The organism is Streptomyces sp. NPDC041796 (assembly GCF_055590785.1).
This window is the reverse complement of sequence record NZ_JBVJAH010000010.1, coordinates 56,165-105,216: the sequence shown is the minus strand read 5'-3', so window position 1 is coordinate 105,216 and position 49,052 is coordinate 56,165. Positions and strand designations below refer to the sequence as shown.

Sequence of the window (49,052 nt, the reverse complement as noted above, 5' to 3'; positions counted from 1 at the left end):
TTTTGTGTTTCCCAGCCAAGGGGAAGAGGGGGGGTGGCGTGCGTCTTTGTTGTTGGTTGGTTGTTGGTTTTCCCCGAGGGAGCAAAAGAAAAGAGAGGGGGGGGGGGGGGGGGGCCCCCCCCCCCCCCCACCCCGTCACACAGAGCCCAGGACGGCTCAGGCCTCGGCGGGGGCCTCTTCGCCCTCGGCACCCTCGGCGGACGGCTCCTCGGCCTGCGCGGCCAGGACCTGGAGGACGACGGTGTCGCCCTCGACGGTGAGCGTGGTGCCCTTCGGCAGCGGGATGTCCTTCGCCAGGACGGAGGCGCCCGCCGCCAGGCCCTCGACGGAGACCGTGACCGACTCGGGGATGTGGGTGGCCTCGGCCTCGACCGGCAGCGCGTTCAGGACGTGCTCCAGCAGGTTGCCACCCGCGGCCAGCTCGCCCTCGGTGTGAACCGGGATCTCGACGCTGACCTTCTCGCCACGCTGGACGAGCTGGAGGTCGACGTGCTCCAGGAAGCCCTTCAGCGGGTCACGCTGGACGTCCTTCGGGATCGCCAGCTCCGTGGACTTGCCGTCGATGTCCAGGGAGATCAGGACGTTCGGCGTACGCAGCGCCAGCAGCAGCTCGTGACCCGGCAGCGTCAGGTGGATCGGGTCGGAGCCGTGGCCGTAGAGAACACCGGGAACCTGGTTCGCGCGGCGGATGCGGCGGGCGGCGCCCTTGCCGAACTCGGTACGGGTCGAAGCGGTGAGCTTCACCTCGGACATATGCACTCCTCGTAAGTGTCAGACGGATCAACGGTCGTGGTCACCCGGCCACGACTGGACTTGGCCTGCTACGAAGAGCGCGTCGATAACGGACCGCCGCACCGTGTGGTGCGGCCTCCCTCGCCGAGCAACTACACCAGTCTAACGGAAACCGAAAGGCCGCCCCGACCGGCAACGGTCGGAGCGGCCCTCGTCACATCGATGTCAGCCCTGCTCCTCGAAGAGGCTCGTCACCGAACCGTCCTCGAAGACCTCACGCACCGCGCGGGCGATCGTCGGCGCCATCGACAGCACCGTGATCTTGTCCAGCTCCAGCTCACCCGGCGTCGGCAGGGTGTTCGTCAGCACGAACTCACTGACCTTGGAGTTCTTCAGCCGGTCGGCCGCCGGGCCGGACAGGATGCCGTGCGTCGCGGTGACGATGACGTCCTCGGCACCATTGGCGAACAGCGCCTCCGCCGCGGCGCAGATCGTGCCACCCGTGTCGATCATGTCGTCGACCAGGACACACACCCGGCCCCTGACCTCACCGACCACCTCGTGGACCGTCACCTGGTTGGCGACGTCCTTGTCACGCCGCTTGTGCACGATCGCCAGCGGCGCGTCCAGCCGGTCGCACCAGCGGTCGGCGACACGCACCCGGCCGGCGTCCGGCGAGACGACCGTCAGCTTCGAACGGTCCACCTTGGCGCCGACGTAGTCCGCCAGCACCGGAAGCGCCGACAGGTGGTCGACGGGGCCGTCGAAGAAGCCCTGGATCTGGTCCGTGTGCAGGTCCACCGTGAGGATCCGGTCCGCACCCGAGCACTTCAGCAGGTCCGCGACCAGACGGGCCGAGATCGGCTCACGGCCACGGTGCTTCTTGTCCTGCCGGGCGTAGCCGTACGACGGGATGATCACGGTGATGCTCCGGGCCGAGGCCCGCTTCAGAGCATCGATCATGATCAGCTGCTCCATGATCCACTTATTGATCGGAGCCGTGTGGCTCTGCATCAGGAAGCAGTCCGCACCACGCGCCGACTCCTGGAACCGGACGTAGATCTCACCGTTGGCGAAATCGAACGCCTTCGTCGGCACGAGGCCGACACCCAACTGGTGCGCAACCTCCTCGGCCAGCTCGGGGTGGGCGCGGCCGGAGAAGAGCATCAGCTTCTTCTCGCCGGTCGTCTTGATCCCGGTCACAGCACTGTCTCCTCAGACGTGTTCTCTGGCCGCGACCACTTTCGCGCGAACCAGCCGAATTTGTGTGCACGTATCACGGTACGCCGAGTTCGACGCACCTGTTTCCGGTCAGTCCTCGCGAGAAGCCTGCTCGGAGGCCGTCGCAGCCGCCTGCGCGGCAGCACTGCCGGGCCGCTTCCGGGCGACCCAACCCTCGATATTCCGCTGCTGGCCACGGGCGACAGCGAGCGAACCGGGCGGCACGTCCTTGGTGATCACAGAACCGGCGGCGGTGTACGCGCCGTCCCCCACCGTGACGGGAGCCACAAACATGTTGTCCGAGCCGGTACGGCAGTGCGACCCGATCGTCGTGTGGTGCTTGCTCTCGCCGTCGTAGTTCACGAACACGCTCGCGGCACCGATGTTCGAATACTCGCCGATCGTCGCGTCGCCGACGTACGACAGGTGCGGAACCTTCGACCCCTCGCCCACCCGGGCGTTCTTCATCTCCACGTACGTGCCGGCCTTCGCCTTGGCGCCGAGCACCGTGCCGGGACGCAGGTACGCGTACGGGCCCACCGTCGCGCCCTCGCCCACGTCCGCGCGGTCCGCCACCGTGTTGTCGACCCGGGCGCCCCGGCCGACCCTCGTGTCCTTCAGCCGGCTGTTCGGACCCACCTCGGCGTCCTCCGCCAGGTGCGTCGCACCCGTCAGCGCGGTGTTCGGGTGCACCACCGCGTCCCGCTCGAACGTCACCGTCACGTCCAGGAACACCGACGCCGGGTCCACGACCGTCACGCCGGCCATCATCGCCCGCTCCAGCAGCCGGTCGTTCAGCAGCCTGCGCGCCTCCGCGAGCTGCACGCGGTTGTTGATCCCCAGGATCTCCCGGTGGTCACCCGCCACCGACGCACCCACCCGGTGCCCGGCCTCGCGCAGGATCCCCAGTACGTCCGTGAGGTACTCCTCGCCCTGGCTGTTGTCCGTGCGGACCTTGCCCAGGGCGTCCGCCAGCAGCTTCCCGTCGAAGGCGAACACCCCGGAATTGATCTCCTGGATCGCGCGCTGCGCCGCGGTGGCGTCCTTGTGCTCCACGATCGCGGTCACGGCACCCGTCTCCGGATCCCGCACGATCCGCCCGTACCCCGTCGAGTCCGGAACCTCGGCGGTCAGTACGGTCACGGCGTTCCCGTCGGCGGCGTGCGTGTCCGCCAGCGCGGTCAGTGTCTCGCCGGACAGCAGCGGGGTGTCACCGCACACGACCACGACGGTCCCGTCCAGCGCCCCGGCCCCCAGCTCCTCCAGGGCCATGCGCACGGCGTGACCGGTGCCGTTCTGCTCGTGCTGAACAGCGGTACGGGTGCCGGCGTAGAACTCGTCGAGGTGCGCGGTCACCTGCTCACGGGCGTGCCCGACGACGACGCAGAGGTGCTGCGGATCCAGCTCGCGTGCGGCCGACACCACGTGTCCCACGAGCGAACGCCCGCAGATCTGATGCAGGACCTTGGGGGTCTTCGACTTCATGCGGGTGCCCTCACCCGCTGCGAGGACGACGACGGCTGCCGGGCGGTTGGCGCTCACGGGAATGCCCTTCGGCTTCGGGTGGTGGACACCCGCAGGATACCGGGGGGTTTCGGGGCGGAAATGAGGGCGGGTCCTGACCGTGGAGGTCAGGACCCGAACCAGGGCTCCCGGGGAAGGAATCGAACCCTCATTCAATGGACCAAAACCATTTGTCCTGCCATTAGACGACCCGGGATGGTCGGCCCCCTATGTCCGATTCTTTCGATCGTCCACGAGGGCAGCCCCTACTATGCCGTACCACCCGCCCTCGATGCGACGGTACGGATCAGCGCAATGTCGGGGTCGCCGTTCACGGGCGGCACGCGCTGCCGGCGGGCGGGCGGCCCGGCCGCGATCCATGCCGACGCAGCCGCCGGAAAATGGGTCGCGCCCGCCCGTAGGCTGGAGAACATGACCACAACGGGGGCGCACCAGGAGGCCGCGGGCGGGACCGCCCGGGGCTGGTGGTGGTGGGGGCGGCGGCGCAGTGCCGTGCTGGATGTGACGCTCGGGGCCGTGTCGGCCCTGGAGTGTGCGGCCGAGGGCGTCGGCTTCGCGGACTACGCCGCGTTGCCGGTGCCCGTGGGGGTGTTGTTCGGGCTGGCCGCGGGGGCGGTGCTCGTTCTGCGACGGCGGTGGCCGATCGCCGTGGTGCTGGTGTCGATCGCGATCACGCCGGCCGAGATGGGCTATCTGATGGCGATCGTCGGGCTGTACACGCTCGCGGCCTCGGAGGTGCCGCGGCGGATCGTGGCGCTGTTGGCGGGGATGTCGCTGGCGGCGGTGCTGATCGTGACGTTCGTGCGGCTGCGGCAGGACATCGCGTCGGCCGATTTCGATCCGGGGCCCTGGTACGTGCCGTTGATGGCGGTGATCCTGTCGCTGGGGATGAACGCGCCGCCGGTGCTGTTCGGGCTGTACATAGGGGCGCGGCGGCGGTTGCTGGAGAGTCTGCGGGAGCGGGCGGACAGCCTGGAGCAGGAGCTGTCGTTGCTGGCGGACCGGGCGGAGCAGCGGGCGCAGATGGCGCGGACGGAGGAGCGGACGCGGATCGCGCGGGAGATGCACGACGTCGTGGCGCACCGGGTGAGTCTGATGGTGGTGCATGCGGCGGCGCTTCAGGCGGTGGCGTTGAAGGACCCGCAGAAGGCGGTGCGGAACGCGGCGCTGGTGGGGGACATGGGCCGGCAGGCGCTGACCGAGCTGCGGGAGATGTTGGGGGTGCTGCGGGCGGGGGATCCGGCTCCGGTGCGGGAGACGGTGCCGCTGGCGGCGGTGGGGCGGGCGGCCGCGGCGGCCGCCGGCAGGGGGGTGGACGTGGCTGAGGACGGGCCGTGTCTGGACGCGGTGGAGGAGTTGGTGGAGCAGTCCCGGCAGGCGGGGATGGCGGTGGAGCTGCAAGTGATGGGGGAGGCGCGGTCGTACGCTCCGCAGCTGGAGCGGACGGCGTACCGGGTGGTGCAGGAGGGGCTGACGAACGTCCACAAGCACGCGGCGGGCGCCAAGGTGGTGGTGCGGCTGGCGCATCGGGGCGGTGAGGTCGCGATGCAGGTGGAGAACGGGCCGTCGGACGGTATGGCGGCGGACGCCGGCCTGCCGAGCGGGGGCAACGGTCTGGTGGGCATGCGGGAGCGGGTGACGGCGCTGGGCGGGGTGTTCGTGTCGGGGCCGACGGACGAGGGGGGTTTCCGGGTGTCGGCGGTGCTGCCGGTGGGGGGCCGGGGAACGCCCTAGCCGAGGCGGGCGGGCTGGGCGCCGGTGATCAGGGCGGCGAGTGCGTGGTCGATGCCGGGGCCGAGGAACCAGTCGCCCGTGTGGTCGAGGCTGTAGACGCGGCCTTCGGCGTCGATGGCGAGGACGGCCCGGTTGTCGGCCTCTTCGCCGAGGGGGGCCATCTGGGTATCGAGGGCACGGCCGAGGTCGGCGAGGCTGCGGGCGTGGTGGAGTCCGGCGAGCGGGTCGAAATGGACCGGTACGGGGGCGATCTGGCGGCCGGGTCCCGGCGCGGTGACGTGGAGGCCGCCGAATTCGGCCCACGCTTCGACGGCGGCCGGGAAGACGCTGTGCCGGTGGCCGGCCGGGGAGACGTAGGCACGCAGGGTGTCGGCCCACTGTTCGGCTTGTTTGATGTCCCAGCGGCCGGGCTGCCAGCCCGCTTCCCGGAGGGCTGCGTCGACGGCGACGGGGAAGCGGGTGGTGTTCAGGTCGGGCATGTGCGTGCGGTCAGCCGTTCTGGGCGGTGGTGGGGTCGACGGGGCGTACGCCGAAGTGGGCGAGGAGCGCGGCGCAGGAGCGGCAGGGGGCTGCGTAGCTGCCGTGGAGGGGATCGCCGTCCTCTCGGATGCGGCGGGCGGTGATTTTCGCGTTCTTGAGGGAGCGGCGGGCCTCGCCCTGGCTGAGGGGTTTGCGCTGGGCGCGCTTGGAGCGGTTGGCCTCGGTGGCGGCGAGGTGGCGCGAGAGGAGGATCGCTTCGGGGCAGCGTCCGGTGAAGCGTTCGCGCTGGCCGCTGGTGAGGGTGTCGAGGAAATCCTGTACGAGGGGGTGCAGGGCGGGCGGCCGGTCGCCGCGGCCGGCGGTGCACGTGAGGGTCTCGCCGCGTACGGAGAGTGCTGCTCCGACCGTGGGCAGGATGCCGTCGCGGCGGTGGCGGAGTATCGGGGTGAGGTTGGGGCCGGTGCTGCTCCAGCTGAGGCGTGGGTCGCCGGTGGCCGGTGTTGTGCCTGGTCGCGCTGCGTACATGATGCGTGTCGTCCCCTCTGCAATCCCCCGAGTTGCGTGGGACAGACTGCCAAATGGGTGAGCTCATGGGGAAGCGGGGGCACTGAAACGTGTGATCGGTGCGTCGTGTGATCGCCAAAGGGTCACCTGAGTGTGACGGGTGGTCACCGAAGTGGAGGGCGGGTCACCCCTGTCGGGCCACCGCTTAGGCTGTGCGGACCAGCCAGCAGCAGCAGGGGGCATCCGCCATGACGACAGGTCGGCTCGGGCAGCAGAGTGCCGCGCCACCGAACGCGGCCTACGCCGGGCAGGTCGTGCACTTCCCGGACCCGGTCCGTGCCGCCCGGTACCCCGGTGGGGTGCGGGTGGACGGGAACGGTCACCCGGACTTCTCGCCGTACGCGCGTGCGGCGGCGGAGATCGCCGAGCCACCGGAGGGCTTCGGGGTGGACGAGCTGCGGCTGACGGACTACGTGTCCGCGAACGCCGCGCTGTCGGCGACCGGACACGAACTGTGGGACACGGTTCCGGCGGTGGCGACGCCGCACGGGTGGACGTGGCATCACGTGGCCGGTACGCGCCGCATGGAGCTGGTGCCGGTGGAGGTCAAGGCGCTCCTGCGGCACCACGGCGGGCTGGCGACGGCCGCCGTGGACCACGGCAAGCGCGGTACGCGTCCGCTGCAGGAGACCCGACCGGCGCATTTCGGGCTGCCGAAGGGCGCGCTGTCGGTGTCCGAGGCGCAGCTCCAGGGCGTGGAGGAGGACCTGGGCTACCGGCTTCCGGGGGCGTACCGGTCGTTCCTGAAGGCGGCCGGGGGGTGCGCGCCGGTCGGTGCGGCGCTCGATCCCGAGCTGGGGCTGCTGGTCGACCAGCCGTTCTTCACGGTCCGGGACGAGGCGGCGGTCAACGACCTGGTGTACGTCAACAAGTGTCTGCGTGATCACCTGACGAAGGACTACCTGGGAGTGGGCTTCGTCCAGGGCGGTCTGCTGGCGGTGAAGGTGCGGGGCGGCGGTGACGTGGGGTCAGTGTGGTTCTGCGCCTACGACGACGCGCGGGACCAGGACGGTTTGACGGTGCAGGACCGCGTCGAGCGGCTGCTGCTGCCGTGCGGGGCGGACTTCGACGAGTTCCTCCAGCGGTTGGCGGGCGATCCGCCGGAGCTGGAGACCGTGGCGAACCTGATGGTGGACGGCGGCTTCGCGCGTGCCGTTCCGGTGGGGGAGTGAGCTTTCGATGGTGACGTTCGCGCAGGCGCAGGAGCGTGCGGAAGAGTGGGTCAACGGTGACCTGCCGGCGTACCAGCACCGTGAGGTGCGGGTGCGGGAGTTCGAGCTGGGTTTCGTGGTGTGGGCGGAGGACCGGGAGGACGGTCCGACGTCGGACGGTGGCCGTCAGCGGCTGGTGATCGCCCGGGACAGTGGCGAGGCGACGCTGTGGCCGGGGCTGCCGGTGGGTGAGGTGATCCGCCGGTACGAGGAGGAGTACGGGGCTCCCGCGGGTGCGCCGGCTCCGGCGGTGGCACCGCCGGAGCGGATCGATCTGAACCAGACGTCGTTCCTGCTGACTCCGCCGGAGTGGTTGCAGGACGCGGCGGACAAGCTGGGTATCCCGGACCATCGCACCGGGGGCGCGGACACCTCCGGCGGGCGCGCGCCCGGCGTGGCAGGCCGGCCGGACGCACCGGCTCCCGTCGACGCGCCGCCCGGGGACGCGGTGCCGTCCTCGTCCGCTCCGGTGGACGCGGCGCCGTCGGACGCCGTGCCGGCCGGCCCGGCGACGTCCGGTGGCGGGGCCCCTGTCGAGGCCACCGCCTGGCCGGCCGCGCCCGGGGCGTCGGCGGACCACGAGCCGACCACGCCGGACGGGGTGCCCGCCTCGGCGCCGTGGAGCGATGTGAACGCCCCCGGCGGTGGCGGTGACGACGCCTCCGTACCGCTGCCCGCGACCGTGTTCGCGCCGCCGCTGTCCGGGTCGGACGACGACGACACCCCGCCGCCGGCGGTGGGCGCGGACGCGCCGACCGCGCTGATGTCGGGCGGCAGCCAGTTGCCGCGCACCGCCGTGGTGCCGGCCCTCGACGGGCAGGCGGGTCCGGCGGGCGACATCGCGGACGCCGCCACCAGCAAGGCCGCCGTCACGCCGCGCGGCGCCAGGCCCTCGCGCGGGACCGGCCCCACGACCCCGCCGCCGCCCGGCGCCCCGGGGACGCCCGGCGCCCGCCCGCCCGCGTCCGGGCCGGGTGCGCCCGGTGCTCCGGCCGGGGGATACGTACCGACGCAGCTCGTCTCGCAGCTACCGCCGGGTGCGACGCCTCCGCCCGGTCCTCCGGCGCCTCCGGCTCCTCCGGGTGCGACGCCGCCTCCGGGTGGTGGGGTGCACCACGCGGCGACGATGCTGGCGCAGCCCGGCCCGGGTGGCCCGGGTGGTCCCGGTGCGCCGCCGCCTCCGGCGCCTCCGGCCCCTCCGGGTGCGACGCCGCCTCCGGGTGGTGGGGTGCACCACGCGGCGACGATGCTGGCGCAGCCCGGCCCGGGTGCGCCGCCTCCGCCCGGTCCTCCCGGCGCGCCGGGTGCGCCCGGGACGCCGCCGCCTCCGGCGCCTCCCGGCCCTCCCGGGGGCGGGGTGCACCACGCGGCGACGATGCTGGCCCAGCCCGGCCCCGGTGGCCCGGCCGGTCCGCCGCCGCCCCCGGCTCCCGCTCCGCCCGCTTACGGCTATCCGCAGGCGCCGCCGACCGGGATGCCGACGGTGGGCCCCGGCTACCAGGCGGTGCTGCGCTATCGCGCGCCCGACGGTTCCGAGGCCCAGCTGATCCGCCGCTCGGCGCCCGGTACGCCGCATCCCGAGTGGCAGATCCTGCACGAGCTGCGCGCCATGAACGTGCCGCCGCAGCAGGTGCTGGAGCTGCACACCGAGCTGGAGTCGTGCGAGCTGCCCGGCGGTTACTGTGCCCGGATGATCCGGGAGACATGGCCGCAGGCGCGGATCACGTCGATCGCCCCGTACGGGCGCGACCACGCGAGCCGCCAGCAGGGCATGCAGCAACTGATCGCGCACCAGGGCGAGTTGCATCAAGTCGCGGACGGCCCGGCGCGTCCGGCGCCGCTGCGGGTGCCGTTGCCGCCGGTGCAGCCCGCGCCGCCGGTGCCGCCGGAGGGCATCGCGCAGGAGTTGGTGGGCGCGTTCGGGCCGCAGGGGATCTGCCGGTTCGACCAGCGGGCGGTGTCGCGGCAGGGTGTGCCGGAGCTGGTGGCGCGCACGCTGGTGTGGGCGGGTCTGCCGGCGGACTTCGGGCCGTTCTTCTGGGCGCAGCCGGCTCAGCCGGTGGTGCCGACGCTCGCCGAGCTGGCCGCGCAGCGGCAGGTGCAGCCGGCGTCGGACGCGGGCTCGTACCTGGTGATCGGTTCCGACTTCGGCCGGGCGATCTGTGTGCAGTACGGGACGGCGCACATCGTGGCCGTGCCGGTGGAGGCGGGTCCGGACGGGCGGCCGGTGGCGCCGCAGTTCGTCAACAGCGGGCTGCCGGAGTTCACCCGGTGCCTGGGGTTGCTGGGGCGGATGTGGCGGCTGCGGTTCGGGCTGACGCCGGAGCAGGCGGGTCGCTGGACGGTCGATTTCCAGGCGCAGTTGGCGATGCTGGACCCGGCGGCGCTGTCGTCGCCGGAGAGCTGGTGGTCGGTGCTGCTGGAGCAGATGTGGGACGGGCTGCTGTAGGTCGCGGACCGTAGGCCGTCGTCGGCTTCCGACCGCTGACTTCAGGCCGCGGCTTGGCGCATGGGCGCCCCTTTCCACCGGTACGGGTTGTTGCATCCTGGATCGGGGAAAGGGGCGTCAGTCATGAGCGGTTTCGCTGTCGTATGGGGGCGCGGCTACCGGACCGAGCAGGTGGACCGGGCCGTCGCCGCTCTGGAGTCGGAGCGGGACGCCGCGCGGCGGCGGGTCGCCGAACTGGCCGCGCGGGCCGAGGAGGCGGCCGCGGAGGCGGCGCGGCTGCGGGAGTTCGTGGCGGAGTTGCCGCCGCAGCGGTACGAGACGCTGGGGCACCGCGCACGGCGGATCCTCGCGCTCGCGCAGGAGGAGGCCGACGCGCTGCGGGCGGACGCGCTGGAGGAGGCGCGGCGTCTGGCGGACGAGGCGGAGGCGGCGGCCCGGTCGGTGCGGGACACGGCGCGCGAGGCGGCCCACGCGGTACGGGCCCGGGCCGAGGCGGGGGCGGAGGAGACCCTGACGGCGGCGCGGCGCACGGCCGGGGAACTGCGGTCGGGCGCGCTCGCCGAGGCCGAGGAGCGGCGGGGTGAGGGGCTGGCCGCGCTGCGGGAGGCCCGGGAGCGGGCGGAGCGGCTGCTGGCCGAGCAGGACGCCCAACAGGCCGAGCGGTGGGATGCGGCGGAGAGGGAGGCGGCCGCGCGGGAAGCGGAACTGGCGGCGCGGCACGGGGAGTCGACGGGCGCGGCCGAGGCGCGGCTCACGGAGGCGGAACGCACCCTGGCGGAGGCGGCCGAGCGGGCGCGGCACGACCAGGAGGAGGCGGACGCGCGGGCCGGTGCGCTGCTGGCGGAGGCACGGCTGCGGGCCGAGAGGGTGGCGCGGGAGACGGAGCGGATCCTGCGGGAGCACGAGACGGCACGCGAGGAGGTACGGGCGCACATGGCGCATGTCCGCAGCAGCCTGGCGGCGCTGACGGGGCGTTCGGATCCGGCCTAGGCCGGGCGGTCGTCGTCGGTGAGGACGGGGAAGCGGCGCGGGGCCAGGGTCAGGAGGGCCACGAGCGCGAGGACTCCGGCCGCCGCGGCGCCGACGTACACGTACTCCACGGCGGCGTCCACGGCCGTGGGGGTGAGCGTGCCGGGGTCGTCGAGGCCGCCCTCGGTGAGGCGGGTGGCGAGGACGGCGTTGGCGACGGCGCCGAAGAGGGCGGCGCCCAGGCTCTGGCCGACCTGGCGGCAGAAGAGGACGGACGCCGTGGTGGTGCCGCGTTCGGCCCAGGGCACGGTGGACTGCACGCCCACGATGAGGGGGAGCTGGAACAGGCCCAGGGCGGCGCCCAGGAGCAGCATGATGAGGGCCGGCTGCCACGGTTCGCCCGGATAGGGCAGCAGCGGGAAGGCCAGCAGGACCAGGACGGCGAGCGTCATGCCGGTGACGGCGGTGAGGCGGAAGCCGATGCGGTTGTAGACGCGGTTGGAGAAGGCCGCGCTGATCGGCCAGGACAGGGTCATCGCGGACAGCACGAAGCCGGCGGCGACGGGGCCGAGGCCGAGGACGGACTGGGCGTACGTGGGCAGGAACACCGTCGGGGCGACCATCAGCAGGCCCAGCGCGCCGAGGGAGAGGTTGACCGCCGCTATGGTGCGGCGGCGCCACACCCAGCCGGGGATGATCGGCTCGGCGGCGCGTCGTTCGATCAGGACGGTGACGGCCATGAGGACCGCCGCGCCGGCGAGCAGCGCCAGGGACGGCGGGGAGAGCCAGGGCCATGCCACGCCGCCCTGGACGAGGGCGGTCAGCAGCAACGTACCCGTGGTGAAGATCGCGAGGGCGCCCGGCCAGTCGACGCGGACCTTCGCGCGGGCGGCGCGGGCCGGTTCGGTGAGGTGGCGGACGACCAGCCAGAGGGCGAGGCCGCCGACGGGAAGGTTGACCAGGAAGATCCAGCGCCAGTCCGCGTATCCGGCGAGCAGTCCGCCGAGGGCCGGTCCGGCCACCGAGGACGTCGCCCAGACCGTGGAGAGCCGGGCCTGGATCCTGGGCCGTTCCTTGAGCGGGTACAGGTCGGCCGCGATGGTCTGCACGGTGCCCTGCAGCGCGCCGCCGCCGAGGCCCTGGACGATCCGGAAGGCGATCAGGGACGGCATGCTCCACGCGGCGGCGCACAGCAGTGAGCCGATGAGGAACAGGACGGTGCCCGCGATCAGGACGGGTTTGCGGCCGAAGGTGTCGGAGAGCTTGCCGTACACCGGGAGGGTGACGGTCACGGCGAGCAGGTAGCCGGAGAAGAGCCAGGAGAAGACGGACAGCCCGCCCAGGTCGCCGACGATCTGCGGTACGGCGGTGGCGACGATGGTGCCGTCGAGGGCCACGAGGGCCATGCCCATCATGAGCGCCGCGACGACCGGTCCGCGTCCGCGGGGCGCGCCGGTGAGGGCCTGGCGGTCCGGCGGCCGGGGGGTGGCACCGTCCTCGGTGCGGTCTGCTCGGCCGGCGGTGCCGCTCACGTTCCCCCCAGGACATCCGGATGCATGTATGGAGCAGCATTCCACGCGGGGGTGGCGGCGTCACGGGGTGTGCCGGCCCGTGGGACGGCAGGTGTCGTCAGGTCCGGCGTTCCAATAGGAGGTAGCCGCCGGACTCACCGGCCACGCGGTAGCGGGCGTCCGGATGGAGCTGCCGGGCGTAGCTGTGGGCGTCGCGGACCCAGCCGGAGGAGTTGTCCAGGGCGATCCAGTCGGGGGTCACCCCGCGGGTGCCGCCCACCCACAGGACACGGCACCGGCCGGCCAGGCGGCTGATCGGTCCGACGTTCGCCTCGACGGTCGCCCCGTCGGGGACGCGGGCGAGGAGCTCCTCGGCGGCGACGACCCGTGCGGACTTGCGGTAGGTGGCGGCCTCGGTGAGCGTCGCGAGGGGCAGCGAGGTGGTGAGGGCGAGCGCGGCCGCGGCGGCGCAGGCGGGCAGCCGGCCGGCGTACGTACGCAGCCATGGGCGCCGGCTGCGGCGCGAGATGTCGACGGCGTCGGCGAGGGCGAGGAACAGCACGGGCATCAGAACGGCGCTGTAGTGCCAGTCGGTGGACCAGTAGTGGTCGTCGCCGGACAGGAACCGCCAGCCGAGGGTGGGCGCGCCGGCCAGCAGCAGGGGGGAGCGGACGGCGAGCAGGCCGGTGGTGGGCAGCAGCAGCCAGAGGAGGGTGCGGAGCTTGGTGTCGGCGCCCGCGAAGGGCGAGGGGCCGTCGCCGACCTTGGTCCAGTAGTCGTAGCCGCCGGTGGTGTTGAAGGCGGGGATGACGGCGGTGAGGGTGAGGAGCGTGGCGGCCGCGCCGAGGACGGCGACACCGATCGCGTACAGGGCGGCGCGTGGTGCGTCGCGGTGGGCCCGCCAGGCGACCACCAGGGCGATCGCGGTGAGCGTGATCCCCAGGTCCTCCTTGACCAGGACGAGCGGTGCCGCCCAGAGGAGGGCGGCGCGCCACCGTCGCCGCAGGACGGCTTCGAGGGAGAACGCGATCAGCGGGACGGCGAAGCAGATCTCGTGGAAGTCGAAGTCGGCCGCCTGCTGGATGCCCCAGGACAGCCCGTACGCCACGCCGGTGGCCAGGCCGGACGCCCGGCCCAGCAGGCGGGTGGCGGCGCGGGTGACGGGGATCGCGGCGAGCGCGAACAGCGCGGCCTGGGCGACGAGGAGGGTGGTGGGGGTGGGGAAGAGCCGGTAGGCAGGGGCGAGGAGGGCGGTGACGGGGCTGAAGTGGTCGCCGAGGATGTGGGTGCCGGGGCCCTTGAGGTCGGCGACCGGGGCCTGAAGGTGGGCGTAGCCGCGGACGGCCTGCTCGAAGATGCCGAGGTCCCAGGAGCGGGTCTCCATGCGGCGGTACCGCATGACGGAGAGGGTCGCGTACGCGGCGAACAGCGCGAGCGCGAGGAGGTGCGGCGCGCGGTCCGCCCAGGTGCGCCGGAGGGTTCCGGGCGGCGCGGACGGGCGGCGCGCGCCGGGTATTCGGATCGGCTCGGTGCCCTCGGCGGGCGGGGCGAGGACGGCTCCACGCATGGGTGAGGGGCTCCTTCGGGACGCTTACGGGGTGCGGGACCCGGTGGGGGTCGGGGAGTCGGAGGGGAACACCGTCCCGGTGCGGGTGGGGGTGGCCGACGACGGGGGCGCGAGGGACGGCGACGCGGTCGAGGGGGACGACGTCATCGGCGACGGCGACGGCGACGGCGAAGAGGGGGACAGGGGCTGGGGCAACGGGTCCGGCCGGAGCCCGTGCGCCGCGAGCGCGCCCGAGGTGGCCAGGACGCACACGGCAAAGGCGGCGGCCGCCGCCACGGTACGGCGCCGGCGGCGGCTGCCCCGTGCGGCCACCTGGGCGGCGGGTGCGGGCACGGCCGCCCGCGCCCCGTCCGTGGCGGCGGCCTTGAGGGCGGCGGCCAGGGTCCGGTCGAGGGCTTCGTCACGCGGATCGGTCACCGTGCTGCTCCTCGGCCTTCGTCGGCTTCCTCGGTGGCGGACAGGTGGGGTGCGAGGGCGTTCCTCGCCCGGGACAGGTGCGTCTTGACCGTTCCGGCCGAGACGCCGGTCTCGGCGGCGACCTGGTCCACGCTCAGGTCGCAGACGTAGTGCAGGACCGCGACCCGCCGCTGCCGGTCGGGCAGCCGGCGCAGCGCCGTGACCAGGGCGACCGTCCCGGGGCCCGGCTCGGGCGCCGTGTCCGTGACGCCGCCCGCGTGCCGGCGCCACGCCTCGGTGGACCGCCGGCGGCGGCGCCACCGGCTGACGGCGAGCCGCCAGGCGACGGTACGGAGCCACGCCTCGGGCCCGGCGTCCCGGGACAGCCGGGAGCGGCGCCCCCAAGCCCGTACGAACGCCTCCTGGACCACGTCCTGGGCCTCGTGGAGGTCACCTGTCATCAGGTACAGCTGGCCGACGAGCCGCGCGGCGGAGTGGGCGTAGAGCTCCTGGAACTCCTCTTCGGTCAATGCGGCTCCCAGCGGATCGGACAGGTCTCATGGCGTATACGTCCGGAGGGGCGGTCCCGGTTGACACTGTGCCGCACGAATTTTCGGACAGTCCGTGGGTCGTTGCGCGGGTCGCTTCGTGGGGCGGGGGAGGTTTCGGGCGCGAGTGTCGGACCGACGTCGTACGCTGGGAAACCCCCGGCCCGTGAGACGTGTCGGGCCCTTCGCGTTGCCCACATCCCGGATGGAAGCCTTCATGAGCTTGCACGGTCTGCTCGACGCCGTCGTCAAGGACCCCGCCCTCGCCGAAGCGGTGAAGGCCGCCGCCGATGGCCACCGGGCCCACGTCGACCTGGTCGGCCCGCCCGCCGCGCGCCCCTTCGCGCTTGCCGCGCTGGCCCGGGACGCCGGCCGCCCGGTGCTCGCCGTGACGGCGACCGGGCGGGAGGCGGAGGACCTGGCGGCCGCGCTGCGCAGCCTGCTGGACCCCGACGCGGTCGTGGAGTACCCGTCCTGGGAGACGCTGCCGCACGAGCGCCTCTCGCCCCGTTCCGACACCGTGGGCCGTCGCCTGGCCGTGCTGCGCCGCCTCGCCCACCCGTCCGCGGACGACCCGGCGACCGGCCCCGTCCAGATCGTCGTCGCCCCCGTGCGCTCCGTGCTCCAGCCGCAGGTCAAGGGCCTGGGCGACCTGGAGCCGGTGTTCCTGCGCACCGGTCAGCAGGCGGACCTGAACGACGTGGTGGAGGGCCTCGCGGCCGCCGCGTACGCGCGCGTGGAGCTGGTCGAGAAGCGCGGCGAGTTCGCGGTGCGCGGCGGGATCCTGGACGTGTTCCCGCCGACGGAGGAGCACCCGCTGCGCGTCGAGTTCTGGGGCGACGACGTCGAGGAGATCCGGTACTTCAAGGTCGCCGACCAGCGGTCCCTTGAGGTCGCCGAGCACGGTCTGTGGGCGCCGCCCTGCCGTGAGCTGCTGCTCACCGACGAGGTGCGGCGACGGGCGGCCGCCCTGGCGGAGGAGCACCCCGAGCTGGGCGAACTGCTCGGCAAGATCGCCGAGGGTATCGCGGTGGAGGGCATGGAGTCCCTCGCCCCGGTCCTCGTCGACGACATGGAGCTGCTGCTCGACGTGCTGCCCAAGGGCTCCATGGCGGTGGTGTGCGACCCGGAGCGGGTGCGCACCCGGGCGGCCGACCTGGTGGCCACCTCCCAGGAGTTCCTGCACGCGTCGTGGGCGGCGACCGCCGGCGGCGGCGAGGCGCCGATCGACGTCGGCGCGGCCTCGCTGTGGGGCATCGCGGACGTGCGGGACCGGGCGCGCGAGCTCGGGATGATGTGGTGGTCGGTGTCGCCGTTCGCCGCCGACGCCGAGCTCGACGAGGGCACCCTCGAGCTGGGCATGCACGCCCCGGAGTCGTACCGCGGCGACACCGCCAGAGCCCTCGCCGACACCAAGGGCTGGCTGGCGGACGGCTGGCGCACGGTGTACGTCACCGAGGCGCACGGCCCGGCGGCCCGTACGGCCGAGGTGCTCGGCGGCGAGGGCATCGCGGCCCGCCTCGACTCCGACCTGACCGACATCTCACCGTCGCTCGTCCACGTGGCGTGCGGCTCGATCGAGTACGGCTTCGTCGACCCGGCGCTCAAGCTCGCCGTCCTCACCGAGACCGACCTGTCCGGCCAGAAGGCGGCAGGCAAGGACGGGCAGCGGATGCCGACGCGGCGCCGCAAGACGATCGACCCGCTCACCCTGGAGACCGGCGACTACATCGTCCACGAGCAGCACGGTGTGGGCCGCTACATCGAGATGGTGCAGCGCACGGTCCAGGGCGCCACCCGCGAGTACCTCCTGGTCGAGTACGCCCCCGCCAAGCGCGGCCAGCCCGGTGACCGGCTCTACATCCCCACCGACCAGCTTGAGCAGGTCACCAAGTACGTCGGTGGCGAGGCCCCCACGCTGCACCGGCTCGGCGGCGCCGACTGGACCAAGACCAAGGCGCGGGCGAAGAAGGCGGTCAAGGAGATCGCCGCCGACCTGATCAAGCTGTACAGCGCCCGCATGGCCGCCCCCGGACACGCCTTCGGCCCGGACACCCCGTGGCAGCGGGAGCTGGAGGACGCCTTCCCGTACGCGGAGACGCCCGACCAGCTTTCCACCATCGCCGAGGTGAAGGAGGACATGGAGAAGACGGTCCCCATGGACCGCCTGATCTGCGGCGACGTCGGCTACGGCAAGACGGAGATCGCCGTCCGTGCCGCGTTCAAGGCGGTGCAGGACGGCAAGCAGGTCGCCGTCCTCGTCCCGACCACGCTCCTCGTGCAGCAGCACTTCGGCACGTTCTCCGAGCGGTACTCGCAGTTCCCGGTCGTCGTGCGCGCCCTGTCCCGGTTCCAGACCGACACGGAGGCGAAGGCGACGCTGGAGGGCCTGAAGGACGGCTCGGTCGACATCGTCATCGGCACCCACCGGCTGTTCTCGTCCGAGACCAAGTTCAAGGACCTGGGCCTGGTCATCGTCGACGAGGAGCAGCGTTTCGGTGTGGAGCACAAGGAGCAGCTGAAGAAGCTCCGCGCCGACGTCGACGTCCTCACCATGTCCGCCACCCCCATCCCCCGCACCCTGGAGATGGCGGTGACCGGCATCCGGGAGATGTCGACCATCACCACGCCGCCCGAGGAGCGGCACCCGGTCCTCACGTTCGTCGGCCCGTACGAGGAGAAGCAGATCGGCGCGGCGATCCGCCGTGAGCTGCTGCGCGAGGGCCAGGTCTTCTACATCCACAACCGGGTGGAGTCCATCGACCGGGCGGCGGCCCGCCTCCGCGAGATCGTCCCCGAGGCCCGGATCGCGATCGCCCACGGCCAGATGACCGAACAGGCCCTGGAACAGGTGGTCGTCGACTTCTGGGAGAAGAAGTTCGACGTCCTGGTCTCCACGACCATCGTGGAGTCGGGCATCGACATCTCCAACGCCAACACCCTCATCGTCGAGCGCGGTGACAACTTCGGCCTGTCGCAGCTCCACCAGCTCCGCGGCCGGGTCGGCCGTGGCCGCGAGCGGGGTTACGCGTACTTCCTCTACCCGCCGGAGAAGCCGCTCACCGAGACGGCCCACGAGCGGCTGGCGACCATCGCCCAGCACACCGAGATGGGCGCCGGCATGTACGTCGCCATGAAGGACCTGGAGATCCGCGGCGCGGGCAACCTGCTGGGCGGCGAGCAGTCCGGCCACATCGCGGGCGTCGGTTTCGACCTGTACGTCCGCATGGTGGGCGAGGCGGTCGCCGACTACCGCGCCTCCCTGGAGGGCGGCGTGGAGGAGGAGCCGCCGCTGGAGGTCAAGATCGAGCTCCCGGTCGACGCGCACGTCCCGCACGACTACGCCCCCGGCGAGCGGCTGCGCCTCCAGGCGTACCGGGCGATCGCCTCCGCGAACTCGGAGGAGGACATCAAGGCGGTCCGCGAGGAGCTGACCGACCGCTACGGCAAGCTGCCCGAGCCGGTCGAGAACCTCCTGCTGGTCGCCGGCCTGCGGATGCTGGCCCGCGCGTGCGGTGTCGGCGAGATCGTCCTCCAGGGCCCGAACATCCGCTTCGCCCCGGTGGAGCTGCGCGAGTCGCAGGAGCTGCGCCTGAAGCGCCTCTACCCCCGTACGGTGATCAAGGCCCCCACCCGTCAGGTCCTGGTCCCCCGCCCGACCACGGGCAAGATCGGTGGCAAGCCGGTGGTGGGGCGTGAACTGCTGGCGTGGACGGGGGAGTTCCTGACGACGATCCTGGGGTCGTAGCGCCCTCGGCGCCGCGCGGCCGGCGGTTCCCGTCCCGTCGCGCCGCTCAGGTGCGCTTCGGCTCCAGGTGCAGGGCGGTGATGCCGCAGTCGAAGGGGCGGGCGGCGACCAGGTGGAGCCGCTGGTACGCGCCGGTGTCGGCGAAGACGGGCAGGCCGGCGCCGAGCGCGACCGGGTTGACGAGCAGATGCAGCTCGTCGAGCAGGTTGGCGGCGATCAGGCGCTGGGCGAGTGTGGCGCCGCCGTAGGTGATGATGTCGCCGCCCGGCCGGGACTTGAGATCGGTCACGATCTCGGCGAGGTCCCCGCCGGCCACGACGGCGTTCCGCCACGGCGACTCGGTGAGGCTGTCGGACACGACGACCTTGGGCGTGTCGTTCATCTTGTCGATGGACGCCTGGTCCTCGCCCTCGGGGCCGGCGGCCCACGCGGGGATGAACCCCTCGGCGAGCCTGCGGCCCAGCACGATGCAGTCGACCGGGGCGGTGAGGGCGTCGAGGTGGGCGTTGATGTCGTCGGTCCACGGGAACGTCAGCCAGTCCATCTCCCCGTTCGGTCCGGCCATGTAGCCGTCGACGCTCATCTGGACCTGAAGCTTGAACGTGCGCATGGGATTCGCTCCTCAACCGTGGGCGGGTCGTTGGTGTCGTTGTCGGTTCAGACCGGGGCTGGGGCGGAAACTCATCGGCCGGCGAGCGGGGTTTCCGGTCAGCCGCTGAACAGCATGCCGGTGAGGGCGTGGAAGACGTCCTGCGGGTCACGGTCGCCCACCGGGCCGGTGAGGTTGTGGGTCAGGAGCAGCGTGGCGAAACCGTGGGCCAGGGACCAGGCCGCGACTCCCGCGAGGCGGGGGTCGTCGGTGTCGACCGCGCCGGTCACGGCTTCGCGGAGGCGGTCGCCCGCACGGGACCTGGCCTCCTGGAGCGCGGGGTCCTCGGGCCGGTGGAGGTCCGGCTGGAACATGACCTGGAAGTGCGCGGGGTGGTCCATGGCGAAGCGTACGTACCGGACGCCCGCGTCACGCAGGTCGGTCGCGTCCGCGAGCGTCGCCGCCAGCAGGTCGAACCCCTCGGCCGCGATGGCGGTCAGCAGGCCGGTGCGGTCCTTGAAGTGGTGGGCGGGGGCCGCGTGGGACACCCCCGCGCGGCGGGCGAGGTCGCGGAGGCTGAGGGCGGCCGGGCCGTCGGAGCCGATGACGTCGAGGGCGGCGGCGAGGACGGCCCGCCGCAGGTCGCCGTGGTGGTAGGCGTGCTTTCTGGTCATGGGGACACCGTACGCCGAATCTAGGCATTGACAAGATGCGTGTTCTGGCGGACGCTCGATCTGGACAGTGACTAGATCGGGAGGCGTCATGAACCAGGACCTGGGTCGCGTACGGCAGATGTGGCACCTGCTGGAGCCCCTGCACGCCGTGCTCTACTACGCGCCCGAGGCGTTCGAGGAGGCAGCCGCGCTCGGGTACGCGACCGAGGAGCGCTGGCCCTCCTACTTCGCGTGGCGGGCCGCGCCGCTCGGGCCCGTGGGCGCCGGACAGGTGACGTCCGCGTTCTACAGCTTCGCCCCCGCGATGGTGGAGCGGTACGTGCCGGCCGCGTGGCGGGTCGCCGCGCCCGGGGACGTGCCGGCGGCGCGGCTGCGGGCGGTGGACCGGTTCTACCGGCGGCTGCTCGGGGAAGGGGTGGGCGAGCTGGGCGAGGCCGCCGGCCTCGCCCGGCGCGCCGCCGAGGCCGCCGTGACCGCCGGGCGGCCGCTCGCCGCCGCCAACGCGGCGCTGCGGTGGCCCGAGGAGCCTCACCTGGTCCTGTGGCAGGCGGCGACCGTGCTGCGCGAGCACCGCGGCGACGGCCACCTGGCCGCGCTCCTGGGCGCCGGTCTCGACCCGGTCGAGGCGCTCGTCTCCTTCGCCGCCGTCGGCGCCGCGCCCGCCCGGACCTTCGCGAGCCGTGGCTGGAGCGACGCCGAGTGGACGGCCGCCCGCGAACGGCTCACCGCGCGCGGGCTCATCGACGCCGGGGGCACCACCCGGGCCGACGGCTCCGGGGGAGGCACCGCGACCGCGGCGGGGCGGGCGCTGCGCGACGACGTCGAGCGGCGTACGGACGAACTGGCCGCGCAGCCCTGGGCGGTGCTCGGCGAACAGGAGACGGCACGGCTCGCCGAGCTCCTCGGCGGCATATGGCTCGCCGTCCTGGGAAGCGGGCTGCTCCCGAGTGAGAACACCCTCGGGGTCGGCAAGGTCTGACCCCTACGATGCGCACATGCGTACGCTCCGGACCACCCTGTCCGCCACGGCACTCGCCGTCGCCGTGTCCCTCGTCGCCGGGTGCGAGGTGCTGGACGACACCTCGTCGGGACACGGGGCGCCGCCCACACGCGCGTCCCGCCCGCTGGACAACCCGGACGGCACGAAGCCGGGTCTGGCGCCTCTCGCCTCGGACGCCGACCGGTCGGAGGCACGGCGGCTCATCGGCACGCTCACCGTGAAGGGCCGCGGACCGAAGACCGGCTACGACCGGGACGAGTTCGGTTACGCCTGGATGGACACCGCCGACGGCGTACCGCTGGCGCGCAACGGCTGCGACACCCGCAACGACCTGCTGCGCCGCGACGGCCAGGAGCTGCGCTTCCGCTCCGGTTCCGACTGCGTGGTCGTGGCGATGACCCTGCACGACCCGTACACGGGCAAGGCCATCCCCTGGAAGAAGGCGGAGGCGGCTCAGGTGCAGGTGGACCATGTCGTCCCGCTGTCGTACAGCTGGCAGATGGGGTCCTCCCGCTGGCCGGAGCCCCGGCGGGAGCAGTTCGCGAACGATCCGCTGAACCTGCTGCCGGTGGACGGCCCGACGAACAGCCGCAAGGGCGATTCCGGCCCGGCGTCCTGGCTGCCGCCGGACCGGGAGATCCGGTGCGCGTACGTGGTGCGGTTCGCCCAGGTGGCGCTGAAGTACCGGCTTCCGGTGACCGAGGCCGACAGGCGGGTGATGCGCGCCCAGTGCGGTGGGTGAGCCGCGCGTAAATGGGTTGGACCGGGGGGAGGGGCTGTTTAGCCTGCCCGAATGGAACTGCACATCACGACGCTTGCCGAGCGCCCCGAACTCCAGGCCCCCATGTGGCAGATGGCCGACCTGTGGCCCGAGTTCATGCTGCACGACCCGATCGGCTGGGCGAACATCGGGCGGATCGTCGCGGAGCTGCCGGAGTACGTGCTGGTGGCGACCGACTCCGAAGGGGCTTTGGTGGCACGGGCGTTCAGCGTTCCGTTCCAGCTCCGCGCGGAGGGGCGCGGCGAGCTGCCGGCGACCGGCTGGGACCAGGTGCTGCTGTGGGCGTTCTCGGACCGGCGGCACGGGCGCATACCCGACACGGTGAGCGCGATCGAGGTCACCGTCGACACCGGCGTACAGGGCAAGGGCCTGTCGGCCCGGATGCTGGCGGCGATGCGGGACAACGCGCGGCGGCTGGGTTTCCGGGAGGTCGTCGCCCCGGTGCGGCCGAACGGCAAGCACGCGGAGCCGGATGTGCCGATGGCGGAGTACGCCTTCCGCACACGGGAGGACGGGCTGCCGCACGATCCGTGGCTGCGGGTCCACGTCCGCGCGGGCGGGGTCGTGGAGGCGGTGGCGCCCGCGTCGATGACGATCGCTCACTCGGTGGAACGCTGGCGGGAGTGGACCGGGCTGCCGTTCGACACGGACGGCCCGGTGCAGGTGGAGGGCGCGCTGGTGCCGGTGCGGTGCGAGGCGTCGAGCGGGTACGCCGTGTACGTCGAGCCCAATGTGTGGGTGCGCCACCGGCTGTAGGCGCCGGAGCGCCGGGGACGCACGACGGAGCCGGACAGGCCGCCCCCTCCGACGGTCTGTCCGGCTTCCCCCGTGCTTCCCCCGTGTCCCAGTTCCCCCCGTGGGCGTGGTTACTGCTTTCCGAGCTCGTCGAGGTCGAGAATGTCCTTCGCGGCGGGCTTCTTCGACGGGACCGGCTTGTTGTAGTCCTTCAGGGACACGGTCCCGGGGTCCTCGCCGCCCTTCTGGTCGATCTTGAGCAGGTACGGCTCGCCCTCCGTCGCCACGTAGATCTTGTACGTGGTGTCGCCGTCCTTCTCTGTGAGCGTCAGTGCCTTCTTGCCGTTGACGGTGGTCTCCTCGCCGCGCTTGGCGAAACTGATGCCCGTCTCGAACTCGGACAGCATCTGGCCAGTTCGCACATCTCCAGGCCGTCCTTGAACTCCGGGTCCGTGGCGTCGGTCTTCACCCAGCGGCCCTTGAGCATCTTCAGGACCGCTTCGGTCTCCTCCGGCGAACCGCCCTCGTTCTGTTCGCGCAGGAAGGCCTCGTCGAAGCGCATGTAGGCGAGCTCGCCGGTCTTGATGAGCTCCATGGTGCCGGTGGATCCCATGGTTATGGTCCCCGAGCACTGGCCCTTGGTGTCGAGGGCGAGGAAGGCCTTCATCTGGCCCTCGGACGTCTTGAGGTTCGCGTCGAGGGTGAGGGAGTCGGCGGTTTTCGTGGCCTTGATGGCCTTGTTGGCGATCTGCGGGCCGGACAGTCCGGCGAACGGACCGGACTCCTTCGCCTGCGCGCCGGAACCGAACGGGCCGCATGCGGTCAGGCCGAGCGCCGCGGCGGCGCAGAGGGCGGCCAGGGCGGGGCGCTTGAACGTGCGGAGGGCGGTGGAAGACATGGGGGTGCTTTCTCCGGATGAGGTGGAGGGTCAGGGGGAGGGCGCGCCGTGGGGGAGGGGCGGTGCCGTGGGGCCGGTCAGAGCTTCAGGTCCCACTGGGTGGCGTTGTAGTCGAAGCCGGGGAGGACCTCGACGGTCAGCGTCTTGGCGTCGGCGGGGGCGTCGAAGGCGTACTTCACCGTGGCCTTCTTGCCGGGCAGGATTTCGCCCGAGAAGCCCTTGCCGTACGTGTCGCCGTCGAAGATCTCCTCGGCGGTGACGCCGTCCTTGCCGGCGCGGGCGCTGACGGTGAGGGTGTCGGTGGAGAACTTCTCCTTGCCGCCGTTCTCGACCACGATCGTCAGCTCGTAGGCCTTGTTGCCCTCGGTGTGGCCGATGGCGAACTCGCCGGGCTTGACGGACGTGGCGGCGGAGACGGTGACCTGGACGTCGTCGTCGTAGATGGAGGTGTCACCGGGGGCCAGCGGCTTGCCCGCTGCGGCGTCGCTCTCGTCGGTGTCCTCGGCGGCGGCGGGGGCCTTCTCGGTCGGGGCGGCGCTGCTCTTGCCGGAGGCCGGGTCCGCCGGCGCGCTGGCGCTCACTTCCTTCTCGACCTCCACCAGTTCCTCCGCGGCCTTGAAGGTGATCACCGCGCCGACGACGGAGAGGACCAGTGCGACCAGGCCGAGCACCGCGCCGGTCGTCGTGACGCCCTTGTTCACGGCCTCGCCCCGCTTGACCCGCCCACGGCCGACCAGACCGAGGACCAGGGCGAGCACGCCGAGGATGCCGGTCAGCCAGAACAGGAACGGGATGAGGCCCGAGAGGGCGCCGATGATGCCGAGGGCCAGCGCGGCGGTGCCGAGGCCGTTGCGGGCCGGCTGCTGGTGGGGAGCGGGGGCGCCTCCGTACGGGCCCGAGCCGGGGTAGGCCTGGTGGGTGCCGTGCTGGGGCTGCTGCGTGAAGTCGGACATGGGTGTCCTCCCGGACAGTGACAAGGGTCTGTGGTGGGGCCCGTGCGGCTGCCCCGTGTGGCGACGGGTCAATAAGACCAGAGCCTGTGAACCGAGTCAACACGGTTCACGGGATTTGGATCCCCTCACACTGTGAAGTCATCTCTCTTGTGCACGGCTGTAGGATCGGCGCCACAGCAGCAGACGGAAGGGAGACGGCCGGTGCCGGACAACGCAGCAGAGGTGACCGCGGCCGGGATCGCCCGCCTCGCCGGGGTGGGGCGCGCCGCCGTGAGCAACTGGCGGCGTCGGCACGCCGACTTCCCCAAGCCCGTCGGCGGCACCGAGACCAGCCCGTCCTTCGCCCTCGCCGAGGTCGAGCAGTGGCTGCGCGCCCAGGGCAAGCTCGCCGAGGTACCGCTGCGTGAACGCGTCTGGCAGCAGATCGCCGGGCACCCCGCCGGAGCGGTCACCGCCCTCGTCCACGCGGGCTGCGCCCTCCTCCTCGTACGCGACAGGTCCAGCGGCTGGCTGGAGCTGACCGCCGTCTCCGACGAGCGCATGGCCGACCTGCTGCCCACCGCCCTGGAGGAGGTCCTGACGCTCCGTTTCGGAATCGAGCGGGCCGTCCCCACCCCGAACCCCACCGAGCTCACCCCCTCCGTCCCGCTGCTGCGTGCCGTCACCGAGCTCGCCGCCGAGACGGGCGCCCGGCAGGCCTTCGAGTTCCTCCTCGGCCGCCACCTGGACGCCAACCCGCGCCAGTACACGCTCACCCCGCCCGGCCCCGCCGCCCTCATGGCCGAGCTCGTCGGACCCGCCGGAACCGTCCTCGACCCGGCCTGCGGCACCGGCGCCCTGCTGCGCGCCGCCACCCAGCCGACCGCCCTGTACGCCCAGGAGACCGACCGCGACCTGGCCGCGCTCACCGCCCTCCGCCTGGCCCTGCGGTCCGGCGCCGAGGTCCGCGCCCGGGCCGGCGACTCACTGCGCTCCGACGCCTTCCCCCAGCTCGCCGCCGACGCGGTGCTCTGCCACCCGCCGTTCAACGAGCGCAACTGGGGCCACGAGGAACTGGCCTACGACCCCCGCTGGGAGTACGGCTTCCCCGCCCGCACCGAGTCCGAACTGGCCTGGGTCCAGCACGCGCTGGCCCGGCTGCGCCCCGGCGGCACCGCCGTCCTGCTGATGCCCCCCGCCGCCGCCTCCCGCCGCTCGGGCCGCCGCATCCGCGCCGACCTGCTGCGCCGCGGCGCGCTCCGGGCGGTCGTCGCCCTCCCGGCCGGGGCGGCACCCCCGTACGGCATCCCGCTCCACCTGTGGGTGCTGCGCAAGCCCGCCGCGGGCGTCCCCGCCTCACCGGAACTCCTGGTCGTCGACACCGCCGAGCACACCGACGCGGGCCGCGACAAGCTCGACTGGCCGGCCGTCCACACCGCCGTCCTCGACGCGTGGAGGCCCTTCGACAAGCACGGCACGGTGACGGAACGGCCCGGCGCCCACCGGGCGGTCCCCGTCATCGAGCTCCTCGACGACGACGTGGACCTCGCGCCCGCCCGCCACCTGCCGCCCCCGGCCGCCGCCGGCGGGGCCGAGGAACTGGCCGGGGTGCGCGACCGGTTGACGGCGGTGCTGCGCCGCACCGGCGAACTCACCCCACCGCCCCTCCGCACCCCCGCACGCCCCGAGCCCGCCCGCCTTCCCGGTGTCACCGTGGGCGAACTGGCCCGCACCGGCGCCCTGGAGCTGCGCGCCGGGGGCACCGGCACCGGCCCGGCCGGCCTGCCGGTCCTCACCGAGCAGGACGTGCTGGCCGGTCAGGCCCCCTCCGGAAGCCTGACCGAAGGCACCGGTGAGGTGCCCGTGCTCGTACGTGCCGGAGACGTCGTCGTCCCCGTCCTCGGCGGCGGGGCGGTCGCCCGCGTCGTCGACGAGGCCACCGCGGGCGCCGCACTCGGCCGCAACCTCCAGCTACTGCGCCCCGACCCGGCGGCGCTCGACCCCTGGTTCCTGGCGGGCTTCCTGCGCGGCACCGCCAACAACCGCCAGGCCAGCAGCTACGCGTCCACCGCCACCCGCCTCGACGTGCGGCGCCTCCAGCTGCCCCGCCTGCCGCTCACCGAGCAGCAGCGGTACGGCGAACGGTTCCGGGCGCTCGCCGAGTTCGAAGAAGCCCTGCGCCTCACCGGGCGGCTGGGCGAGCGGCTGGTGCAGGGCATGTACGACGGGCTGACGGACGGCACGGTGGAGGCCTGACTCAAGGCCTGACTCAAGCCCTGACTCAAGCCCTGACCAGGGCCCCTTGGTGATCGGTTCGGCAACGGTTCCGTACAACCCGGACGCGGTTGTCCGTGTCGGTGTATACGCTCACTTCCGAAACCGACTCGTTCGCCCAGGAGCAGCAATGTACGGCCCCGGCTACGGCATCGTGCCACCACAGCCCCGTCGCCCGTCGCCGACGGCGGTGGTCGTGCTGCGCGTCGTCTTCGCGCTGCTCCCGCTGCTCAGCATCGGGTTCCTCACCTGGGCGACCACCCTGCGGCTCGCGATCGTGACGCGCCGGACGCTGGACTGGGTCCTGTTCGCCCTGTCCATCGTGGTCATCATCACCGGTCTGGCCTTCCTGCCCGAGGACATAGAAACCCTGCAGGCGGACCTGGCCATGGGCTCGGTCCTCCTCAACGCCGTCGTGTTCACCGGCTACTTCCTGTACGTCGACATCCGCCACTACGAGCGGCTTTCCGCGCCGCCCGCGCCCGTCACGCCGTACTCCACGACGTACCCCCAGCAGGCGGCCGGTTACGGCTATCCGCGGGCCTACGGGCCGGCGCCGCAGCCCGTCCCGCCCCGGCCCGTGCAGCAAGCGGTACCGCAGCCCAACCCCCAGCCGGCACCCCAACCTCAGCAGGTGCCGCAGCCCCAGCCCCCCGCGAAGCCCACGTCGCAGCGCATCGACCAGGTGCGCGCCGAGCTCGACGAGCTCAGCGACCTCCTCCGCAACGAACCGCGCGACCCCCGGGACGAGAGCCGGTGAACGGGCGGGTCATCGCCGGGCGGTACGAGCTGTCCACCGTCATAGGCCAGGGCGGCATGGGCCAGGTCTGGACGGCGTACGACGGCCGGCTCGACCGCCGCGTCGCCGTCAAGCTGCTCCGCCCCGACCACATGGCCGCCGCCACCGCGGCCGACGAGATGCGCCGCCGTTTCGTCCGCGAGTGCCGGGTCACCGCCCAGGTCTCCCACCCCGGACTGGTCACCGTCCACGACGCGGGCAGCGACGGCGACGACCTCTACCTGGTCATGCAGTACGTGGAGGGCGCCGACCTCGCCGACCACCTCGCCGAGCACGACCCGTACCCGTGGCAGTGGGCCGTGTCCGTCGGCGCCCAGCTGTGCGCCGTGCTGGCCGCCGTGCACGCCGTGCCGATCGTCCACCGCGACCTCAAGCCGCGGAACGTCATGGTGAAGCCCGACGGCACGGTCACCGTTCTCGACCTGGGCGTCGCGTCCGTCATCGACACCGACACCACCCGCCTCACCCACACCGGCTCGCCCATCGGCAGCCCCGCCTACATGGCGCCCGAACAAGCCATGGGCGGCGCCGTCGGCCCGTACACCGATCTGTACGCGCTCGGCGCGCTCCTCCACGAACTCCTCAGCGGGAACGTGCCCTTCGCCGGCTCCACCGCCCTCGGCGTCCTCCACCGCCACCTCTACGAGCCGCCGCTGCCCGTCCGCCAGCTGCGCCCGGAGATCCCCGAGGCGCTGGAAGCCCTGGTCCTGCGGTTGCTCGCCAAGGACCCGCAAGCCCGCCCGTCCGGCGCGCAGGAGGTGTACGAGGCGCTCGCCCCGCTGCTGCCCACCCGGGGGATGCCGTCGGGCCCGCTCGACCCCACGCGTCCCTTCCTCCGTCCGCACGCGCCCTGGCCCGACCGGGTCACCACACCCGCGCCCGCGCCACAGGCCCCCGTCCCGCCCGCCGCGGCGCGCCCCGACGTCGCGGCCGCCGTCGACGAGGTCAAGCGGCTCCTCGGCGAGGGCAGCATCACCCAGGCCGTGGACATCCTCGGTGGGATCCTCCCGGCCGCGGCGGCCGAGCACGGTGAGCGCTCCCCGGTCGTCCGGATCCTGCGCAAGCAGTACGCGACCACGCTGATGGACGACGGCCAGTACCGGCGCGCCCTGCCCGAGTTGCGGCGCCTGGCCGACGACCGGGAGGCCGAGGCCGGCCCGGCCGACCCGCAGACGCTGCAGTTCCGGTACGACGCGGCGCTGTGCCTGGAGCAGCTCGGCGAGACGGCCGCCGCGCTCGCCGAGTACCGCGCGGTCCTGCCGTACTACACGAGCAGCGGTTCCACCGGCGCCGACCCGGCCCGCGCCTTCGACATCCGGCACCGCATCGGGCACCTGCTCCTGGCCATGGGCGACCACACGGCGGCCCACCAGCAGCTCCAGAACCTGCTGTACGACACGGAGCGGGTGTACGGCCCGTACCACCCGCTCCCCGCGGAGCTGCGCCGCGCGCTGGAACGCCAGCGGCGGATGCGCGGCCTGTGAGGGCCGAGGCCGCTACGAGGCCGTGACCGTCCGGCAGTACACCGAGTCCGCGACCCGTCCGAGCCCGGTCAGCCCCGCCGGACGGGACCCGGCGTCCGCGCCGAGCACCACGACCGCCCCGGGCGCCGCGAGGTCGCGTACGGCGACCAGGTCGTGCTCGCCGTTCACCACGATCACGCCGTAGCGGCGGTCGGCGATCCGCTCCCGCACGCCCGCGTCGTCGAAGCCGCCCCGTGCGAGGCGCACCGCGTCCGCCCCACCGGCCCCGCCGCCCAGCAGCAGGTTGCCGCGCACCAGGTCCTCCCGGGTGGGCGAGTCGTCCAGGGCGTCGACGACGGTCAGCCGCGCCTCGACGCCGCCGCGCCGCAGCATCCGTTGCAGCGCCGCCGCGAACAGCCCGTGCACGGTGCCGATCTCCAGCACCTCGCCGTTGGGCGGGGTGAGCAGCGGCACGGTCGCCAGGCGCCCGCACACGTCGGAGACCGTGCCGGCCAGGCCGCCGGCCCCGAGCGCCTCCAGCGCCACCAGGTGCCGGTAGGCGATCGTGATGTCGTGCCGGGCCCGCTCGCCGTCGTCACCGCTGACGGCGCGCACTTCGCGTACGAGGGTGTCGACCTGGGTCGCGGTGGGCATCCGGTGCCCGTCGCGTCCCGCGTGGTCGAGCAGCAGCCCGAGGCCGTAGCTCTGCCGCCGCAGGTCGGCCACCGCGTGGTGCAGGGCGTCGAGGTCGGACTGGAGCGCGGTGGTCGCGCGCTCCATGCGCTGCTCGACCAGGGCGAACGCGGGGCGCAGGACCCGCTTCGCCAGCCGGTTGCTCAGAAGAGAGGGCATGCGGGGCAAGCTACGCCGCTCCGGTCGCCGTTGGGGTCACGCCACGGTGGTGCGAGGGTGAAGTCTTGGTGGCGCGCAGGCGACAGGCGCAGCGGACCGTCACCAGAGCCGTCAGGGCGAGGGCGCCGAGGCCGGTACCGGCACGCAGCCCGGGCGGCCGGAAGGCGCAGTCCACGGCAGGGCGCCCGCCGTCGACCCGCACCGCGACCAGCCCGCCGTACGACCCGGCGGGGCGCCCCGCGCAGCGCCAGCCCGGGATGCGGGGCGTCGCCAGGACGGCGGTGCCACGTGCGCCCGGGGGCAGGTCGGCGCGGACGCCGTCGCCGGTGACGTGCACGGCGACCGCGCCGGTCTTCTTCAGCCGGGCCACGGCCGCCGAGAGCCGGGCACGGTCCAGGCAGCCGACACTCCCGGCCCGTGGCACGGCGCCCTCGCCGTCCAGCGTGACGGTCGCGCCCGCCGTCCGCTGGGTGCCCATCGGCGTCATCGGGGCGCGCCGCTTGGGCAGGCCGCCGCGCAGCCGAACCGGCGGGTCGGCACCCAGGTGTGCCGTCCCCGTGAAGTCGGGCGCCCAGAGGTGGACGTCACTGCCGACCGGGCACGCGCCATCGGCGGGGAGGTCGTAGACGCGTGACCCGAGCAGCAGCTCCTGGTTGCGGAACGGCGAGGGCCCGTACCGGAGTTCCCGTTCACCGGCCCGTACCGTCACCAGCGGCAGCACGTCCGTGTTGCGCACCACCGCCGTCCCCCGCCACCGCGCGCCCACCCCGAACAGGGCGTCCGTCACCGGATTGTCCAGGGACTGCAGGTTCCGCCCGTTCGACGTCCAGCCGCCGCCGAGCGCCGCCAGCGTCCGGGTCAGCACCGCCGGGGTGTGGCTGCTGTAGTACGCGGCGCCCTGCCCGCCGACCAGCATCGGGTCGTTGCCCGTGAGCTGCGGGTGCCCCGGGTCGGTGCGATGGCGCGGCCACCCGTCCGCGGCGGCCACCGCCGCCGCCCGCGCCTCGTGCGCCGCGCCCCAGACCGGGTAGTCGTCCAGCCGCGCGGGCCGCTCCCGGTCGGCGTACGCCGTGGTCGCCGCGGCCTGCCCGACGAGGGCGCCCGCCAGCAGGACGGCGCCGGCGATCCCGTACCGCCGCGCCCGCAGGCGGACCAGCGCCACGCCGCCGACCCCGGCCGCGAGGCCCGCCGCGAACAGCGCGTACGACCACCCGGACGCCAGGTCCCCGAAGGCGGCGGCCCCGGCGACCGCGCCGAGGACCACCGTGCCGCCGGTGAGCGCCCGCCACCCCGGCCAGCCGTGGGACACGCCCGTCCACGCGGCGAGAACCACGACCCCCGCGAGGACGAACGTCTGCCGGTACGGGCTGCCATTGGGCGTGGCGAACACATGCCACATCAGATGTGTCGGCTCCCACTGCATCGACAGCACCACCCCCACCACGAGCCCCGTCCATGTCCACCGCACGCGCGCCGGCACCCGCCGGTGGAAGGGCAGCGCCGCCGCCAGCAGCAGCGCGCCCGTGCCCAGGAAGAGGGCCGGGGTGAAGAAGCCGTACGTCGCCGGCAGCACCCGCGCGGCCACGTCCTCCCACCCGGCGGGCGTGAACTCCCGCGTCCAGCCCGGGTGGGCGTGCCGTGACCCGAGGAGGACGGGTACCAGGACCGGCGCGGCGATCCCGATCCCCAGGAGCAGGGTCCACGCCGCCCGGCCCAGGAGCCGCCGGCCGGGGACCCCGCGGGCCAGCAGCACCAGCGCCGCGCCGATCGTCGCCATGTAGGCGGTGTAGAAGTTGGCCACCCACGCCGACGCGACGACCAGCGGCCCCAGCACCGGGTGCCGCCCCGTCCGTATCCACTCGCCGACCAGGCACAGCAGCGGGAAGGCGATCAGGCCGTCCAGCCACATCGGGTTGTACGACGCCTCGACGACGGACCAGCCGCACAGCGCGTACGAGGCGCCCAGCACCGCCGCGCCCCACCACGGCCCCCCGCGCTGCGCGAGCAGCAGCAGGCTCATGGCGGCGGCCGCGACGGCCATCTTGAGAACGGTGATCACGTACACCGCGAGGTCGATGTCGTCGCGTGGGAAGACCCCGACGAGGAGGGCGAACGGGCTGGTCAGATAGGTGCCGAGGTCCGGGAGGAAGCTGGTGCCCCAGCCGGAGGACCAGTTGAGCCACAGCCCGCCGTCCGCCCGCCCGTGCAGCAGGTCCCACAGGTGGGCGTGGAACGGCACGAACTGGTTGCCCAAGTCATTGACGGCCCGCGTACGTGGCCCGAAGGGGAAGGTCCGGGCGACCGCGTCACCGGCGCAGACGGCGAGGGCGGTGAGGAGCCCGGCCAGGGCCGCGGCGCGGGGCACGTTTCTCTCCATGGTGCGGCCGAATATGCCAGCGCCCTTCCGGGAAATCACCAGCCCCCCGGACCAGTTCACGCGATGGTCGTCTGCCCGCCATGTGGAGCGACCGCCACCGACACGCGCATCCGTTGTCGTTCTTCCGTGCTGATCTCGATAGTCGTGCCGTGCTTCAACGAAGAGGAGATCATCGGCCGCTTCCACGACCATGTGACCACGGAACTCGAATCCCTTGCGGTGGAATTCACCGTGGAATTCGAGCTGGTCTATGTGGACGACGGAAGCCATGACCGTACGCTCCCCCTCATCGAAGGGATCGCGGCTTCCGATTCCCGTACGCGCTATGTCTCCTTCAGCCGCAATTTCGGCAAGGAGGCGGCGATGCTGGCCGGCCTGCAGCACGCGGGCGGGGACGCCGTCGTCATCATGGACGCCGACCTCCAGCACCCGCCGGAGCTGATACGCCGCATGCTGCGGCTGCACGGCGAGGGCTTCGACCAGGTGGTGGCGCGGCGCACCCGCAGGGGCGACCGGGTGACCCGTACCGTCGCCGCCCGCGTCTACTACCGGCTGATCAACCGCCTCGTCGACGTCGAGCTCGTCGACGGTGTCGGCGACTTCAGGCTGCTGTCGCGCCGGACCGTCGACGCGATACTGGAACTCACCGAGTACAACCGCTTCTCCAAAGGCATCTTCGCCTGGGTGGGATTCCGCACCACCACCTTCGAGTACGAAAATGCCCGGCGTGAGCAGGGCCGCTCGAAATGGACCTTCGGCAAGCTGCTCAACTACGGCCTGGACGGTTTGATCTCCTTCAACGACAAACCACTGCGGGCCGCGCTCTATCTCGGCCTGCTGCTGGTGTCCCTCGCCGCCGCGTATACCGCCTGGATCGTCGGTGACGCCCTGGTGAACGGTGTCGACACCCCCGGTTATGTCACCCTGCTGGTGACGGTCACGGCACTCGCCGGGGTGCAGATGGTGATGCTGGGCCTCGTCGGGGAGTATGTGGGCCGTATCTATTACGAGGTGAAACGCCGCCCGCACTTCCTGGTGAAGGCGACCAACACGCCCGTACCGGACCACCGACCCCGTGGGGAGCTCGTACGCCGATGACCGTCCGCGGCCAGATCGTCAGGTTCGCCCTGGTCGGCGTGGTGAACACCACCACCTACTACGGCTTCTACCTGTCGTTCCTGGCGCTCGGCCTGCCCTATGTGGCCGCCCACGTCGTCGCCTTCCTGCTCTCCATGACCGGGTCCTTCTTCCTGAACTGCCGCTTCACCTACCGGACCCGCCCCACGTGGCGGAAGTTCCTGCTGTTCCCGCTGACCAACGCCGCCAACTTCGTGATCACCACCAGCGGCGTGTGGCTCCTGGTCGACGTGGCGGGCTTCTCCAGCCGCTGGGCCCCGCTGCTCGCCGCCGCGGCGGCCATCCCGATCACGTTCGTCGTCTCTCGGACGATCATGCTGAGGCCCGAGACCCCCCGGACCCGTGACTCGTTGACCGAAGCAGTGGCCTCGAAGTAGTGGCCTGAGCCACATTCACTGCCTACCATCGATCACCGCAAGGTCGTTCACACTGACGCACGACCCACGCCGGGAGGCTCCTTTGCACCGCCTGCATCGCCGCCGTCGCACCGCGCTCTCCGTCTCCGCCGCGCTCCTCGCCGCGGCCCCGCTCCTGGCCGGCTGCGGAAGCGACGCCCACCCGGGCGCGGCGGCCGTCGTCGACGGCGACCGGATCGAGGTCGCCGCCCTCCAGGCGCAGGTCAGGGACGTACGCAGCGCCCAGGAGACGTCTCCGCAGGCGAAGCAGCTGATCGAGGCCACCGGCGACCTGAACCGCGAGAAGCTGAACGGCATGATCTTCGACCGGGTGGTGGAGAAGGTCGCCACCGATCACGGGATCACCGCCAGCCGCAAGGAGGTCCAGGAGACCCGGCGGGCCGCCGCGGGCCAGAGCGGCGGCGAGGAGCAGCTCGCCGCGATGCTGCTGCAGCAGCAGGGCATCGCGCCGGACGAGATCGACAGCGTGGTGCGGCGCAACGTCCTCATGAACAAGATCGCCGCGAAGCTGGGCGCCGGGAACACCCCGGAGGGGCAGCAGAAGCTCACCGAGGTCTTCGCGGCCGCGTCCAAGGCCCTCGACATCGAGGTGAACCCGCGGTACGGCACCTGGGACAACGACAAGATCCAGCTCGGTGAGTACACCGCACCCTGGATCCGCCGGCTGAGCGAACAGCGGCAGATGTAGGTTCGAGGGGTGAACGCCGACACCCCCGACACCCCTGGCCGCATCGTTCTGCTCACCGCCAGCCACCGCGTCGCGCCCGGGCTGCTGTCCTGGCCCGCGTGGCGGACACTGCACGACGCCGACCGGGTCCTGTGCGCCGACGAAGCGCACCCGCAGCTTCCGTACCTGCGCGAGGCGGGCGTCGCCGTGGACATCGCCGCGCCCACCGCGCAGGAGCTGGTCGACTTCTGTGCCGGGGGCCGCGCGGTGGTGGTCGTGGCGACCGGCGAGGGCGACCGCGCCCTGACGGACGGGCTGGCCCGGATGGCGGGCTCAGGCCGGGTCGCCATGCCCGACCTGGAGCTGCTGCCCGGCTCGTACGACCTGCCCGGCGCCCGGCTGCTGGACCTGGTCGAGGTGATGGACCGCATCCGCCGCGAATGCCCCTGGTCGTCGCGGCAGACGCACGAGGGCCTGGCCAAGTACGGCATCGAGGAGGCGTACGAGCTCGTCGAGGCCATCGAGGACGGCGACCGTGACGAGCTGCGCGAGGAGCTCGGGGACGTCCTGCTCCAGGTGGTGTTCCACGCGCGGATCGCCGAGGAGCACGAGGAGGAGCCGTTCTCGATCGACGACGTGGCCGGCACGATCGTCGACAAGCTGATCCACCGCCACCCCCACGTCTTCGGCGACGAGCGCGCCGAGACGCCGGAGGAGGTCAAGGAGCACTGGCTGCGGACCAAGGCGATCGAGAAGCGGCGCGCGTCGGTGACGGACGGCGTCCCGCTCGGCCAGCCGGGCCTCGCCCTGGTGGCGAAGCTCGCGAGCCGCGTCCGCAACGCCGGTCTGGACGTCGCCCCGCCGTCCGGTGACGGCATCGGCTACGAGCTGCTGGCCCTCGCCGTACGCGCGGAGGCCGCGGGCGTCGACCCCGAGGCGGCCCTGCGCGCGGCCGGTCGCGCCTACCGCGACGCGATCCGGGCGGCGGAGGCCCCCGCGGCGCCGGATACCGTCGAGGAGTGAACGCCCCGCACGACAAGAACGCCCACCCGAGCACGCCGGACACCCCCGAAGCCGCCCCGGACGCCTCCGAAACCGCCCCGTCGGGCACCCCGGCCGCCCCGCGCCACCCGGCCGCCCCGGACGCCTCGCGGGGCGAGGCCCCGGAGGGGCAGCCGGCCGGCCAGGGCGGTCCGGACAGCCCCACGCCCTCCGACGCCCCGCGCGCCCGCGCCCCGCGGTCCGGCGTACCGGCCACTTCTGAGGACGGGGCGCCCGAGCTCTTCACCTGGGAGTTCGCGACCGATCCGTACCCCGCCTACGCCTGGCTGCGGGAGCACGCGCCCGTGCACCGGACGAGGCTCCCCAGCGGGGTCGAGGCGTGGCTGGTGACGCGGTACGGGGACGCGCGACAGGCGCTGGCCGACCAGCGGCTGAGCAAGAACCCCGCGCACCACGACGAGCCCGCGCACGCCAAGGGCAAGACCGGCATTCCGGGCGAGCGCAAGGCCGAGCTGATGACGCATCTGCTCAACATCGACCCGCCGGACCACACCCGGCTGCGCCGGCTGGTGTCGAAGGCGTTCACGCCCCGCCGCGTGGCCGAGTTCGCTCCGCGTGTGCAGGAGCTCACGGACCGGCTCATCGACAACTTCGTTACAAAGGGGAGCGCCGACCTCATCCATGAGTTCGCCTTCCCGCTCCCCATTTACGCCATTTGCGACATGCTGGGGGTGCCCCGGGAGGACCAGGACGACTTCCGCGACTGGGCCGGGATGATGATCCGGCACGGCGGCGGGCCGCGCGGTGGGGTCGCGCGGTCGGTGAAGAAGATGCGCGGCTATCTCTTGGAGCTGATCCACCGCAAGCGCGAGACGCCGGGGGACGACCTGATCTCGGGGCTCATCAAGGCCTCCGACCACGGCGAGCACCTCACCGAGAACGAGGCCGCCGCGATGGCGTTCATCCTCCTCTTCGCGGGCTTCGAGACGACGGTCAACCTCATCGGCAACGGCGTCTACGCGCTGCTGCGCAACCCCGGCCAGCGTGAACGCCTCCAGGCCTCCCTGGCCGCCGGTGAGCAGGGGCTGCTGGAGACCGGGGTCGAGGAACTGCTGCGCTACGACGGGCCGGTGGAGCTGGCGACGTGGCGGTTCGCGACCGAGCCGCTCACCATCGGCGGCGAGCGGATCGCGGCCGGCGACCCCGTGCTCGTCGTGCTCGCCGCGGCCGACAGGGACCCCGAGCGGTTCGACGAGCCGGACACGCTCGACCTGGCGCGGCGGGACAACCAGCACCTGGGGTACGGGCACGGCATCCACTACTGCCTCGGCGCGCCGCTCGCCCGGCTGGAGGGGCAGACCGCGCTGGCGACGCTGCTGACCCGGTTGCCCGACCTTCGGCTTGCGGTGGATCCGGCCGATTTGCGGTGGCGTGGCGGGCTCATTATGCGGGGACTGCGTACGCTCCCGGTCGAGTTCACCCCGTATGCGCCCCCCAATAACTGACGCTCCGTCATTTCTGTGATCTTCGCGTAATCTCCGCTGCATCGACTTGTGACTAGCGTTCGAATGCCGCTACGTTCACCGTCACCTCAGCAGTCACGCGAAAGGCAGCACCGCATGCGCTCCGGGAACGGCCGGCACCGACGACCCCGTCAAGCCCCCGCCATCGTCGTCGCGGCAGGGGTGACCGGATCCGCCATCGCGCTCCCGCTGCTCGGCGCGGGTTCCGCGTCGGCGGCCGACGCCACCACATGGGACCGGGTGGCCGAATGCGAGTCCGGCGGCATGTGGAGCGCGGACCTCGGTAACGGCTTCTACGGCGGCCTGCAGATGTCGCAGGAGACCTGGGAGTCGTACGGGGGCCTCGCCCACGCCGCACGCCCCGACCTCGCCAGCCGCACCGAGCAGATAGCCGTCGCCGAGAAGGTCTACGCCGCGACGGGCGTCAAGGCGTGGGAGACCTGCGCCCCCATCGCGGGCCTGGGCGGCGCCACCACCTCCCCCGACGCCGACCCCACGGGCACGGCCCCGGCCACGCCCGAGGCGGCGGACCCGACCGAGACGCTCGAGGACACGGGCACGCCCGAGCCGTCGGAGCCGTCCGACCCGGCCGGGTCCCTCCTGCCCACCGAGCCCGCCCCGACGACCCCTGGCGCGCCGCAGAGCCCCGCCCCGGGGACCGGGAAGCACCGGGGTGAGCCCGCGAAGGAGGAGGCGTCGACGACGGAGCCGACCGACCCCACGGCCCCGGCCGCCCCCGCCGACCCCACCGCACCGGTCACGCCCGGCACGCCGGAGGGCGAAAGCACCCTCAAGCCCACCGATCCGGCGAATACCGGCAATTCGGCCACCGACCGCGAAAACGGTGGACACCCCTCGCGGGGTGACGGGGCGACACGCGACCCGGGGAGCGTCGCGCCCGGCGCGTACACGGTCCAGCCCGGCGACAACCTGTCGGTCATCGCGGACGAGCACAAGGTCCCCGGCGGCTGGTCGGCGCTCTACGAGGCCAACCAGGACACCGTCGGTGCCGATCCGGACCTCATTCTCCCCGGTCAGAGCCTTGAGCTGACGACGGATCAGCCGCAGGACTGAGGCTGTATGTCCGCTTCTGTGTAAGTGAGACATGAATCTCTTCGGCCCGGCGGGCGGGCCACGGCCCACCGAACCGCACAATCCGCCCTTCACCTGCGTAAACGCCCGTCAATGGCGGGCGGATAAGGGCTGATTGACCCGGATGTCCGTCTTTGAACTTCGGGAAGGTCTGTGGCTACGGTCGTGACCGCTCGCCACCGCGGGCCCCTTCGACCGGAACGCCGAATCCTGCCGCCGGTCGACGGGAACAGTCGTCGCGTCATGCGCCGAAGGCAGGAGCGGGGGACCCAGGTAAGTGCCGGGCCCGGCCATGGAGACATGGCATGGAACCGGCTTGGGGTGAAGCCGCGCGCACCACGGTGCCGCGCGGCCGGGCCACTCACTCGCCCGAACCCGACAGCTCACCTCGCAGGCGTCGGTGAGGAGATGTCCCATGCTGTTCTCCGGCAAGTCCAAGCACCGTCGCCCCTCCAAGGCCGCCCGATTCGTCGCGTTCGCCGGTATCACCGGTGCCGCCGTCGCCGCCCCGCTGATGGGCGCCACGACCGCCTCGGCCGCCACCGGCGCCGAGTGGGAGAAGGTCGCCCAGTGCGAGTCCGGCGGCAACTGGTCCATCAACACCGGCAACGGCTACTACGGCGGCCTGCAGTTCTCGGCCTCCACCTGGGCCGCCTACGGCGGCACCGCGTACGCCCCGACCGCCGACCAGGCCTCCAAGTCGCAGCAGATAGAGATCGCCGAGAAGGTCCTCGCCGGCCAGGGCAAGGGTGCCTGGCCGCACTGCGGCGTCGGCCTGTCCAACGCCTCCTACGACGGCGGCGGCGCCGAGCAGGCCCAGCCGCAGCCGGAGCGCAAGGCCGAGCAGCCCACCACGCGCAGCGAGCAGCGCACCGCGCCCAAGGCCGCTCCCAAGGCCGAGTCGAAGAAGACCGTCACCACCCCGACCGGCAAGAAGGTCGAGAAGGGTGACGGCGAGTACAAGGTGAAGGCCGGCGACACCCTCAGCACCATCGCCGCCGAGAAGAAGGTCGCGGGCGGCTGGGAGAAGCTCTTCCAGCTGAACAAGGACATCGTCGACGACGCCGATCTGATCTACCCGGGCCAGCAGCTCCACCTGAGCTGACCCTCGTGAGACCACCCCGGTCCGGCGCGTCCTTCCCCCGTACGCGCCGGGCCGGGGTTTCCCGTTCCGCCCTCCTGAGCGGCCCCTCGCACACCCTGGCTACCCGTCGGTAAGTTTCATGTCGTTTTGCCCGTAATGCCGACTCGTGCGCCCTTTTTCGTCCCAGGAGGCGGGCGTCGGCTGGTCACGGCTCCGCGGCCGGTTAGGCTCTTGCCGCAAGGCCAAAGAGACCCTGCACCACCATGCGTCACATCTTGCGTCACATCCCAGAAGGAGATGCTCGTGCCGTCCATCGACGTCGTCGTAGCCCGGGAAATCCTGGACTCCCGAGGCAACCCCACGGTCGAGGTCGAGGTCGGCCTCGACGACGGCAGCACCGGCCGTGCTGCCGTTCCGTCCGGTGCCTCCACCGGAGCGTTCGAGGCCCTCGAGCTCCGCGACGGTGACAAGGACCGCTACCTCGGCAAGGGTGTCGAGAAGGCCGTCCTCGCCGTCATCGAACAGATCGGCCCGGAGCTCGTCGGCTACGACGCCACCGAGCAGCGGCTGATCGACCAGGCGATGTTCGACCTGGACGCCACCCCGGACAAGTCGTCGCTCGGCGCCAACGCCATCCTCGGTGTCTCCCTCGCCGTCGCGCACGCCGCCTCCGAGGCGTCCGACCTGCCGCTCTTCCGCTACCTGGGCGGCCCGAACGCGCACCTGCTGCCCGTTCCGATGATGAACATCCTGAACGGCGGCTCGCACGCCGACTCCAACGTGGACATCCAGGAGTTCATGATCGCTCCGATCGGCGCGGAGTCCTTCTCCGAGGCCCTTCGCTGGGGCGCCGAGGTCTACCACACCCTGAAGAAGGTCTTGAAGGAGAAGGGCCTCTCCACGGGTCTGGGCGACGAGGGCGGCTTCGCCCCGAACCTCGACTCCAACCGCGCCGCCCTCGACCTCATCCTCGAGGCCATCAAGCAGGCCGGTTACGCCCCGGGCAAGGACATCGCCCTGGCGCTCGACGTCGCCGCGTCCGAGTTCTACAAGGACGGCGCCTACGAGTTCGAGGGCAAGTCCCGCTCGGCCGCCGAGATGACGGACTACTACGCCGAGCTCGTCGACGCGTACCCGCTGGTCTCCATCGAGGACCCGCTGTTCGAGGACGACTGGGACGGCTGGAAGACCATCACCGAGAAGCTGGGCTCCAAGGTCCAGCTCGTCGGCGACGACCTGTTCGTCACCAACCCGGAGCGCCTGGCGCGCGGCATCGAGGAGAACGCCGCCAACGCCCTGCTGGTCAAGGTCAACCAGATCGGTTCGCTGACCGAGACCCTCGACGCCGTCGAGATGGCCCAGCGCAACGGCTTCAAGTGCATGATGTCGCACCGCTCCGGCGAGACCGAGGACGTCACCATCGCCGACCTGGCCGTCGCCACCAACTGCGGCCAGATCAAGACCGGCGCCCCGGCCCGCTCCGAGCGCGTCGCCAAGTACAACCAGCTGCTGCGCATCGAGGAGATCCTCGACGACGCCGCCGTGTACGCGGGCCGCTCGGCCTTCCCGCGCTTCAAGGGCTGATCCTTCCCAGCCCGGGTTACGTACGTCCCCGGCCACGGTCCCGTACCGTGTCCGGGGACGTACGTACGTAACGGGCAAGGGGAGGCGGGTACAACACATGGCCCGGGACCGGTTCTCCACCGCGACCAGGTTGCGACTGCTCGGCGAGCAGACCGCCGCCCGCGTCTACCGCTCCCAGACCCGCCGCCAGGCCCGCCGCTCCCGGCTCACCGGACGCGCGGCCTTCCTCGCGCTGGTCGTCTGCTCGCTGGTGGTCGCCCTGGCCTACCCGATGCGCCAATGGGTGTCCCAGCGCGCCGAGATCGCCGAGCAGGAGCGGCTGGCGGCCGAGGCGGGCGAGCGCGTCGAACGGCTGCGCGACGAGAAGGCGCGGCTCCAGGACGACGCGTACATCAAGCGCCTGGCGCGGGAGCACCTGCACTATGTACTCCCGGGGGAGACCGGCTACACGGTCATCGACCCCGACGCGGTGCGCCAGCGCCGCACCGACCAGGGCGCGGCCGACCGCCCCTGGTACTCCAACCTCTGGGACGGCGTGGACACCGCCGACCGCACCGACCGCAAGTAGAACCCAAGGCAGGCATGGAAACGCCCCCTCCGCAGACCGAACGCACCGAGCCCACCGAGGCGGACGTCGCGGCGTTCAAGGAACAGCTCGGCCGCCCGCCGCGCGGCCTGCGCGCCATCGCGCACCGCTGCCCGTGCGGCAACCCGGACGTGGTGGAGACCGCGCCCCGGCTCCCCGACGGCACGCCGTTCCCGACGACGTACTACCTCACGTGCCCGCGCGCGGCCTCCGCGATCGGCACGCTGGAGGCGAACGGCGTCATGAAGGAGATGACCGAGCGTCTCCAGAGCGACCCGGAACTCGCCGCCGCCTACCGCGCGGCGCACGAGGACTACATCGCGCGCCGCGACGCCATCGAGGTCCTGGAGGGCTTCCCGAGCGCCGGCGGCATGCCGGACCGGGTGAAGTGCCTGCACGTGCTCGTCGGCCACTCGCTGGCCGCCGGGCCGGGGGTGAACCCGCTGGGCGACGAGGCCATCGCGATGCTGCCGGAGTGGTGGGCCAAGGGCCCCTGCGTCACCGCCCACCGGGACGAGGAGGCCGGCGAATGACCCGCGTCGCCGCCATCGACTGCGGTACGAACTCCATCCGTCTGCTCGTCGCCGACGTCGACCCGTCGACCGGCGAAGTCACGGACCTGGACCGCCGGATGACGATCGTGCGGCTGGGCCAGGGCGTCGACAGGACCGGGCGGCTCGCGCCCGAGGCGCTGGAGCGGACCTTCGCGGCCTGCCACGAGTACGCCGCCGTGATCAAGGAGTACGGCGCCGAGAGGCTCCGGTTCGTGGCGACCTCCGCCTCGCGCGACGCCGAGAACCGCGACGACTTCGTCCGGGGCGTCATGGACATCCTGGGCGTGGAGCCCGAGGTCATCAGCGGTGACCAGGAGGCGGAGTTCTCCTTCACCGGGGCGACGAAGGAGCTGACGGGCTCCGACGAGTACCTGGTCGTGGACATCGGCGGCGGCTCCACCGAGTTCGTGGTGGGCGCCGCGCACGCCCGCGCCGCCCGGTCGGTCGACATCGGCTGCGTCCGCCTGACCGAGCGTCATGTGCGCAGCGACCCGCCCTCCGAGGCGGAGGTCGCCGCGATCCGGGCCGACGTCGAGGCGGCGCTGGACCTGGCGGAGGAGACCGTCCCGCTGCGGGAGGCGGAGACGCTCGTCGGACTGGCCGGTTCGGTGACCACGGTCGCCGCGATCGCCCTGGGGCTGACCTCCTACGACTCGGCCGCGATCCACCGGTCGCGCATCTCCTACGAGCAGGTCGCCGAGGTCACGGGGCGGCTGCTGGCGGCGACGCACGACGAGCGGTCCGCGATCCCGGTGATGCACCCGGGCCGGGTGGACGTCATCGTCTCCGGAGCGCTGGTCCTGCTGGCCGTGATGGACCGGATCGGGGCCCGTGAGGTGGTCGTCTCCGAACACGACATTCTGGACGGAATCGCCCTCTCGCTCGTCTGATCGCCGTCCCGGTCGAGCGCCGCCGGACAGCCCGTCGGAAAAGTTCGTGAAGTTCTTCACAAGGAAAAGGGCCCCGAGGGGGGTCGGGGAGCCGCTCAACGGCCTCCGGAGCCCCCCTCGGGGCCCTTTCGCAGGCGCGGAAGCCACCCTCGTCTGTGTTTCGCAGGTGTGAAGTCCGGTGGTGGTCCACGGTTAAAAGGTGCTCGCAGGCCCAGTTCAACAGGGGTGAACAACGTCTTCCGTTACACCGTGGTTCCCTTGCGGCGCCATGACCTCGGTCACGCGGGCCGCGCAGTGTAGCAGAGGTCTCCCAGGAGCTTGTGAAGGGGCGCACGAGCGACCCCCCTCGACCGGGTGGATACTCGATGGCATGAGCACCACGGAGCGTCCCAGGATCCTCGTAGTAGGCGGTGGGTACGTAGGCCTGTACGCAGCTCGGCGCATTCTCAAGAAGATGCGCTACGGCGAGGCGACCGTCACGGTCGTCGACCCCCGGTCGTACATGACCTACCAGCCCTTCCTGCCCGAAGCCGCCGCCGGCAGCATCTCGCCGCGGCACGTCGTCGTCCCGCTGCGACGCGTGCTGCCCAAGGCCGAGGTACTCACCGGCCGGGTCACCACCATCGACCAGGACCGCAAGGTCGCCACGATCGCGCCGCTCGTCGGCGAGTCGTACGAGCTGCCGTTCGACTACCTGGTCATCGCGCTGGGTGCGATCTCCCGCACCTTCCCGATCCCCGGTCTCGCCGAGCAGGGCATCGGCATGAAGGGCATCGAGGAGGCCATCGGCCTGCGCAACCACGTCCTCGAGCAGCTCGACAAGGCCGACTCGACGACCGATGAGGAGGTCCGCCGCAAGGCGCTGACCTTCGTCTTCGTGGGCGGCGGCTTCGCCGGCGCGGAGACCATCGGTGAGGTCGAGGACCTGGCCCGCGACGCCGCCAAGTACTACAAGAACGTGAAGCGCGAGGACATGCGCTTCATCCTGGTCGACGCCGCGGACAAGATCCTCCCCGAGGTCGGCCCCAAGCTCGGCGCGTACGGCAAGGAGCACCTGGAGGGCCGTGGGGTCGAGGTCTACCTCTCGACGTCCATGGACTCCTGCGTCGACGGCCACGTGGTGCTGAAGAACGGCCTGGAGGTCGACTCCAACACCATCGTGTGGACCGCCGGTGTGAAGCCCAACCCGGCGCTCGCCCGCTACGGCCTGCCGCTCGGCCCCCGCGGTCACGTCGACTGCGACGCCACCCTCCAGGTCAAGGGCACCGACTACATCTGGGCCGCCGGCGACAACGCCCAGGTCCCGGACCTCGTCGGCCGCAAGGCCGGCAACGAGAACGCCTGGTGCCCGCCGAACGCCCAGCACGCGCTGCGCCAGGCCAAGGTCCTCGGCGACAACGTGATCTCCGGCATGCGGGGCTTCCCGCAGAAGGAGTACAGCCACGCCAACAAGGGTGCGGTCGCCGGTCTCGGCCTGCACAAGGGCGTCGCGATGATCGTCATGGGCAAGGTGAAGATCAAGCTCAAGGGCCGTCTCGCCTGGTACATGCACCGCGGCTACCACGGCATGGCGATGCCGACCTGGAACCGCAAGATCCGCGTCTTCGCGGACTGGACGCTCGCGATGTTCCTCAAGCGCGAGGTCGTCTCGCTCGGCGCCATAGAGTCGCCGCGCGAGGAGTTCTACGAGGCCGCCAAGCCGGCCCCGGCCGCGCCCGCGTCGAAGCCGGAGAAGGCCAAGGCCTCCTGACCGGGTAGTTCCCAGGCACCTCCGCGTCGAGGGGCCGCCCGCCATCCGTGGTGCGGGCGGCCCCTTCCGCGTACCCGGGCCTTGTCGGGTCCCGGCGCCCGGCCCTTCCGTATGCCCGGCGCTTCCGCGGGCCCCCGGCCGGGAGAGCCCCCGGCCGGAGAGCCTCCGGCGGGCTGAGGGCGCGTCAGGGCGCACGGGGAGGGTGAACGGCCCGCATTTTGCCGTCGCATTGCTTCGTTTCGGGACTGCGCCCGCGCGCCCCGGGTGTTTTCGTGGTGTTGAGCATTTCTGGGACTCCTCATCACGGAGGTGTGCACCATGGCCGATGCCGCGTCGCGGCTCACCACGCTCGCCGAGGATCTGCTGGGCGTTCCGCTCCCGGTCCGGATCCGTGCCTGGGACGGCAGTGAAGCGGGACCGCCCGGTGCGCCCGTCCTCGTCGTACGCCACCGCCGGGCACTGCGGCGGCTGATGTGGAGGCCGGGCGAGCTGGGGCTCGCGCGGGCCTGGGTCGCCGGTGAGCTCGACGTGGAGGGCGACCTGTACGAGGTCCTCGACCGGCTCGCCGGCCTGGTCTGGGAGCGCGGCGACGCCACCACCGAGGACTCCGTGCACCCCGTACGCGACCCCAGATTGCGCGCCGCCGCCCGCGCCCTGCTCCAGCTCGCCGGGCCCTGGCCGCCGCCCCGGCCGCCCGCCGAGGAGGTCAGGCGCCGCACCGGCCCCCTGCACACCAAGCGGCGCGACAAGGCGGCCATCAGCCACCACTACGACGTCGGCAACGACTTCTACGAACTGGTCCTCGGGCCCTCCATGGTCTACTCGTGCGCCTACTGGGCCGAGGACGGCACCCTCGAAGAGGCACAGGTCGCCAAGCTCGACCTCGTCTGCCGCAAGCTGGCCCTCAAGCAGGGCGACCGGCTGCTCGACGTGGGCTGCGGCTGGGGCTCCATGGCCATCCAGGCCGCCCGCGGGTACGGCGCCCGTGTCGTCGGCATCACCCTCTCCACCGAGCAGGCCGCCTACGCGCGCAAACGCGTCGCCGACGAGGGCCTGACCGACCTGGTCGAGATCCGGGTCCAGGACTACCGGGACGTCAAGGACGGGCCGTACGACGCGATCTCGTCCATCGGCATGGCCGAGCACGTCGGGCAGGTCCGCTACCGCGAGTACGCCGACGACCTGTACGCCCTGCTCAAGCCCGGCGGCCGGCTCCTGAACCACCAGATCTCCCGCCGCCCCGAGAAGAACGAAGCCGCCTACCGCGTCGACGACTTCATCGACCGGTACGTCTTCCCCGACGGCGAACTCGCGCCCGTCGGCCGCACCGTCGGCGCCCTCGAGGACGCCGGGTTCGAGGTGCGCGACGTCGAGGCCATCCGTGAGCACTACGCCCTCACCCTGCGGCAGTGGGTGGCCAACCTGGAGGACAACCGGGCCGAGGCCGAGCGGTTCACCTCCCCGGGCCGGGCACGCGTCTGGCGCCTCTACATGGCCGCCTCCGCCGTCTCCTTCGAACGCAACCGCATCGGCGTCAACCAGGTGCTCGCCGTACGGACCCCGGAGGACGGCGTCTCCGGCCTCCCGCTGCGCCCGAGGGCGTGGACCGAGCGACCGGACCGCTGACACGCCGAGGGCCGGGCTCCCGCGAACGGGAACCCGGCCCTCACCTCTCCACGGCCCTTTGCGGGACTGCGGCTACTCGGCCTTGATGGCGTTCAGCATGTTCAGCCTCGCCGCGCTGCGCGCCGGCCACATCGCGGCCAGGACGCCCACCAGGGCCGCCAGGCCCAGGAAGATCCCGATCCGGTCCCACGGGATGACCAGCGCGTAACCCGGGATGTTCGACTTGATGGTCTGGCCGATGGCCCAGCCCAGGAACGAGCCGAGGCCGATACCGACCACCGCGCCGAAGACCGAGATGACCACGGCCTCCAGCCGCACCATCCGCTTCACCCGGCGGCGGTCCAGACCGATCGCCCGCAGCATGCCGATCTCCTGCTGCCGCTCGAAGACGGACATCGCCAGGGTGTTGACGACACCCAGCACCGCGATGATCAGCGCCATCGCCAGCAGGCCGTACATGATGTTCAGCATCATGTTGATCATGCCGCCGAACTGGTCGCGGACGTCCTGCTTGTCCATCACGTTGATCGCGGGGTTCTTGCCGAGGGCGTCGACCAGCGCCTTCTCGTTCGCGGCGGACTCACCGCCGTCCATGTTCACGAAGACCTGCCGGATGTACGGCTTCACCTCGTGCGGGGCGACGACCTTGGTGTCCACCAGCACCGGCGAGAGCAGCTCGCTGTCCTTGTAGACCGCGCCGACGGTCAGCTTGCCCTTCTTCTTGTCGGCGAAGGTGACCGGCAGGGTCTCACCGACCTTCCAGCCCTGCTTCTCGGCCGTCTTCTCGGCGACCGCCAGCTGTCCCTTGCCGAGCGAAGCCAGCGAGCCGTCCACCAGCTCCACGTTGAGGACCCGCTCGACGTCACCCGGGGTGATGGCCGAAGCCGACACCCAGTTGTCCTCGACGTCGAAGTACGTGGCCTGCTGCGGCGAGACCGCCGTGGTACCCGGAGCCTTCTCCAGCGCGGCCAGCGCGGACTGGTCGAGGTAGCCGCCGCTGGCCATGGCGACGGTGTAGTCGGCCTTGAGCTGGTCCGTGGTCATCTTGTCCAGCGCCGTGCCGACCGTGACGCCCAGCACCGACAGTCCCGTGACCAGCGTCAGGCCGATGGCCAGCGCGGAGGCGGTGGCACCGGTGCGGCGCGGGTTGCGGACCGCGTTCTGCGCGGCCAGCTTGCCGGAGACCCCGAACGCGCTGATCATGAGCGGCCGTACGAGGGCGATGATCGGGCGGGACAGCAGCGGGATGAGCACGATCACACCGATCAGTGCGAGGAAGGCACCGCCCGCGATGAGCATCCGGCCGTCGGAGCCGGCCGCGGCACCCGCCACGATCAGCGCCGCGCCCGCGGCGGTGAAGAACGCGCCGATGGAGTTGCGCACGACCAGGGACTTGGTGGTCGCCACCGCGTGGACGCTGCTCATCGCCGCCACCGGCGGGATCTTGGCGGCGCGGCGGCCGGGCAGCCAGGCGGCGAACATCGTGATCAGGACACCGACGCCGAGCGAGGCGAGTACCGGCGTCGTACCGATGACGAGCGGTCCCTCGGGCACCTTCATGCCGAACGCCGCCATGCCGGAGCGCAGGCCTACCGCCAGTCCGATACCGAGGGCGAAGCCGACCACCGAGGCCACCAGGCCGACCACACCGGCCTCGGCCAGCACCGAGCGGGTGATCTGCTTCCGGGAGGCACCGACGGCGCGCATCAGCGCCAGTTCCTTGGTGCGCTGGGCGACCAGCATGGTGAAGGTGTTGGAGATCAGGAAGACGCCGACGAAGAGCGCGATGGCGGCGAAGCCGAGCAGCATCTGGTTGAGGCTGCTGAGCTCTTCCTCGATCATCTTCGCCTGCTCGTCGGCGAGCGCGGTGCCCGTCTTGGCCTCGGCGTTCTCCGGGATCAGCGGCTCGACCGCGTCGAGGATCTTCGCGTCGTCGGCGCCGGACGCGGCGGCGACGGTCAGGTCCTTGTAGTAGCCGGGCTTCAGGTAGAGCGACTGCGCCACGGAGGTGTCGAAGAGGACCAGGCTGCCGCCGGCGCTGACGGCGCCGTCCTCGGTGGTGAAGACACCGGCCAGGGTGTACTCCTTGACCGGGCCGTTCGTGGCGACCCGCACCCGGTCGCCGACCTTGTACTCACCCTTGACGGCGGTGTCCTTGTCGAGGGCGACCTGGTCGGCCTTCACCGGGCCGGAGCCCTCGGTGAAGTCGTAGGCGGCGTCCTTGCCGTCCTTGCCGGGGGCGAAGTTGGAGCCCTTGTTGGACCAGCCGACGCCGATCAGCTTGCCCTCGGGGTCGGCGACCCCGGCGAAGCCGTCCACACGTCCGGTGACGGAGGCGACCCCGTCGAGCTTCTTGATCTTGTCGACGGTCTGCTGGGAGAGGCCCGGCTCCTGCTTGGCGTCGTTCTCGTCGGCGTAGGAGGTGACGGCGACCGCGACGTTGTCGTAGCTCTTGGCCGACTGGTTGCGGAAGGCGTTGGACAGGGTGTCGGTGAAGACCAGGGTGCCGGAGACGAACGCGACGCCGAGCATGACGGCGAGCACGGTCATCAGCAGCCTGGCCTTGTGCGCGAGCACATTGCGCAAGGCAGTACGGAACATGAGGTGTGAGTCCTGGGGTGAAGAGGGATCGGCGAGGGCCGGAGCGCGTCCGGGTCGGGCCGGGGAGTCCGGGGCGGGCGCCCCGCGGGGCGTCAGCTCGTGCGGCCCTTGGCGTCGAACTCCTTCATGCGGTCGAGCACGCCGTCCGCCGTCGGGTGCAGCATCTCGTCGACGATGCGGCCGTCGGCCAGGAAGATCACGCGGTCGGCGTAGGAGGCGGCGACCGGGTCGTGGGTGACCATCACCACGGTCTGGCCCAGTTCGCGCACCGAATTGCGCAGGAAGCCCAGCACCTCGGCGCCGGAGCGGGAGTCGAGGTTTCCGGTCGGCTCGTCACCGAAGATGATCTCGGGGCGGGAGGCCAGCGCGCGGGCCACGGCGACGCGCTGCTGCTGGCCGCCGGAGAGCTGTGCGGGCCGGTGGCCCAGCCGGCCCGACAGGCCCACCATCTCGATGACCTTGTTCACCCACTCCTTGTCGGGCTTGCGCCCCGCGATGTCCATGGGCAGCGT

Annotated in this window: 42 protein-coding genes, 1 tRNA gene and 1 riboswitch (1 of these 44 cut by a window edge); of the genes, 24 read left to right on the top strand and 19 right to left on the bottom strand. The window is 72.3% G+C overall.

The window, feature by feature from the left end:
• Positions 1–156: 156 nt before the first annotated feature.
• The 4 genes from ACZ6C1_RS21465 to ACZ6C1_RS21450 form a co-directional block, all read right to left on the bottom strand.
• Positions 157–753: a 50S ribosomal protein L25/general stress protein Ctc gene (locus ACZ6C1_RS21465; RefSeq protein WP_469242766.1), complete on the bottom strand. Its 597-nt coding sequence runs from the start codon at positions 751–753 to the stop codon at positions 157–159.
• Positions 754–957: 204 nt separating this feature from the next.
• Positions 958–1,935 carry a ribose-phosphate diphosphokinase gene (locus ACZ6C1_RS21460; RefSeq protein ID WP_469242764.1) on the bottom strand — a complete coding sequence of 326 codons (978 nt, stop codon included), beginning with the start codon at positions 1,933–1,935 and terminating at the stop codon, positions 958–960.
• A 108-nt stretch (positions 1,936–2,043) separates the two neighbouring features.
• Positions 2,044–3,495 (bottom strand): bifunctional UDP-N-acetylglucosamine diphosphorylase/glucosamine-1-phosphate N-acetyltransferase GlmU, encoded by a 1,452-nt coding sequence (glmU, locus tag ACZ6C1_RS21455; protein WP_469242762.1) that lies wholly within the window; start codon positions 3,493–3,495, stop codon positions 2,044–2,046.
• 107 nt (positions 3,496–3,602) lie between these two features.
• A tRNA-Gln gene (locus tag ACZ6C1_RS21450) sits at positions 3,603–3,673 on the bottom strand.
• A 215-nt stretch (positions 3,674–3,888) separates the two neighbouring features.
• Here ACZ6C1_RS21450 and ACZ6C1_RS21445 point away from each other — a divergent pair.
• On the top strand, positions 3,889–5,211 hold the full coding sequence (locus ACZ6C1_RS21445; RefSeq protein WP_469242760.1) for a sensor histidine kinase: 1,323 nt from the start codon (positions 3,889–3,891) through the stop codon (positions 5,209–5,211).
• On the opposite strand, the gene ACZ6C1_RS21440 is transcribed toward ACZ6C1_RS21445, so the two are convergent.
• Positions 5,208–5,690, bottom strand: coding sequence for an SUKH-3 domain-containing protein (locus ACZ6C1_RS21440; RefSeq protein ID WP_469242758.1), 483 nt, complete (start codon positions 5,688–5,690; stop codon positions 5,208–5,210). The two genes, ACZ6C1_RS21445 and ACZ6C1_RS21440, sit on opposite strands and share 4 nt — an antisense overlap.
• A gap of 10 nt (positions 5,691–5,700) precedes the next feature.
• Positions 5,701–6,216: a YwqJ-related putative deaminase gene (locus tag ACZ6C1_RS21435; RefSeq protein ID WP_469242756.1), complete on the bottom strand. Its 516-nt coding sequence runs from the start codon at positions 6,214–6,216 to the stop codon at positions 5,701–5,703.
• Positions 6,217–6,443: 227 nt separating this feature from the next.
• Here ACZ6C1_RS21435 and ACZ6C1_RS21430 point away from each other — a divergent pair, with 227 nt between their 5' ends.
• The 3 genes from ACZ6C1_RS21430 (at position 6,444) to ACZ6C1_RS21420 (ending at position 10,905) form a co-directional block, all read left to right on the top strand.
• The gene (locus tag ACZ6C1_RS21430) at positions 6,444–7,427 is read left to right on the top strand and encodes an SMI1/KNR4 family protein (RefSeq protein WP_469242754.1); all 984 of its coding nucleotides are present in this window, start codon (positions 6,444–6,446) and stop codon (positions 7,425–7,427) included.
• A gap of 7 nt (positions 7,428–7,434) precedes the next feature.
• Positions 7,435–9,915, top strand: coding sequence for an SUKH-4 family immunity protein (locus ACZ6C1_RS21425; RefSeq protein ID WP_469242752.1), 2,481 nt, complete (start codon positions 7,435–7,437; stop codon positions 9,913–9,915).
• Positions 9,916–10,038: 123 nt separating this feature from the next.
• Positions 10,039–10,905, top strand: a complete 867-nt coding sequence (locus tag ACZ6C1_RS21420; protein ID WP_469242750.1) for a cellulose-binding protein — start codon at positions 10,039–10,041, stop codon at positions 10,903–10,905.
• On the opposite strand, the gene ACZ6C1_RS21415 is transcribed toward ACZ6C1_RS21420, so the two are convergent.
• The 4 genes from ACZ6C1_RS21415 to ACZ6C1_RS21400 all read right to left on the bottom strand — a co-directional run bounded on the left by ACZ6C1_RS21415 (position 10,902) and on the right by ACZ6C1_RS21400 (position 14,888).
• Positions 10,902–12,416 (bottom strand): MFS transporter, encoded by a 1,515-nt coding sequence (locus ACZ6C1_RS21415; protein WP_469242749.1) that lies wholly within the window; start codon positions 12,414–12,416, stop codon positions 10,902–10,904. The two genes, ACZ6C1_RS21420 and ACZ6C1_RS21415, sit on opposite strands and share 4 nt — an antisense overlap.
• A 97-nt stretch (positions 12,417–12,513) precedes the next feature.
• Positions 12,514–13,962, bottom strand: coding sequence for a DUF2079 domain-containing protein (locus ACZ6C1_RS21410; protein ID WP_469242747.1), 1,449 nt, complete (start codon positions 13,960–13,962; stop codon positions 12,514–12,516).
• Positions 13,963–13,986: 24 nt separating this feature from the next.
• Entirely contained in the window at positions 13,987–14,379 is a 393-nt protein-coding gene (locus ACZ6C1_RS21405) for a hypothetical protein (RefSeq protein ID WP_469242745.1), read from the bottom strand.
• The gene (locus ACZ6C1_RS21400; RefSeq protein ID WP_469242743.1) at positions 14,376–14,888 is read right to left on the bottom strand and encodes a SigE family RNA polymerase sigma factor; all 513 of its coding nucleotides are present in this window, start codon (positions 14,886–14,888) and stop codon (positions 14,376–14,378) included. The genes ACZ6C1_RS21405 and ACZ6C1_RS21400 overlap by 4 nt, the downstream gene beginning before the upstream one ends.
• A 235-nt stretch (positions 14,889–15,123) precedes the next feature.
• On the opposite strand from ACZ6C1_RS21400, the gene mfd reads away from it, so the two are divergent.
• On the top strand, positions 15,124–18,654 hold the full coding sequence (gene mfd, locus ACZ6C1_RS21395; protein WP_469242741.1) for a transcription-repair coupling factor: 3,531 nt from the start codon (positions 15,124–15,126) through the stop codon (positions 18,652–18,654).
• 46 nt (positions 18,655–18,700) lie between these two features.
• Here mfd and ACZ6C1_RS21390 read toward each other — a convergent pair whose 3' ends face one another.
• On the bottom strand, positions 18,701–19,264 hold the full coding sequence (locus ACZ6C1_RS21390; protein ID WP_469242739.1) for a dihydrofolate reductase family protein: 564 nt from the start codon (positions 19,262–19,264) through the stop codon (positions 18,701–18,703).
• A 98-nt stretch (positions 19,265–19,362) separates the two neighbouring features.
• Positions 19,363–19,917, bottom strand: a complete 555-nt coding sequence (locus ACZ6C1_RS21385; RefSeq protein ID WP_469242737.1) for a TetR/AcrR family transcriptional regulator — start codon at positions 19,915–19,917, stop codon at positions 19,363–19,365.
• Positions 19,918–20,005: 88 nt separating this feature from the next.
• On the opposite strand from ACZ6C1_RS21385, the gene ACZ6C1_RS21380 reads away from it, so the two are divergent.
• From ACZ6C1_RS21380 to ACZ6C1_RS21370, 3 genes are read left to right on the top strand one after another with little or no spacing between them, the layout of a single operon-like run.
• Positions 20,006–20,896, top strand: coding sequence for an SCO6745 family protein (locus ACZ6C1_RS21380; RefSeq protein WP_469242735.1), 891 nt, complete (start codon positions 20,006–20,008; stop codon positions 20,894–20,896).
• Between the two features lie 16 nt (positions 20,897–20,912).
• Positions 20,913–21,659: an HNH endonuclease family protein gene (locus tag ACZ6C1_RS21375; RefSeq protein WP_469242734.1), complete on the top strand. Its 747-nt coding sequence runs from the start codon at positions 20,913–20,915 to the stop codon at positions 21,657–21,659.
• A 51-nt stretch (positions 21,660–21,710) separates the two neighbouring features.
• Complete coding sequence (locus tag ACZ6C1_RS21370; RefSeq protein ID WP_469242732.1) at positions 21,711–22,454, top strand: N-acetyltransferase; 744 nt, start codon at positions 21,711–21,713, stop codon at positions 22,452–22,454.
• Between the two features lie 110 nt (positions 22,455–22,564).
• Here ACZ6C1_RS21370 and ACZ6C1_RS21365 read toward each other — a convergent pair whose 3' ends face one another.
• From ACZ6C1_RS21365 to ACZ6C1_RS21355, 3 genes are all read right to left on the bottom strand, one after another.
• Positions 22,565–22,840, bottom strand: coding sequence for a hypothetical protein (locus ACZ6C1_RS21365; protein WP_469242730.1), 276 nt, complete (start codon positions 22,838–22,840; stop codon positions 22,565–22,567).
• Entirely contained in the window at positions 22,762–23,331 is a 570-nt protein-coding gene (locus ACZ6C1_RS21360; RefSeq protein ID WP_469242729.1) for a hypothetical protein, read from the bottom strand. Before ACZ6C1_RS21360 ends, ACZ6C1_RS21365 begins: the two co-directional genes overlap by 79 nt.
• Positions 23,332–23,408: 77 nt before the next feature.
• On the bottom strand, positions 23,409–24,284 hold the full coding sequence (locus ACZ6C1_RS21355) for a DUF4352 domain-containing protein (RefSeq protein ID WP_469242727.1): 876 nt from the start codon (positions 24,282–24,284) through the stop codon (positions 23,409–23,411).
• Positions 24,285–24,485: 201 nt separating this feature from the next.
• Between ACZ6C1_RS21355 and ACZ6C1_RS21350 the strand changes: the two genes are divergently transcribed.
• The 3 genes from ACZ6C1_RS21350 to ACZ6C1_RS21340 all read left to right on the top strand — a co-directional run bounded on the left by ACZ6C1_RS21350 (position 24,486) and on the right by ACZ6C1_RS21340 (position 28,820).
• On the top strand, positions 24,486–26,519 hold the full coding sequence (locus tag ACZ6C1_RS21350) for an N-6 DNA methylase (protein WP_469242725.1): 2,034 nt from the start codon (positions 24,486–24,488) through the stop codon (positions 26,517–26,519).
• A 148-nt stretch (positions 26,520–26,667) separates the two neighbouring features.
• Complete coding sequence (locus ACZ6C1_RS21345; protein ID WP_469242724.1) at positions 26,668–27,297, top strand: hypothetical protein; 630 nt, start codon at positions 26,668–26,670, stop codon at positions 27,295–27,297.
• Positions 27,294–28,820, top strand: a complete 1,527-nt coding sequence (locus tag ACZ6C1_RS21340; RefSeq protein WP_469242722.1) for a protein kinase domain-containing protein — start codon at positions 27,294–27,296, stop codon at positions 28,818–28,820. The genes ACZ6C1_RS21345 and ACZ6C1_RS21340 overlap by 4 nt, the downstream gene beginning before the upstream one ends.
• Positions 28,821–28,832: 12 nt before the next feature.
• Here ACZ6C1_RS21340 and ACZ6C1_RS21335 read toward each other — a convergent pair whose 3' ends face one another.
• On the bottom strand, positions 28,833–29,651 hold the full coding sequence (locus ACZ6C1_RS21335) for a class I SAM-dependent methyltransferase (RefSeq protein ID WP_469242720.1): 819 nt from the start codon (positions 29,649–29,651) through the stop codon (positions 28,833–28,835).
• Between the two features lie 10 nt (positions 29,652–29,661).
• A complete protein-coding gene (locus ACZ6C1_RS21330; RefSeq protein WP_469242719.1) occupies positions 29,662–32,028 on the bottom strand; it encodes a YfhO family protein in 2,367 nt (788 codons plus the stop codon).
• Between the two features lie 126 nt (positions 32,029–32,154).
• Here ACZ6C1_RS21330 and ACZ6C1_RS21325 point away from each other — a divergent pair, with 126 nt between their 5' ends.
• From ACZ6C1_RS21325 to ACZ6C1_RS21265, 13 genes are all read left to right on the top strand, one after another.
• Positions 32,155–33,126, top strand: coding sequence for a glycosyltransferase family 2 protein (locus ACZ6C1_RS21325; protein ID WP_469242717.1), 972 nt, complete (start codon positions 32,155–32,157; stop codon positions 33,124–33,126).
• A complete protein-coding gene (locus tag ACZ6C1_RS21320) occupies positions 33,123–33,542 on the top strand; it encodes a GtrA family protein (RefSeq protein ID WP_469242715.1) in 420 nt (139 codons plus the stop codon). Before ACZ6C1_RS21325 ends, ACZ6C1_RS21320 begins: the two co-directional genes overlap by 4 nt.
• Positions 33,543–33,633: 91 nt before the next feature.
• Positions 33,634–34,269, top strand: coding sequence for a SurA N-terminal domain-containing protein (locus tag ACZ6C1_RS21315; RefSeq protein ID WP_469242988.1), 636 nt, complete (start codon positions 33,634–33,636; stop codon positions 34,267–34,269).
• A gap of 9 nt (positions 34,270–34,278) precedes the next feature.
• Positions 34,279–35,271, top strand: a complete 993-nt coding sequence (locus ACZ6C1_RS21310; protein WP_469242713.1) for a nucleoside triphosphate pyrophosphohydrolase — start codon at positions 34,279–34,281, stop codon at positions 35,269–35,271.
• Positions 35,268–36,755, top strand: a complete 1,488-nt coding sequence (locus ACZ6C1_RS21305; RefSeq protein WP_469242711.1) for a cytochrome P450 family protein — start codon at positions 35,268–35,270, stop codon at positions 36,753–36,755. Before ACZ6C1_RS21310 ends, ACZ6C1_RS21305 begins: the two co-directional genes overlap by 4 nt.
• 180 nt (positions 36,756–36,935) lie before the next feature.
• Positions 36,936–37,847, top strand: coding sequence for a transglycosylase family protein (locus ACZ6C1_RS21300; protein WP_469242709.1), 912 nt, complete (start codon positions 36,936–36,938; stop codon positions 37,845–37,847).
• Between the two features lie 254 nt (positions 37,848–38,101).
• Positions 38,102–38,277, top strand: a riboswitch (cyclic di-AMP (ydaO/yuaA leader).
• A gap of 3 nt (positions 38,278–38,280) precedes the next feature.
• Positions 38,281–38,970, top strand: a complete 690-nt coding sequence (locus ACZ6C1_RS21295) for a transglycosylase family protein (protein WP_469242707.1) — start codon at positions 38,281–38,283, stop codon at positions 38,968–38,970.
• Positions 38,971–39,252: 282 nt separating this feature from the next.
• Entirely contained in the window at positions 39,253–40,533 is a 1,281-nt protein-coding gene (eno, locus tag ACZ6C1_RS21290) for a phosphopyruvate hydratase (protein ID WP_107417901.1), read from the top strand.
• Between the two features lie 97 nt (positions 40,534–40,630).
• Positions 40,631–41,101 (top strand): FtsB family cell division protein, encoded by a 471-nt coding sequence (locus tag ACZ6C1_RS21285; protein ID WP_469242705.1) that lies wholly within the window; start codon positions 40,631–40,633, stop codon positions 41,099–41,101.
• Positions 41,102–41,115: 14 nt separating this feature from the next.
• Positions 41,116–41,652, top strand: a complete 537-nt coding sequence (locus ACZ6C1_RS21280) for a DUF501 domain-containing protein (protein ID WP_469242703.1) — start codon at positions 41,116–41,118, stop codon at positions 41,650–41,652.
• Entirely contained in the window at positions 41,649–42,563 is a 915-nt protein-coding gene (locus ACZ6C1_RS21275) for a Ppx/GppA phosphatase family protein (protein WP_469242701.1), read from the top strand. Before ACZ6C1_RS21280 ends, ACZ6C1_RS21275 begins: the two co-directional genes overlap by 4 nt.
• A gap of 370 nt (positions 42,564–42,933) precedes the next feature.
• Complete coding sequence (locus tag ACZ6C1_RS21270) at positions 42,934–44,313, top strand: NAD(P)/FAD-dependent oxidoreductase (RefSeq protein ID WP_469242699.1); 1,380 nt, start codon at positions 42,934–42,936, stop codon at positions 44,311–44,313.
• 318 nt (positions 44,314–44,631) lie between these two features.
• Positions 44,632–45,939 carry a class I SAM-dependent methyltransferase gene (locus tag ACZ6C1_RS21265; protein WP_469242697.1) on the top strand — a complete coding sequence of 436 codons (1,308 nt, stop codon included), beginning with the start codon at positions 44,632–44,634 and terminating at the stop codon, positions 45,937–45,939.
• A gap of 72 nt (positions 45,940–46,011) precedes the next feature.
• On the opposite strand, the gene ACZ6C1_RS21260 is transcribed toward ACZ6C1_RS21265, so the two are convergent.
• The gene (locus ACZ6C1_RS21260; protein ID WP_469242695.1) at positions 46,012–48,540 is read right to left on the bottom strand and encodes an ABC transporter permease; all 2,529 of its coding nucleotides are present in this window, start codon (positions 48,538–48,540) and stop codon (positions 46,012–46,014) included.
• A gap of 92 nt (positions 48,541–48,632) precedes the next feature.
• A protein-coding gene (locus ACZ6C1_RS21255; protein WP_469242693.1) for an ABC transporter ATP-binding protein crosses the window boundary here: on the bottom strand, positions 48,633–49,052 show its 3' portion. It continues 351 nt past the right edge of the window; only the last 420 of its 771 coding nucleotides appear in the window; its start codon lies off the right edge, out of view; its stop codon occupies positions 48,633–48,635.

Coding starts and splice junctions, on each gene's coding strand:
- ACZ6C1_RS21465 (WP_469242766.1), bottom strand. CDS start 753: ATGTCCGAGGTGAAGCTCACCGCTTCGACCCGTACCGAGTTCGGCAAG.
- ACZ6C1_RS21445 (WP_469242760.1), top strand. CDS start 3,889: ATGACCACAACGGGGGCGCACCAGGAGGCCGCGGGCGGGACCGCCCGG.
- ACZ6C1_RS21440 (WP_469242758.1), bottom strand. CDS start 5,690: ATGCCCGACCTGAACACCACCCGCTTCCCCGTCGCCGTCGACGCAGCC.
- ACZ6C1_RS21435 (WP_469242756.1), bottom strand. CDS start 6,216: ATGTACGCAGCGCGACCAGGCACAACACCGGCCACCGGCGACCCACGC.
- ACZ6C1_RS21430 (WP_469242754.1), top strand. CDS start 6,444: ATGACGACAGGTCGGCTCGGGCAGCAGAGTGCCGCGCCACCGAACGCG.
- ACZ6C1_RS21425 (WP_469242752.1), top strand. CDS start 7,435: ATGGTGACGTTCGCGCAGGCGCAGGAGCGTGCGGAAGAGTGGGTCAAC.
- ACZ6C1_RS21420 (WP_469242750.1), top strand. CDS start 10,039: ATGAGCGGTTTCGCTGTCGTATGGGGGCGCGGCTACCGGACCGAGCAG.
- ACZ6C1_RS21410 (WP_469242747.1), bottom strand. CDS start 13,962: ATGCGTGGAGCCGTCCTCGCCCCGCCCGCCGAGGGCACCGAGCCGATC.
- mfd (WP_469242741.1), top strand. CDS start 15,124: ATGAGCTTGCACGGTCTGCTCGACGCCGTCGTCAAGGACCCCGCCCTC.
- ACZ6C1_RS21390 (WP_469242739.1), bottom strand. CDS start 19,264: ATGCGCACGTTCAAGCTTCAGGTCCAGATGAGCGTCGACGGCTACATG.
- ACZ6C1_RS21385 (WP_469242737.1), bottom strand. CDS start 19,917: ATGACCAGAAAGCACGCCTACCACCACGGCGACCTGCGGCGGGCCGTC.
- ACZ6C1_RS21380 (WP_469242735.1), top strand. CDS start 20,006: ATGAACCAGGACCTGGGTCGCGTACGGCAGATGTGGCACCTGCTGGAG.
- ACZ6C1_RS21375 (WP_469242734.1), top strand. CDS start 20,913: ATGCGTACGCTCCGGACCACCCTGTCCGCCACGGCACTCGCCGTCGCC.
- ACZ6C1_RS21370 (WP_469242732.1), top strand. CDS start 21,711: ATGGAACTGCACATCACGACGCTTGCCGAGCGCCCCGAACTCCAGGCC.
- ACZ6C1_RS21365 (WP_469242730.1), bottom strand. CDS start 22,840: ATGCTGTCCGAGTTCGAGACGGGCATCAGTTTCGCCAAGCGCGGCGAG.
- ACZ6C1_RS21360 (WP_469242729.1), bottom strand. CDS start 23,331: ATGTCTTCCACCGCCCTCCGCACGTTCAAGCGCCCCGCCCTGGCCGCC.
- ACZ6C1_RS21355 (WP_469242727.1), bottom strand. CDS start 24,284: ATGTCCGACTTCACGCAGCAGCCCCAGCACGGCACCCACCAGGCCTAC.
- ACZ6C1_RS21345 (WP_469242724.1), top strand. CDS start 26,668: ATGTACGGCCCCGGCTACGGCATCGTGCCACCACAGCCCCGTCGCCCG.
- ACZ6C1_RS21335 (WP_469242720.1), bottom strand. CDS start 29,651: ATGCCCTCTCTTCTGAGCAACCGGCTGGCGAAGCGGGTCCTGCGCCCC.
- ACZ6C1_RS21330 (WP_469242719.1), bottom strand. CDS start 32,028: ATGGAGAGAAACGTGCCCCGCGCCGCGGCCCTGGCCGGGCTCCTCACC.
- ACZ6C1_RS21320 (WP_469242715.1), top strand. CDS start 33,123: ATGACCGTCCGCGGCCAGATCGTCAGGTTCGCCCTGGTCGGCGTGGTG.
- ACZ6C1_RS21295 (WP_469242707.1), top strand. CDS start 38,281: ATGCTGTTCTCCGGCAAGTCCAAGCACCGTCGCCCCTCCAAGGCCGCC.
- ACZ6C1_RS21285 (WP_469242705.1), top strand. CDS start 40,631: ATGGCCCGGGACCGGTTCTCCACCGCGACCAGGTTGCGACTGCTCGGC.
- ACZ6C1_RS21280 (WP_469242703.1), top strand. CDS start 41,116: ATGGAAACGCCCCCTCCGCAGACCGAACGCACCGAGCCCACCGAGGCG.
- ACZ6C1_RS21275 (WP_469242701.1), top strand. CDS start 41,649: ATGACCCGCGTCGCCGCCATCGACTGCGGTACGAACTCCATCCGTCTG.
- ACZ6C1_RS21270 (WP_469242699.1), top strand. CDS start 42,934: ATGAGCACCACGGAGCGTCCCAGGATCCTCGTAGTAGGCGGTGGGTAC.
- ACZ6C1_RS21265 (WP_469242697.1), top strand. CDS start 44,632: ATGGCCGATGCCGCGTCGCGGCTCACCACGCTCGCCGAGGATCTGCTG.
- ACZ6C1_RS21260 (WP_469242695.1), bottom strand. CDS start 48,540: ATGTTCCGTACTGCCTTGCGCAATGTGCTCGCGCACAAGGCCAGGCTG.